General features: G+C 60.0%; 53 protein-coding genes and 1 tRNA gene (2 of these 54 cut by a window edge). 28 read left to right on the forward strand and 26 right to left on the reverse strand.

Annotated features, from left to right (window positions below):
* Window positions 1-377: the 5' portion of a bifunctional adenosylcobinamide kinase/adenosylcobinamide-phosphate guanylyltransferase gene (gene cobU, locus C5L12_RS18220; protein WP_105373470.1), read on the reverse strand. It extends 145 nt beyond the left edge of the window; 377 of the gene's 522 nt are visible here — the first part of the coding sequence; it begins with the start codon at window positions 375-377; its stop codon lies beyond the left edge, outside the window.
* A 719-nt stretch (window positions 378-1,096) separates the two neighbouring features.
* Here cobU and C5L12_RS18225 point away from each other — a divergent pair.
* The 4 genes from C5L12_RS18225 to C5L12_RS18240 all read left to right on the forward strand — a co-directional run bounded on the left by C5L12_RS18225 (window position 1,097) and on the right by C5L12_RS18240 (window position 4,881).
* Window positions 1,097-2,092: a glycine betaine ABC transporter substrate-binding protein gene (locus tag C5L12_RS18225; protein ID WP_105373471.1), complete on the forward strand. Its 996-nt coding sequence runs from the start codon at window positions 1,097-1,099 to the stop codon at window positions 2,090-2,092.
* Between the two features lie 206 nt (window positions 2,093-2,298).
* Window positions 2,299-3,351 (forward strand): quaternary amine ABC transporter ATP-binding protein, encoded by a 1,053-nt coding sequence (locus C5L12_RS18230; RefSeq protein ID WP_105373472.1) that lies wholly within the window; start codon window positions 2,299-2,301, stop codon window positions 3,349-3,351.
* A gap of 94 nt (window positions 3,352-3,445) precedes the next feature.
* Window positions 3,446-4,459 carry a betaine--homocysteine S-methyltransferase gene (bmt, locus tag C5L12_RS18235; protein WP_105373473.1) on the forward strand — a complete coding sequence of 338 codons (1,014 nt, stop codon included), beginning with the start codon at window positions 3,446-3,448 and terminating at the stop codon, window positions 4,457-4,459.
* A gap of 71 nt (window positions 4,460-4,530) precedes the next feature.
* Complete coding sequence (locus tag C5L12_RS18240; protein WP_105373474.1) at window positions 4,531-4,881, forward strand: hypothetical protein; 351 nt, start codon at window positions 4,531-4,533, stop codon at window positions 4,879-4,881.
* A gap of 14 nt (window positions 4,882-4,895) precedes the next feature.
* Here the strand turns inward: C5L12_RS18240 and C5L12_RS18245 are convergent, their stop codons facing one another.
* The 4 genes from C5L12_RS18245 to C5L12_RS18260 form a co-directional block, all read right to left on the reverse strand.
* Window positions 4,896-6,914, reverse strand: coding sequence for a vWA domain-containing protein (locus tag C5L12_RS18245; RefSeq protein WP_105373475.1), 2,019 nt, complete (start codon window positions 6,912-6,914; stop codon window positions 4,896-4,898).
* A 2-nt stretch (window positions 6,915-6,916) separates the two neighbouring features.
* Window positions 6,917-7,444, reverse strand: a complete 528-nt coding sequence (locus C5L12_RS18250; protein ID WP_105373476.1) for an RNA polymerase sigma factor — start codon at window positions 7,442-7,444, stop codon at window positions 6,917-6,919.
* 83 nt (window positions 7,445-7,527) lie between these two features.
* A complete protein-coding gene (locus C5L12_RS18255) occupies window positions 7,528-8,205 on the reverse strand; it encodes a 4Fe-4S dicluster domain-containing protein (protein WP_105373477.1) in 678 nt (225 codons plus the stop codon).
* Window positions 8,206-8,306: 101 nt separating this feature from the next.
* Window positions 8,307-9,881, reverse strand: a complete 1,575-nt coding sequence (locus tag C5L12_RS18260) for a trimethylamine methyltransferase family protein (RefSeq protein ID WP_105373534.1) — start codon at window positions 9,879-9,881, stop codon at window positions 8,307-8,309.
* Window positions 9,882-10,132: 251 nt separating this feature from the next.
* Between C5L12_RS18260 and C5L12_RS18265 the strand changes: the two genes are divergently transcribed.
* Window positions 10,133-10,834 (forward strand): corrinoid protein, encoded by a 702-nt coding sequence (locus tag C5L12_RS18265; RefSeq protein ID WP_105373478.1) that lies wholly within the window; start codon window positions 10,133-10,135, stop codon window positions 10,832-10,834.
* A 32-nt stretch (window positions 10,835-10,866) separates the two neighbouring features.
* Here C5L12_RS18265 and C5L12_RS18270 read toward each other — a convergent pair whose 3' ends face one another.
* Window positions 10,867-10,980 carry an entericidin domain-containing protein gene (locus tag C5L12_RS18270; RefSeq protein WP_245422967.1) on the reverse strand — a complete coding sequence of 38 codons (114 nt, stop codon included), beginning with the start codon at window positions 10,978-10,980 and terminating at the stop codon, window positions 10,867-10,869.
* A 59-nt stretch (window positions 10,981-11,039) separates the two neighbouring features.
* Here C5L12_RS18270 and C5L12_RS18275 point away from each other — a divergent pair, with 59 nt between their 5' ends.
* From C5L12_RS18275 to C5L12_RS18295, 5 genes are all read left to right on the forward strand, one after another.
* Entirely contained in the window at window positions 11,040-11,681 is a 642-nt protein-coding gene (locus C5L12_RS18275) for a DUF1638 domain-containing protein (protein WP_105373480.1), read from the forward strand.
* Between the two features lie 54 nt (window positions 11,682-11,735).
* Window positions 11,736-12,512: a formyl transferase gene (locus C5L12_RS18280; RefSeq protein WP_105373481.1), complete on the forward strand. Its 777-nt coding sequence runs from the start codon at window positions 11,736-11,738 to the stop codon at window positions 12,510-12,512.
* A gap of 89 nt (window positions 12,513-12,601) precedes the next feature.
* The gene (locus C5L12_RS18285; RefSeq protein WP_105373535.1) at window positions 12,602-12,904 is read left to right on the forward strand and encodes a virulence factor; all 303 of its coding nucleotides are present in this window, start codon (window positions 12,602-12,604) and stop codon (window positions 12,902-12,904) included.
* Window positions 12,905-12,957: 53 nt separating this feature from the next.
* Window positions 12,958-13,920 carry a methyltetrahydrofolate cobalamin methyltransferase gene (locus C5L12_RS18290; protein WP_105373482.1) on the forward strand — a complete coding sequence of 321 codons (963 nt, stop codon included), beginning with the start codon at window positions 12,958-12,960 and terminating at the stop codon, window positions 13,918-13,920.
* Window positions 13,921-13,951: 31 nt separating this feature from the next.
* On the forward strand, window positions 13,952-15,988 hold the full coding sequence (locus C5L12_RS18295; RefSeq protein ID WP_105373483.1) for an ASKHA domain-containing protein: 2,037 nt from the start codon (window positions 13,952-13,954) through the stop codon (window positions 15,986-15,988).
* A 74-nt stretch (window positions 15,989-16,062) separates the two neighbouring features.
* Here the strand turns inward: C5L12_RS18295 and C5L12_RS18300 are convergent, their stop codons facing one another.
* Entirely contained in the window at window positions 16,063-17,001 is a 939-nt protein-coding gene (locus C5L12_RS18300; RefSeq protein WP_425350809.1) for a LysR family transcriptional regulator, read from the reverse strand.
* Window positions 17,002-17,170: 169 nt separating this feature from the next.
* On the opposite strand from C5L12_RS18300, the gene C5L12_RS18305 reads away from it, so the two are divergent.
* Together C5L12_RS18305 and C5L12_RS18310 are read left to right on the forward strand one after the other, a co-directional pair.
* The gene (locus C5L12_RS18305) at window positions 17,171-17,377 is read left to right on the forward strand and encodes a hypothetical protein (RefSeq protein WP_105373484.1); all 207 of its coding nucleotides are present in this window, start codon (window positions 17,171-17,173) and stop codon (window positions 17,375-17,377) included.
* Window positions 17,378-17,603: 226 nt separating this feature from the next.
* Window positions 17,604-18,632: a GlxA family transcriptional regulator gene (locus C5L12_RS18310; protein WP_105373537.1), complete on the forward strand. Its 1,029-nt coding sequence runs from the start codon at window positions 17,604-17,606 to the stop codon at window positions 18,630-18,632.
* A gap of 107 nt (window positions 18,633-18,739) precedes the next feature.
* On the opposite strand, the gene C5L12_RS18315 is transcribed toward C5L12_RS18310, so the two are convergent.
* The 3 genes from C5L12_RS18315 to C5L12_RS18325 all read right to left on the reverse strand — a co-directional run bounded on the left by C5L12_RS18315 (window position 18,740) and on the right by C5L12_RS18325 (window position 24,887).
* Window positions 18,740-19,591 (reverse strand): response regulator, encoded by an 852-nt coding sequence (locus C5L12_RS18315; RefSeq protein ID WP_105373485.1) that lies wholly within the window; start codon window positions 19,589-19,591, stop codon window positions 18,740-18,742.
* Between the two features lie 157 nt (window positions 19,592-19,748).
* On the reverse strand, window positions 19,749-22,262 hold the full coding sequence (locus C5L12_RS18320; protein ID WP_105373486.1) for a GcvT family protein: 2,514 nt from the start codon (window positions 22,260-22,262) through the stop codon (window positions 19,749-19,751).
* A gap of 150 nt (window positions 22,263-22,412) precedes the next feature.
* On the reverse strand, window positions 22,413-24,887 hold the full coding sequence (locus C5L12_RS18325) for a mechanosensitive ion channel domain-containing protein (RefSeq protein WP_245422965.1): 2,475 nt from the start codon (window positions 24,885-24,887) through the stop codon (window positions 22,413-22,415).
* Window positions 24,888-25,054: 167 nt separating this feature from the next.
* Between C5L12_RS18325 and C5L12_RS18330 the strand changes: the two genes are divergently transcribed.
* The gene (locus tag C5L12_RS18330; protein ID WP_105373487.1) at window positions 25,055-25,309 is read left to right on the forward strand and encodes a GlsB/YeaQ/YmgE family stress response membrane protein; all 255 of its coding nucleotides are present in this window, start codon (window positions 25,055-25,057) and stop codon (window positions 25,307-25,309) included.
* Window positions 25,310-25,318: 9 nt separating this feature from the next.
* On the opposite strand, the gene C5L12_RS18335 is transcribed toward C5L12_RS18330, so the two are convergent.
* The 6 genes from C5L12_RS18335 to C5L12_RS18360 form a co-directional block, all read right to left on the reverse strand.
* Window positions 25,319-25,876 (reverse strand): DUF924 family protein, encoded by a 558-nt coding sequence (locus C5L12_RS18335; RefSeq protein ID WP_105373488.1) that lies wholly within the window; start codon window positions 25,874-25,876, stop codon window positions 25,319-25,321.
* A gap of 9 nt (window positions 25,877-25,885) precedes the next feature.
* On the reverse strand, window positions 25,886-26,377 hold the full coding sequence (locus C5L12_RS18340; protein WP_105373489.1) for a heme-degrading domain-containing protein: 492 nt from the start codon (window positions 26,375-26,377) through the stop codon (window positions 25,886-25,888).
* Window positions 26,378-26,445: 68 nt separating this feature from the next.
* A complete protein-coding gene (gene msuE, locus C5L12_RS18345; RefSeq protein WP_105373490.1) occupies window positions 26,446-26,997 on the reverse strand; it encodes an FMN reductase in 552 nt (183 codons plus the stop codon).
* Between the two features lie 112 nt (window positions 26,998-27,109).
* Window positions 27,110-28,495: an FAD/NAD(P)-binding protein gene (locus C5L12_RS18350; protein ID WP_105373491.1), complete on the reverse strand. Its 1,386-nt coding sequence runs from the start codon at window positions 28,493-28,495 to the stop codon at window positions 27,110-27,112.
* A 142-nt stretch (window positions 28,496-28,637) separates the two neighbouring features.
* A complete protein-coding gene (locus tag C5L12_RS18355) occupies window positions 28,638-28,934 on the reverse strand; it encodes a hypothetical protein (RefSeq protein WP_105373492.1) in 297 nt (98 codons plus the stop codon).
* A gap of 77 nt (window positions 28,935-29,011) precedes the next feature.
* Window positions 29,012-29,374: a response regulator gene (locus C5L12_RS18360; RefSeq protein ID WP_425350810.1), complete on the reverse strand. Its 363-nt coding sequence runs from the start codon at window positions 29,372-29,374 to the stop codon at window positions 29,012-29,014.
* 265 nt (window positions 29,375-29,639) lie between these two features.
* Here C5L12_RS18360 and C5L12_RS18365 point away from each other — a divergent pair, with 265 nt between their 5' ends.
* From C5L12_RS18365 to C5L12_RS18380, 4 genes are all read left to right on the forward strand, one after another.
* Window positions 29,640-30,032, forward strand: a complete 393-nt coding sequence (locus C5L12_RS18365; RefSeq protein WP_105373494.1) for a group III truncated hemoglobin — start codon at window positions 29,640-29,642, stop codon at window positions 30,030-30,032.
* 135 nt (window positions 30,033-30,167) lie between these two features.
* The gene (locus C5L12_RS18370) at window positions 30,168-30,821 is read left to right on the forward strand and encodes a UbiX family flavin prenyltransferase (protein ID WP_105373495.1); all 654 of its coding nucleotides are present in this window, start codon (window positions 30,168-30,170) and stop codon (window positions 30,819-30,821) included.
* 38 nt (window positions 30,822-30,859) lie between these two features.
* Complete coding sequence (locus C5L12_RS18375; protein WP_105373496.1) at window positions 30,860-31,135, forward strand: DUF6522 family protein; 276 nt, start codon at window positions 30,860-30,862, stop codon at window positions 31,133-31,135.
* Window positions 31,136-31,294: 159 nt separating this feature from the next.
* Window positions 31,295-31,765, forward strand: coding sequence for a hemerythrin domain-containing protein (locus C5L12_RS18380; protein ID WP_105373497.1), 471 nt, complete (start codon window positions 31,295-31,297; stop codon window positions 31,763-31,765).
* Window positions 31,766-31,861: 96 nt separating this feature from the next.
* Here the strand turns inward: C5L12_RS18380 and C5L12_RS18385 are convergent, their stop codons facing one another.
* Window positions 31,862-34,027 (reverse strand): methyl-accepting chemotaxis protein, encoded by a 2,166-nt coding sequence (locus C5L12_RS18385; protein WP_105373498.1) that lies wholly within the window; start codon window positions 34,025-34,027, stop codon window positions 31,862-31,864.
* A 246-nt stretch (window positions 34,028-34,273) separates the two neighbouring features.
* Here C5L12_RS18385 and ubiT point away from each other — a divergent pair, with 246 nt between their 5' ends.
* The 6 genes from ubiT (at window position 34,274) to C5L12_RS18415 (ending at window position 40,694) form a co-directional block, all read left to right on the forward strand.
* The gene (gene ubiT, locus C5L12_RS18390; protein ID WP_105373499.1) at window positions 34,274-34,783 is read left to right on the forward strand and encodes a ubiquinone anaerobic biosynthesis accessory factor UbiT; all 510 of its coding nucleotides are present in this window, start codon (window positions 34,274-34,276) and stop codon (window positions 34,781-34,783) included.
* Window positions 34,774-35,751, forward strand: a complete 978-nt coding sequence (ubiU, locus tag C5L12_RS18395) for a ubiquinone anaerobic biosynthesis protein UbiU (protein ID WP_105373500.1) — start codon at window positions 34,774-34,776, stop codon at window positions 35,749-35,751. The genes ubiT and ubiU overlap by 10 nt, the downstream gene beginning before the upstream one ends.
* 2 nt (window positions 35,752-35,753) lie before the next feature.
* Window positions 35,754-36,683, forward strand: coding sequence for a ubiquinone anaerobic biosynthesis protein UbiV (gene ubiV / locus C5L12_RS18400; protein WP_105373501.1), 930 nt, complete (start codon window positions 35,754-35,756; stop codon window positions 36,681-36,683).
* Window positions 36,684-37,152: 469 nt separating this feature from the next.
* Window positions 37,153-37,560 carry a hypothetical protein gene (locus C5L12_RS18405; protein ID WP_105373502.1) on the forward strand — a complete coding sequence of 136 codons (408 nt, stop codon included), beginning with the start codon at window positions 37,153-37,155 and terminating at the stop codon, window positions 37,558-37,560.
* Between the two features lie 82 nt (window positions 37,561-37,642).
* The gene (gene secD / locus C5L12_RS18410; protein WP_105373503.1) at window positions 37,643-40,183 is read left to right on the forward strand and encodes a protein translocase subunit SecD; all 2,541 of its coding nucleotides are present in this window, start codon (window positions 37,643-37,645) and stop codon (window positions 40,181-40,183) included.
* A 73-nt stretch (window positions 40,184-40,256) separates the two neighbouring features.
* Window positions 40,257-40,694 (forward strand): YqaA family protein, encoded by a 438-nt coding sequence (locus C5L12_RS18415; RefSeq protein WP_105373504.1) that lies wholly within the window; start codon window positions 40,257-40,259, stop codon window positions 40,692-40,694.
* 14 nt (window positions 40,695-40,708) lie between these two features.
* Here the strand turns inward: C5L12_RS18415 and C5L12_RS18420 are convergent, their stop codons facing one another.
* Window positions 40,709-41,452: a class I SAM-dependent methyltransferase gene (locus C5L12_RS18420; RefSeq protein ID WP_245422966.1), complete on the reverse strand. Its 744-nt coding sequence runs from the start codon at window positions 41,450-41,452 to the stop codon at window positions 40,709-40,711.
* 173 nt (window positions 41,453-41,625) lie between these two features.
* Here C5L12_RS18420 and C5L12_RS18425 point away from each other — a divergent pair, with 173 nt between their 5' ends.
* Window positions 41,626-42,987, forward strand: a complete 1,362-nt coding sequence (locus C5L12_RS18425; protein WP_105373505.1) for an APC family permease — start codon at window positions 41,626-41,628, stop codon at window positions 42,985-42,987.
* Here C5L12_RS18425 and C5L12_RS18430 read toward each other — a convergent pair whose 3' ends face one another.
* Complete coding sequence (locus C5L12_RS18430) at window positions 42,988-43,671, reverse strand: HAD-IA family hydrolase (RefSeq protein ID WP_105373506.1); 684 nt, start codon at window positions 43,669-43,671, stop codon at window positions 42,988-42,990.
* 243 nt (window positions 43,672-43,914) lie between these two features.
* On the opposite strand from C5L12_RS18430, the gene C5L12_RS18435 reads away from it, so the two are divergent.
* Complete coding sequence (locus C5L12_RS18435) at window positions 43,915-45,645, forward strand: catalase (protein WP_280952535.1); 1,731 nt, start codon at window positions 43,915-43,917, stop codon at window positions 45,643-45,645.
* Between the two features lie 204 nt (window positions 45,646-45,849).
* Window positions 45,850-46,620, forward strand: coding sequence for an SDR family NAD(P)-dependent oxidoreductase (locus C5L12_RS18440; protein ID WP_105373507.1), 771 nt, complete (start codon window positions 45,850-45,852; stop codon window positions 46,618-46,620).
* Between the two features lie 77 nt (window positions 46,621-46,697).
* On the opposite strand, the gene C5L12_RS18445 is transcribed toward C5L12_RS18440, so the two are convergent.
* From C5L12_RS18445 to C5L12_RS18455, 3 genes are all read right to left on the reverse strand, one after another.
* Entirely contained in the window at window positions 46,698-49,880 is a 3,183-nt protein-coding gene (locus C5L12_RS18445; protein WP_105373508.1) for an efflux RND transporter permease subunit, read from the reverse strand.
* 123 nt (window positions 49,881-50,003) lie between these two features.
* Window positions 50,004-51,188, reverse strand: coding sequence for an efflux RND transporter periplasmic adaptor subunit (locus C5L12_RS18450; protein WP_105373509.1), 1,185 nt, complete (start codon window positions 51,186-51,188; stop codon window positions 50,004-50,006).
* 55 nt (window positions 51,189-51,243) lie between these two features.
* Window positions 51,244-52,041 carry an alpha/beta hydrolase fold domain-containing protein gene (locus C5L12_RS18455; protein ID WP_105373510.1) on the reverse strand — a complete coding sequence of 266 codons (798 nt, stop codon included), beginning with the start codon at window positions 52,039-52,041 and terminating at the stop codon, window positions 51,244-51,246.
* 155 nt (window positions 52,042-52,196) lie between these two features.
* Between C5L12_RS18455 and C5L12_RS18460 the strand changes: the two genes are divergently transcribed.
* Window positions 52,197-53,132, forward strand: a complete 936-nt coding sequence (locus C5L12_RS18460) for a LysR family transcriptional regulator (protein WP_105373511.1) — start codon at window positions 52,197-52,199, stop codon at window positions 53,130-53,132.
* 118 nt (window positions 53,133-53,250) lie between these two features.
* Complete coding sequence (locus C5L12_RS18465; protein WP_105373512.1) at window positions 53,251-54,438, forward strand: MFS transporter; 1,188 nt, start codon at window positions 53,251-53,253, stop codon at window positions 54,436-54,438.
* Here the strand turns inward: C5L12_RS18465 and C5L12_RS18470 are convergent.
* The 4 genes from C5L12_RS18470 to C5L12_RS18485 form a co-directional block, all read right to left on the reverse strand.
* Window positions 54,435-55,217, reverse strand: coding sequence for a BA14K family protein (locus C5L12_RS18470; RefSeq protein WP_105373540.1), 783 nt, complete (start codon window positions 55,215-55,217; stop codon window positions 54,435-54,437). The genes C5L12_RS18465 and C5L12_RS18470 overlap by 4 nt on opposite strands.
* A gap of 146 nt (window positions 55,218-55,363) precedes the next feature.
* Window positions 55,364-55,439, reverse strand: a tRNA-Lys gene (locus tag C5L12_RS18475).
* 228 nt (window positions 55,440-55,667) lie between these two features.
* The gene (locus C5L12_RS18480) at window positions 55,668-56,585 is read right to left on the reverse strand and encodes a PhzF family phenazine biosynthesis protein (protein WP_105373513.1); all 918 of its coding nucleotides are present in this window, start codon (window positions 56,583-56,585) and stop codon (window positions 55,668-55,670) included.
* A 62-nt stretch (window positions 56,586-56,647) separates the two neighbouring features.
* A protein-coding gene (locus C5L12_RS18485) for a DNA mismatch repair protein MutT (protein ID WP_105373514.1) crosses the window boundary here: on the reverse strand, window positions 56,648-56,981 show its final stretch. Its footprint extends 419 nt past the window's final position; 334 of the gene's 753 nt are visible here — the last part of the coding sequence; the start codon falls outside the window, past its right edge; it ends in the stop codon at window positions 56,648-56,650.

The following is a 56,981-nucleotide window of genomic DNA, read 5'->3' on the forward strand; positions in this document are numbered from 1 at the left end:
TTGGACACCAGAATTATCGGAGCGGAAAGCAATCGCAGCACGCCTGTCAGGTCGGTCGTGGCGGCGTCGATATCCCGCTCCTCCATCATCAGGTTGGTGATCCAGAGCGTCAGGCAGTCAACCAGAATCACCCTGCCCGGTCCATCGATGCTCTGGATTTGCACCGTGAGATCGAGGGGCACCTCGTGCGTTACCCATTGCTTACCTCGATCTGCGCGATGGCGGGCGATACGCTCGCGCATTTCTTCGTCATAGGCACGCCCCGTGGCAATGTAATGCCTCTCGAAACCCGTGTCCCGAGCAAGCGTTTCGGAAAAGGCCGACTTGCCCGAGCGGGCGCCGCCAAGGACGAGGGTCAGCTGACCGGAGGTTTTCATGGCAGGATATGGCCTGTTCCAGAGGGGACCGGACGATTCGTAGACAAAGGAGGCGTCCGGCCCTGTTGGTGTTGGCTCTGGATTTTAATTGCCATCAGATGGTGCCGCGTCGTGAACGACGTGTCAATCTCTCCGGGATCGAGCCATCGAGATCGAATAAAAGAAGCGGATTGACCCGAGGGCAACACAGCGCGAGCCGAAATTCATGGCTCCGACAACGGGGCGACCGGTACGCACTACCTGATCCGGCGCCGAAGGCAAGCTGACCGCCTGCATGACAACGAATAGCGTGACATTCTTACCGGATGGTTAGTGAGATCGCTCTGTGAGAACATTTCTCGCTGCAAGCCCAAGAAATATCCAGCGCCCAGACGCACAGAACTGCTTGCGGTGGCCCCATACCACTCTAGCCGTGTCCTTTCGAGGCAATCATTTAAAAGTGACCTTTGAGAGCAGCACGAAACCGGAAATCCTGTGCTTCCAAGAGGTTGGGCGCGGTCCATCGCAACCGGCCGACCTCTTGAAGGTTGATTTCCTGCGGGGAAGTCGTACCCTCATTTTTAGAAAGCGGAAATGTGAACCGGGCGTTACCGCGACGGCACAAGGGAAACACTTCCGATCACACTCTCGATCGAAGCTGGAACTCCTTCACGCCGCGATCAACACCTGCGGCCCACGCGCAAAAACTGGAAGATCGCGACGCCAGACGGAGGTTTGAAATGAAGAAACTGTTCGCTTCCGTAGGGTTCGCTGTCGGGACTTTCGTTCTGGCCGGGACCGCACAAGCCGATTGCGGATCCGTCTCGATTGCGGAAATGAACTGGGCTTCGGCAGGTGTCGCCGCCAATGTCGACAAGATCATCCTGGAAGCAGGTTACGGCTGCAAGGTAAAGCTCGTACCAGGCGACACGATGACAACCTTCACCTCCATGAACGAAAAAGGACAGCCCGACATCGCGCCGGAGTTCTGGGTGAACTCGGCGCGGATCCAGCTCAACAAGGCGACTGCGGACGGCCGTTTGGACATTGCGGCGGAGATTCTCTCCGATGGCGCAGTGGAAGGCTGGTGGATTCCGAAATTTGTTGCCGACTCTCATCCGTCCATCAAAACCGTCCAGCAGGCGCTGGCGCATCCTGAACTTTTCCCGGCTCCTGGAAATCCTGCAAAGGGGGCAATCTTCAACTGCCCCCGAGGCTGGAACTGTCAGGTTTCCACTGCCAACCTCTATAGGGCGCTTGGCGCCAACGAGAAGAATTTCGAATTGGTCGACACCAGCTCCGCGGCGGAACTCGACGACGCGATATCAAATGCTTTCGCGAACAAGACAGGCTGGCTGGGGTATTACTGGGCTCCAACCGCCATCCTTGGCACATACGAGATGGTGAAGCTCTCGTTTGACGTGCCGCACGACCCCAACGACTGGAATGCCTGCACTTCGGTTGCCAATTGTCCCAATCCCACGGTCAATTCCTATCCGACGTCGCAGGCCTACACCATAGTCACAAAGGGACTGGCAGACCGAGCTACGGATGCAATGGAATACATGAAGAAGCGGAAGTGGACCAATGCCACGGTGAATAGCGTCCTGGCGTGGCAGTATGAGAATCGGCAAACGAACGAAGACACGGCCAAGCATTTTCTTGAAACGCTGCCGGACATCTGGACCAAATGGGTGCCGCCGGGGGTCGTGGAAAAGGTCAAGGCGTCGCTCTGAGACCTATGCGTGGCCGTTTCCGGATAAATGGCCGGAAGGGTTTGAGGGCAGAATTGACTAAAATGCCTCTGCCGGTAACGTCGTTCCGGATAGGGAGCGCAAAAACAATAAACAAGAGGGGAATTTCATGGCGCATAGCCTTCAGGCGCTGCACCTTTGTAACTACCGGGCGTGCAATCGGCCGCGGTTGAGTCTGGAGGCTGCTCGTGGCTAGCCATGGAATAGAGATCAAAGGGCTCTACAAAATCTTCGGACCGCGGGGGGCGGAGTATGTGGGCGCCGTGAAGGCCGGCATGACGAAAGCCGAGCTCAACGAGAAACATGGTCACGTCCTTGGCCTGAAGGACATCAATATCTCCATGCCCGCCGGCGGCATCACGGTTGTCATGGGGCTTTCAGGCTCGGGAAAATCGACCCTGATCCGCCACATCAACCGCCTGATCGAGCCGACAGACGGCGAGGTCATCTACGACGGCAACGATATCTGTCGGATGAACGAAAAGGACCTGCGGGATTTCCGCCGCCTCAAGACGGCGATGGTCTTCCAGAAATTCGCGCTGCTGCCGCACCGCACCGTTATCGAAAATACAGTTTACGGCCTCGACATTCAGGGCATCCCGCGTCAGGAAAGCATGAAGCGCGGCCAGTATTGGATCGAACGGGTCGGGCTTGCAGGCTTCGAGCGGCATTACCCCAATCAACTGTCGGGCGGCATGCAGCAGCGTGTCGGGCTTGCCAGAGCTTTGACCAACGATGCCGATATCCTGTTGATGGACGAAGCCTATTCGGCGCTCGATCCATTGATCCGCGTCGACATGCAGACCGTTCTCCTTACGCTTCAGGCCGAACTGAAGAAGACGGTCGTCTTCATCACCCATGATCTTGATGAGGCGCTGAGGCTGGGCGACAAGATCGCGATCCTGCGCGACGGCCAAGTGGTGCAGCAGGGTACGGGTCAGGAAATCGTGCTATCGCCGGCCGACGATTACATCACTGCCTTCGTCAAGGAGGTCAATCGCGGCCGCGTGATCCGGGCGAGCACTGTCATGCAGCCGATCGACGGAGCGCCGGACGGAATGCCCATTCCCGGCAGCTCAACGCTCGAATCCGCCGCAAGGCTCATGACGGAAGCCGGCCACAGCCGTGCGCTGGTTTTGGACGAGAATGGTGCACCGAGCGGCATGCTAGACCTGCGGACCATCATCACGGCAATGGTCAGTCCCGCCAGCCACGAGACGGAGAAGATGGCGGCGGAATAAAAAGGGGCCGCGTCGCCCACGGACGCGCCTGCTGCCACTTGCCATCATATAAAGCAATCTTTATATGATCGGATTGCGTCGCAGGAGAACCGCCATGACCGCTGCCAATGTACTGACAGAACTGCTTGCCGAGAAAGGCGTGCTGTTGGCCGACGGCGCGACAGGCACCAACCTTTTCGCGATGGGTCTCGAAGCCGGCGAGGCGCCCGAGCTCTGGAACGAAGCGGCACCCGAAAAGATCGAAAAGCTGCATCAGGATTTTGTCGATGCGGGCGCGGATATCATCCTCACCAATTCCTTCGGGGGCACACGCCACCGGCTGAAACTGCACAAGGCTGAGGGCCGGGTTCACGAACTGAACAAGCTCGCGGCGGAAATCGCCCGATCTGTTGCCGACAAGGCGCCGCGGAAAGTCATCGTCGCCGGCTCCGTCGGCCCGACCGGAGAGCTTTTGATTCCGCTCGGGGCCCTTTCCTACGAAGATGCGGTCGCCGCCTTCGCCGAGCAGATCGAAGGCTTGAAAGCCGGCGGCGCTGATGTCGCCTGGATCGAGACCATGTCCTCTGCCGATGAAATCCGCGCTGCTGCTGAAGCCGCGGTCAAGGTCGGCCTGCCTTACACCTATACCGGCTCTTTCGACACGGCGGGCAAGACCATGATGGGCCTCGACCCGAAAGACATCCATGGCGTCGTCCAAGACATCGGCGCCGAGCCGGTTGCGGTCGGTGCTAATTGCGGAGTCGGGGCTTCCGATATCCTGTCGAGCCTTCTCGACATGACGGCGGCAGCGCCGGATGCGATCACCATCGTCAAGGGCAATTGCGGCATTCCGGAATATCGCGGCGCCGAAATCCATTACTCCGGAACCCCTCCGCTGATGGCCGAATATGCCCGGCTTGCCCGCGATGCCGGAGCGCGGATCATCGGCGGCTGTTGCGGCACGTCTTCTGAACATCTCGCTGCGATGCGCAAGGCGCTTGACGAATACACGCCCCGTCCCCGCCCGACGATCGAGGAAATCGTCGACAAGATCGGCCCGCTGCGCAATAAGACCGCGAGCGAATCGGGCGGCGAGTCCGGCCGTGAAAGACGCCGCCGCCGCGGATAGGGTATCGGCCTCCAAATCGGGCGCGGATCGGTCAATCCGATGCTTGGAAAACAGGGCCGAGGAGGATCAAGATGGCGAACATATCTCCGATCGGCAGCCGGGAGACGGTGGCGGAAAGCCTTGCCGCACTTCTGCCTGAAAACCAGTCCTGGCTGACGCTCCTGATGCAGAACCCCTCCTCGGATGATCTGCTGCTGGACGGACTTCACCTTTATCTCGACCAAGCTTCCGAGGCGAAATTCCTGAACTCGTTGAAGCTGCAGAAGTGCGGGGAATGGGTGGGCAATGCCGCCCCTGCACGGCTGCAGATCAGGCTGGCGGAAGCGGCGAAATCCAGCCAGCATCCCGCCTATGCCGCCTTCCGGGACGGGCTCACCCGCTCCGGCGGGCTGGAGCGGGCTTATCCGAAGGCAAGTATCTGAGCGGATTGGTCCGCCTAACGGCGGTCGAGCGTCTCGGCCAGTCTCACAAGATCAAGAAAACCGCCGCGATATCCGAACGGGTCGTCGCCACGCGCGTCGCGCGCCATCTTCAGGATTTCGTCGTAGGAGTAAGCCTCCAGGGTATCCGTGCCGCGCAGCTTCTGGCCGAAAGCCGCTACCGCGGTAGCAAACCGCACGTCCTGCGGCGCGGCCGCAAAGTCGCGAATTGCGCTCACCTCCGTCACCGGTGTGGTGATGAGCTTGCTCAGGTCGCCCTCCGGCTCCTTGTAGCGGATCTTTACGAAAGCAAGCTCATCCGATGTCGGAGCCTGGGTGGAAGCGGCCGCCGGCACCCCATATCGCAACGGATCGTTGAGAGCCGAGGCACTGCCTTTGGGGGTAACTTCGTAGATGGCTGTTACGGAATGTCCGGAACCGATGTCGCCCGCGTCCACCCGGTCATTGTTGAAGTCCTCACGCTTCAGCGCGCGGGTTTCATAGCCGATCAGCCTATATTCCGCGATCCTTTCGGGATTGAACTCGACCTGGATCTTGACGTCCTTTGCGATCGGAAAAAGACTCGCCCCGGCCTCCTCCACTAGCGCTTTCTGCGCCTCCGCCAATGTATCGATATAGGCTGCGGTACCGTTGCCGTTCTGGGCAAGCGCCTGCATCAGGCTGTCGTTGAGATTGCCCTGACCGAAACCCAACACGGAAAGGAAAATACCATCCTTGCGGCGCCGTTCGATCAGCTGCTTCAACTCCTCATCGCTCGATACACCGACATTGAAATCGCCGTCCGTCGCGAGCATCACCCGGTTGACACCCCCTTGGATAAAGTTCTGGCGCGCCAGATGATAGGCGGATTCAACGCCCTCCGCACCGGCCGTAGAACCTCCCGGCTGGAGGTTGTCGATGGCGGCGAGGATCTTGTCCCGCTCGCGGGCCGAAGTCGGCTCCAGCACGGTTCCGGCATTGCCGGCATAGGTGACGATCGACACCTTGTCTTCCGGCTTCAGCTTACCCACCAGCAGCCGGAAGGCACTTTTGAGCAGCGGCAGCTTGTCCGGCGCGTTCATCGAGCCGGAAACGTCGATCAGGAAGACGAGATTGGCGGGCGGCGCAGCAGCTGGAGCATTCTCATAACCCTTGATCGCCACCTGCATCAGCTGCGTGCCGGTATTCCAAGGCGTAGGCGTGACGGTCACGGTTGCCCGGAATGCTTCCCCCGCCGTTTGCGGCCGCGGCCAGTCATAGGGGAAATAGTTGATCATCTCCTCGACGCGCACGCTGTCCGGCTCGGGCAGATTTCCCTGCATCAAGGAACGGCGGACCAAAGCATAGGAGGCGGTATCGACATCGACGGAAAAGGTCGAGACCGGATCGGTCGCAACGCTTTTTACGGGATTGGGATCGGCATTGGCGAAACGGTCACGCCCTTGCTCCAGCGGCGGCAGCAGTTCTCGCTCTGCGGGCGCAAACCGGGGTGCGGCGGCGAGCGGCGCAGCACCCTCGGCCATCATCGGTTGGGCTGGGGCGGGCATGGGCGGCGAGAGGGCCGCGGGAGGCTCCGCCATGCGCTCTGCCGCTGCGCCGGAGGGGCCAGCCTCATAGTCCAACGGTTTCGACGCAGGTAACAGGCTTGCGGCGTCCTCCTCCCGTTGACGCTTAGCCTCGACGGGCTTCACAGGTGCTTTCGGCGCATCAGCCATCTCAGGCAGAGCCACCTGCCCGGATGTCGGCAGGTTGCCGCGCGTGATTTCGAAGGTGAGAAAGGCAGCCGCGGGAATAATGAGCAGCGTCGCAAGCGCCGAGCCTGCCAGATAACGATGCTGAGTGATCATGTTGGTGCTCCAGATCCGGTTGAGGATGGAGCTTTGACGCTGCCGCCAGGATTTTCCTTGGGCGCGGTTTGCGTTTTTTTCTTCGGCGTCGAATGCCTGCATGGCGGCAGCGAGCGCACGGGCGCGTCTCTCGGATGATGCAGTCGGAGCCGGGGGCAGAGTACCGAGCTTTTCGAATTCGTCCGTCATGGTCACACCGCCTCCTTCTTCAGAAGGTCCTTCAATCGTTTTCGCGCCTCGTGCAGGTGCCAGGAAACAGTGTTTTCGCTGCAGTCCAGAACCTCTGCCGCCGCGGCGTGGCTGAGCCCTTCGCTATGGACGAGCAGGACGGCGTCTCTTTGTTTCTCGGGCAAAAGCCGAACTGCTGCCCACAGCCACTCGCCCCGCCCGTCGTTCTCCGGCTCGAACTGCTGGAAGAATATCGGGTCAGTTGCGAGCCGGCCCTCGTCACGCCTACGGCGCAACGACTGCCGTTGATGGTCACGCACCACGTTCAGTGTCAGCGCATAGAGCCAGGTGCGGAAGGCCGACTGGCCCTTGAAGGACCGGATGGAGCGGCCGAGCCGGATACAGGCTTCCTGGGCAATGTCCTCGGCATCAACCTGCGTCCCGCACCAGCGCCACGCGACGGAATGGATGAAATCGTAATGGGTTTCGATAAGCACGCCGAAGGCATCCCTGTCGCCGTCACACGCCCTTTGAAGGATTTCCCCGCTCACGATTCCCGCCCGATTGCCGTCGTTTCCAGCTTAGACGTTTCCCGATTCAAATTCCTTGGGGTGGTTCGCAAAAAATGTTCGGCTCAGCCCATCAGCGCCTGCATATGAAACTTCAACTGCTCCGGCAGATAGCGGAATTCTGTGCCGACCGGGCAGGCATTGCGGGCGAGACAGCCTGAGACGACGCAGGTCTTCTCACCGGGTTCGCTGCCGAGATAAGAACGACAGGTCACAACATCGAATCCGGACCGGTTGACCACCCCAGCGGGACAAGCCGTGAGGCAAGGTTTTTTGATGCAGCTATCACAAGGATGGCCTGCGGCTTTCGCGGAGGCCTCGATCTCGAACGAAAAACCCAGCGCGCCGCGATAACCGTGCCAGAGCCCGTATCTCGGATGGATAAGGATGGCGAGGGGCGAGGGCTTTAGCCCCTCCGCCTTCATCGCCCATTGCTGGAAGGGCTGCCAGGGTGGATCGGAGGGAAAATAGGCGGCGGCTCCAAGGTCGTTTGCCAAGGGATGGATCAGCTGCTTCGACCACGTATCGAGCGGATCGGCACCTTGATATGTCTCCCGCCAACGGGAAAAGGCGGGCCAGATGGAACTCCCGGCATTGCCGAGCAGGACGACCGAAAGGGCTCGGGAGCCATCTGCCAGCATTGGGCCTTCGCCCGGGCGGAAATTCACGACGCCCCGCACCAGAATACCCGAAGGTCCGAGCGCCTCGGAAATCCGCTCCAGATGAGCCGAAGGGCCGCTCATCGCGGCCCCTGATATTTGTAGTGCGGGCGCCAGACCCCTTCCTGGATGAAGTCGGCGACCAGCCTGGCGCCGCCTTGCTCCCTGGCGGCCTCGGGCTCTCTTCAGGTGAATGCGTCGGGCATCGAATCCTTGCGATCTTTGATGAAGGCGAGCAGCGCCTCGTCGATTGCCGGATCGAGCGGCGGCGCCTCATAGGAGTCGAGCCATGCACGGCAGAGCGCATTGGCGCGCTGCTCGATGCGCTTCTCGCCTTCGATTTCCCACTGTTCGAAGGAGTTGTTGTCCATCAGCGCCGAGCGGTAGAAAGCCGTCTGGAAATGCGCCTGGGTGTGGGCGCAGCCGAGATAGTGGCTGCCGGGCCCGACTTCCCGGATCGCGGAAAGCGCCTGCCCTTCCTCCGACAGATCGACGCCCTGTGCCATTTTCTGCATCATGCCGAGCTGGTCCTGGTCGATCATGAACTTTTCATAGGACGACACCAGACCACCTTCCAGCCAGCCGGCGGCATGCAGAACGAAATTCGTGCCGGCGAGCAGCGTGGTGTTCAGCGTATTGGCCGATTCGTGTGCGGCTTGGGCATCGGGCACCTTCGAGCCGCAAAGCGACCCTCCGGTGCGGAACGGCAAACCAAGACGGCGGGCAAGCTGCGCCGCGCCGTAGGATACCAGCGAGGGCTCCGGCGTCCCGAAGGTCGGAGCGCCCGACTGCATCGAGATGGAGGCTGCGAAAGTGCCGAACAGCACCGGCGAACCCTTGCGGATGAGCTGAGTCATCGACGCACCCGCGAGCACTTCCGCCAGGATCTGGGCCAGCGTTCCGGCGACGGTCACCGGGCTCATCGCGCCCGACAGGATGAAGGGCGATACGACGGACGCCTGGTTGTGACGCGCATAGACCTTGAGAGCACCGAGCATGGTGCCGTCGAAGACCATCGGCGAGTTGGCGTTGATCAGGTTCAGCGTGACGCAATTGTTCTCGACGAAATCGTCACCGAAGACGATCTTGGCCATGGCGATCGTGTCTTCGGCCCGCTCCGGCGCGGTGACAGAACCCATGAACGGCTTGTCCGAGTACTTGATATGGCTGTAGACCATATCCAGATGGCGCTTGTTGACCGGCACGTCGACTGGTTCGCAGACGGTGCCTCCAGAAGAATGCATGGACGGCGCCATATAGGCGAGCTTCACGAAATTGCGGAAATCCTCGATCGTCGCATAGCGGCGCTTGCCATCGAGGTCACGCACGAACGGAGGACCGTAGACCGGCGCAAAAACGGTCGCGTTGCCGCCGATCTGGACGTTGTGCTCCGGGTTGCGCGCGTGCCAGGTGAACTCTCTAGGCGCAGTCTTCAGAAGTTCGCGGCATAGACCTTTCGGGAAATGCACCCGATGGCCCTGAACGTCGGCGCCGGCTTTTTTCCAAAGATCCAGAGCTTCGTCATCGTCGCGAAATTCAATGCCGATTTCTTCAAGGATAGTATCGGCATTGCGCTCGATGATTTGCAGGCCCTCCTCGTCCAGCACCTCATAGACGTTGATCTTGCGGGTGATGTAAGGAAGCGACGGACCGGGACCGCTGCCCGTACGCGCGGCACGGCGCCCTGCCGCTCCCCGTTCGCCACGCCCGCGTCGTCCTGCGCCGCCTGCCGGTTCCGTCTGCTGGGTCAAGTCGTCCATGATGTTCCTCGCCTTGCGCCATCGTTTGCGCCTGTCCTTCTGATGCGCCATGCTAAGCTGCGGCGCAAGCCGAACCCTGCCTTTCTGCGGCACCGGTTTGTGCAGGACAGACATTTGCGACGACCGCTTCGTCGTTTTTCCGACGCGCCGCTGTCGCATACGAAAGAAATTGCGAAACAATTTGAAGGTACAGATAGTCGACGACGTGAGCGTCTGATTTGCAGGCCCCTCGAACCCTAGGGAAGTATTCCATGTCTGACGATGAAATCATCCTTTCGGAACTTTCCGACGAAGAACTCGTGCAACAGATGCACGACGACCTCTACGACGGGCTCAAGGAAGAAATCGAAGAGGCCACCAACATCCTGCTGGAGCGCGGCTGGACGCCCTACGATGTCCTGACCCAGGCGCTTGTCGAGGGCATGCGGATCGTCGGCATCGACTTCCGGGACGGCATCCTCTTTGTGCCCGAGGTGCTGCTGTCGGCCAATGCCATGAAGGCCGGGATGACCATCCTGCGTCCGCTGCTGGTGGAAACCGGCGCGCCGAAGCTCGGCAAGATGGTCATCGGTACCGTGAAGGGCGATATTCACGACATCGGCAAGAACCTCGTCGGGATGATGATGGAAGGCGCCGGTTTTGACGTGGTCGATCTCGGCATCAACAACCCGGTTGAGAACTACCTGGAAGCAATCGAACGGGAAAAGCCGGACATTCTCGGGATGTCCGCGCTGCTGACCACCACCATGCCCTATATGAAAGTCGTCATCGACACCATGAAGGAAAAGGGCATCAGGGACGACTATGTCGTGCTGGTGGGCGGCGCGCCTCTCAACGAGGAATTCGGCAAGGCGGTGGGCGCCGACGCCTATTGCCGCGATGCGGCGGTCGCCGTCGAGACCGCGAAGGACTTCATCCGCCGCAAGCATAACAGCCTCGCCGCCGGCAGCTGATGCCGCTCACGGCGAGGTTGCCGGAATAGACATCAGCGGGCGGCGCGATCAACCTTGCGGCCGGCATCCTGAGTAGCGTCGACGGCATTCGCCGTGTCCTGACCCATGCCGCGAATGGTATTGCCACAGGAGGAGAGCGAAACCATTGTCGCAAAAAGTGCGGCGATCACCGTGACTGTCTTGGCCGTCATGTTAGAATACTCCGATGGATATGGATCAAATTGTTCCGGGAAGCGAACTTCCGCCGAAGGAACGTGCAAACTGTGAAAAAGTTCACGTGATCGCCTGCGGCGCCATCGCACGGGAGATTCTCGCCGTCTGCAGGCAGGCCGGCCTTCATCATATCGACCTCCATTGCCTGCCCGCGATTTGGCACGCCTATCCGCAGAAAATCGTTCCCGGATTGGAACAAGCCGTCGCGGAGGCCCGCGCAAGAGGTTTTGAGAAGATCTTTTTCGCCTATGCGGATTGCGGCACGGGCGGCGATATCGACAGGCTTTGCCAGCGCGAAGACATTGCCCGCATCGAAGGCCCCCACTGTTACTCGTTTTTCGCCGGAAACGAGGCGTTTGCGGCCAGGGCGGACGACGACCTGCTTTCCTTCTTCCTCACAGACTTTCTCGCGCGCCAATTCGAGGCTTTCGTCATCGAGCCGCTCGGCCTCGATAGGCATCCGCAGCTGAAGGAAATGTATTTCAGCAACTACCGCAAGCTCGTCTACCTCTCCCAGGAGGAGGACGAAACTCTGCAGCAAAAGGCACGGGCGGCGGCCGACTACTTGGGTCTCCAATACGAATACCGTTACACCGGTTATGGCGATCTCACACGAGCGTTACACCTGGCTTAATCGTTTCTTTCGGCTTGTCGGGAAAACTGCCCTCCGCATCTATCGGAGTGGCATATGCAGGACCAGAATTCTTCCCGAATCGTCGTGATGACCGCAGGCGGACCTAATCCGCAGGTGATGATCAACGCGCTTGCCCGGCATTTCCCGCAACTGCATGTCATTCAGGAAGAGCCCGAATCGAAAGGCACCTTGCTCCGACGCCGTGCCAGGCGTTTCGGCTGGCTCACCGCTCTCGGACAATTGGCGACCATGATCGCTTCTCGGCTTGGGAAAAGCCTTGCCGCCCGACGCTCCGAAGAGATCATTCGCGACTACGGCCTCTCTGCCGCTTCCAACGCGAATATCCCGGTCACGCATGTGCCGTCGCTTAACGATCCAGCATGTCTCGCTACGGTGACAGCCTTGGAACCCGCGGCAGTCTTCACCATCTCCTGCCGTATCCTGTCGCCCGAGACGCTCGCCGCCGTCCCCTGCCCGGTCATCAACTTCCATGCCGGCATCAACCCCATGTATCGCGGCCAGATGGGCGGTTACTGGTCCCTGGTCGAGCGGGACGAGGGGAACTTTGGTGCGACGGTGCACCTCGTCGACAACGGGATCGATACCGGCGGCACGCTTTATGAAAAGCGCCTCAAACCGTCGCCGCGCGACAGCCTTGCGACATATCCGCTGCTGATGACGGCCGCCTGCGTCGACATCAGCGTACAAGCACTGGAGGACGCCATCACGGGAACGTTGAAGCCTCGTCAGCCTCAAGGCCCCTCCCTTTTGCGTTTCCCTCCGCCGATCTGGACCTGGCTCTATCACGGCCTTACGAAGCGCATCTGGTAGCCGCGTCGCTTTTTGCTCTGTGCGACGTCGTGGCAAGCGCAGTCTTGGCCGGCGCACCCGTGCATGCTGCCCTCAACACGGAGGAATTCATGGCCGACCGCATCGTTGTCTACTGGCGGGACATTCCGGCGCAGGTGATCGTCAAGAAGGGCAGGCAAACCGCCAAGCGGGAGCTGTCGCTGCGCTTTACCGAGGCGATCGACATGTGCGCCATGCGGACGGGCGCATCGGAGACGGACGATTACCTTGCCGAGTGGCGAAAGGCGAAGCCCTTTCCCGTATCAGACGATCTGGAAGCCGAAGCAGATAAGGCCGCCGCCGATCTGGAGGCCGCTTACGACAAGGACAGGCTTGTCGCCCTGGTGAAGGCCGGCGGTCGCGAAGCGGCCTGACACTCAAGCACTGACATCAATCGGCGCCTATGACCATGCGCCTGGAGGAACATATGACACGTACCATCGTCGCGTCCGCAACCCGGGAAATCGTGATCGGCTTCGACCAGCCCTTCTGCGTGATCGGCGAACGCATCAACCCGACCGGACGCAAGAAACTGGCGGCCGAGATGATCGAAGGCAACTTCGACACGGTCATCAAGGACGCATTGGAGCAAGTCGCAGCCGGCGCCACGATGCTCGACGTCAACGCCGGCGTGACGGCGGTCAACCCGAACGAGACCGAGCCGCCGCTTCTCGTCCGGACGATGGAGATCGTCCAGGGCCTGGTGGATGTCCCGCTTTCGATCGACAGTTCCGTAACCGCCGCGATCGAGGCGGCGCTGAAGGTGGCAAAGGGCCGTCCGCTCGTCAATTCAGTAACGGGCGAGGAGGAGAAGCTGGAGGCCATCCTGCCGCTCTGCAAGAAATACGACGTGCCGGTGGTGGCGATCTCGAACGACGAGACCGGCATCTCCATGGATCCGGATGTGCGCTTTGCCGTGGCCAAGAAGATCGTCGAACGCGCGGCGGACTACGGCATCAAGGCGCATGACATTGTTGTCGATCCGCTCGTGATGCCGATCGGAGCTTTGGGTTCGGCCGGATTGCAGGTTTTCGCGCTCCTCAGACGCCTGCGTGAGGAGCTGAAGGTCAATACGACCTGCGGGCTTTCCAACATCTCCTTCGGACTGCCGCACCGCCACGGCATCAATGCCGGTTTCATCCCTATGGTGATCGGCGCCGGCATGACCTCCGCCATCATGAACCCCTGCCGGCCGCAGGAAATGGAAGCCGTCCGCGCCGCCAACGTTTTGAACGGCACCGATCAGAACTGCGGCAACTGGATCATGACTTATCGAGACTACAAGCCAGCTGAGGCCGGAGCTGCCGCGACCGCTGCCCCGGCATCGGCGGCTGGGGGGCGTCGCGGCGGTCGCGCCGCCCGGGCTGGCGCCGCCGCCAGAATGGAGTAGAACGCGCCTTCAAACGCGCGAGCCTAAGAGAATGAACGATACCTCGAACCACCCCCTCGTCCTTTTCATGCCGTCCGGCAAACGCGGCCGTTTCCCGGTGGGGACGCCCGTGCTCGAGGCTGCGCGCCAGCTCGGCGTTTATGTGGAGAGCGTCTGCGGCGGGCGGGCGACATGCGGCCGCTGTCAGGTATCGGTGCAGGAAGGCCATTTCGCCAAACACGGCATCAGGTCCTCCGAGGACCACCTCTCGCCGATCGGGCCTAAGGAAGAGCGCTACGACCGCGTACGTAGCTTGCCGGAAGGACGCCGGCTTTCCTGCTCCGCCCAGATTCTGGGCGATCTCGTCATCGACGTGCCGCAGGATACGGTCATCAACGCGCAGGTGGTCCGCAAGGCCGCCGACGAGCGTGTGTTCGACCGCAATCCGGCAGTTCGCATGTGTTACGTCGAAGTCGAAGAGCCGGATATGGAAAAGCCGCTCGGCGATCTCGATCGGCTCAAGGCAGCACTCTCCGCCGAATGGCATGTCGACGATCTCGATGTCGATTTTCACCTGATTCCCCAAGTTCAAGCGATCCTGCGCAAGGGAGAGTGGAAGGCGACGGCCGCAATTCACAAGGACCGCGACGACGACCGTCCGCGCCTGATCGCCCTTTATCCCGGCCTGAAGAACGAAGCCTACGGCATCGCCTGCGACATAGGCTCGACGACCATCGCCATGCATCTTTCCTCGCTGCTGTCAGGACGGACGGTCGCTTCCGCCGGTACGTCCAATCCGCAGATCCGCTTCGGTGAGGATTTGATGAGCCGCGTCTCCTATATCATGATGAACCCCGACGGCCTGGACGCAATGACGGCTGCCGTGCGTGAAGCGCTGAACGGGCTGATCGACAAGGTATGCGCAGATGGTGGCGTGTCGCGCGAGGATATTCTCGATTGCGTCTTCGTCGGCAACCCGATCATGCACCACCTTTTCCTCGGTATCGACCCCACCGAGCTCGGGGGGGCGCCTTTTGCACTTGCCGTCTCTGGCGCAGTTCAGGTGAAGGCGAGCGAGATCGGCTTGCCGATGAACAAGGGTACGCGGACCTACTTGCTGCCCTGCATCGCCGGCCATGTGGGTGCCGATGCCGCCGCCGCGACACTATCGGAAGGTCCGCACCGGCAAAACGAAATGATGCTGATGGTCGATATCGGCACCAATGCCGAAATCGTGCTCGGCAATTCTTCCCGCGTTGTCGCCGCCTCCTCTCCCACCGGCCCCGCCTTCGAGGGCGCCGAGATTTCATCGGGCCAGCGTGCCGCGCCCGGAGCGATCGAGCGCGTCCGCATCGATCCCGTAACGCTGGAGCCGCGCTTCCGCGTGATCGGCGTCGAGCAATGGTCCGACGAGCCGGGTTTCGCCGAAGCGGTCGCAGCCAGCGGCGTGACCGGCATCTGCGGTTCGGGCATTATTGAAGTGGTCGCGGAAATGTTTCTCGCCGGCATAATCTCCGAGGACGGCGTCGTGGACGGGTCATTGAGCTCGCGATCGTCGCGTATTCTACAGAACCAGCGCACCTACTCCTATCTGCTGCACGAGGGGGAACCTCGGATCACCGTCACGCAGAACGATGTGCGCGCCATCCAGCTCGCCAAGGCGGCTCTTTATGCCGGCGTGAAGCTATTGATGGACAAGCAGGGCATTGCCCATGTCGACCGCATCGGCCTCGCAGGCGCCTTCGGCACGTTCATCGATCCCAAATATGCAATGGTGCTGGGCCTTATTCCGGATTGCGATCTGTCCAGGGTAAAAGCGGTCGGCAACGCAGCAGGCACAGGTGCCCGCATGTGCCTGTTGAACCGCAGTTATCGACGTGAGATTGAGGAAACCGTCAGGAAGATCGAAAAGATCGAGACGGCTCTGGAGACAAAGTTTCAGGACCACTTCGTCGCCGCCATGGCGCTGCCGAACAAAGTGGACGACTTCCCTCAGTTGAGCTCTGTCGTGACCCTGCCGGAGCGGAGGATGTCGGAAGCCGCCACGGGTGGTGATGGCGGCGGCCGCCGCAGACGGCGGCGGGATTAAAGACCAACCGGTGAGGCAATCGATCCGAGGATCGGTTGCCTGTCCAATGGAGAGCCGCCCGCCACGGGCAATTTCTACGCCGCGGCGGCGACCATCGCGCCAAACGCCTCGCGGATGCTCTCCGCGACGGCCTTGCCAGGGATCGACAATTGCGGCGCGGTAAGAAGCCGTATGTCGAAGCTGATCAGCTCCGGCAACCCCTCCTTGGGTCCGAGCACCTGCATGTCGTCCGTGACGTAGGACCGCGGGAAAGGTGCGACGGCAAGGTCGGAGAGCACCGCTGCCCGTTGCGCCATCGTGTGGGCGCTGGCATAGGCGATCCGGTAGCTTCGCTTATGTCTCTCAAGCTGTGTGATTGCATCCTGCCGCCACACGCAACCGTCCTCCCACACGGAGATGGGCAGCGGATCGCGCAGATAGGCCGTACCGCATTTTGCCCCCGCCCAGACGAGCTTTTCAGTATAGAGCACCTCACCGCCGGTCGGAAAAGGCCGTGTCGCGCAATTGATGAGCGCGAGATCAAGCCGCTGTTCGTCCATGCGTTTGCGCAGAAGAATACTCTGATCCACCGTGACGTCGACCATGATGCCCGGAAAGCTCTCGCCGAAATCCTTGAGCACCTTCGGCAGGAGCCTCTCGCCGACATCATCGGGAGCCCCGAGCCGTACAACCCCTGAAAGTTCGGGCATGACGAAGCGAGAAACCGCTTCATTGGAAAGCGCCAGCATGCGCCGTGCATAGGAAAGCAGCATTTCGCCGTGCTGGGTCAGCGTTACTGAACGCGCATCACGCAGGAAGAGCGTCGTCTTCAACTGCTCTTCCAGCTTCTTGATCTGCATGGAAACGGCGGATGGCGTTCGCAGCACTGCATCCGCGGCGGTCGAGAAATTGCCAGTCTCCGCGATCGCGACGAATGTACGCAAAACATCATTGTCGAGCACCGGGAGCGGCGGACGGAACGGGACGGTCATGAGATGCTCCATCAAAAAATCTGAACTTAAACACCATATCATTTCGTTTGATTGAATGTCAAACCCGGCGCATAGTCCACACCATCGGAAGCAAGCGTCAATTCCCAACAGAATTTCATGAGACGCATCACATGCATCCGATTGATTGATGGATCGGCGGCGCTCATTCTCCCAGTCAAGCACCGCCTGCAATGACCCAAGGAGAACTGTTATGACTATGATCACCTATCAGGAGAGCGACGGCTCCCGGTTTCGGCCGTCATCGTTCGTCTCGTTCGTCCGCCCTGCCCTACGTCTCACTGTAAGACTTCGGGATGAGTGGCAGCGTCGCAAGACGGAGAAGATGCTGGAAGGCCTTCCCGCAGAAATCCGCAAAGACATCGGATGGCCGACGACCAATGCCGCACCGCGTAGATAACTCACCGAACACATGGCCTGCATGTTAAAAGGATGCGGGCCATGTGATATCGTGTGTTCCGTGGATGCGATTTTTTAGATATGTTGAAAGCTGCGACACCCCAATGTCGCAAAAATTTTATTCCCTCGTCGTCAAAAGCCCTTCTCCCCTCCATTTTTCCATGCCAATGTCGCTTTTGAATTAGAGGCAGGCCGCGATGTACGGCCACGGCAAGGGGAATGATCGCATGGACATATCCAGCAAATACCCGGCGAAGAAGCGTTCCCTCGTCTTCTTTCTGGTGCCGAACTTCACCATGCTGCCTTTCGCGGCAGCAGTCGAGACCCTGAGAATCGCCAACCGGATGCTGGGTTATCCCGCCTACACCTGGCGTCTCTGTTCCGCCGACGGTGAAAAGGTGCAGTCCTCGAGCGGCATAGAACTCGAGGTCAACTCATCGCTTGCCGATGAGCGGCGCTACCTTTCCGGTGAAAACCGGCCGAACATGGTCATTGTCTGCTCCGGCGTCTATGTCGAAGAATTCCAGAACAAGTCCGTGAATGCCTGGCTGCGGGAGACTTACAATCGCGGCATTGCGGTCGGCAGCCTTTGCACCGGCGCCCATGTTCTTGCTCAGGCCGGACTGCTGAACGGCAAGCGCTGCGCCATCCACTGGGAAAACCTGCCCGGTTTTGCCGAAGCCTTTCCGCAGGCGGAGGTTTACGCCGACCTCTACGAAGTCGACTCCAACCTCTATACCTGCGCAGGCGGCACGGCGTCGCTGGACATGATGCTGAACCTGATCGGCCAGGATTTCGGCGAAAATCTCGTCAACCGGGTCTGCGAGCAGCAATTGACCGATCGGGTGCGCAATCCGCACGACCGTCAGCGCCTGCCATTGCGGGCTCGCCTGGGCGTCCAGAACGCCAAGGTGTTATCGATCATCGAACTGATGGAAAACAATCTCTCGGAACCACTGTCGCTCGTGGAAATCGCAGAGGACGCCGGATTGTCCCGACGGCAGATCGAACGGCTGTTCCGCCAGGAAATGGGCCGTTCTCCCGCACGCTACTATTTGGAAATCCGCCTCGACCGGGCCCGGCATCTGCTCGTTCAGTCATCGATGCCGGTCGTTGAGGTGGCCGTCGCCTGCGGCTTCGTTTCAGCGTCGCATTTCTCCAAATGCTACCGCGAGGTCTACAATCGCTCGCCGCAACAGGAACGGGCTGAGCGCAAGCTCAACATGAACACTTCCCGCACCGGCGTCGTGGTCTGAACCCGAAAAACGGATCAGCCCCGAATGGTGCTGCCTTTCATAACTACGCCGGGCCTCCTTTTGGGAGGCGCCGGCGCAGAAGCTGGCACATTGGCCGTCTTGGGGCTTCAGGCGACGCTTTTGACGGCCGCCGTCTCCTTCAGCTTTGCCTGCATCGAACGTATCTGAACCAGCGTGTCCAGGTTCTGGTTGACGCGGCAGTAGAACTCCTCGTCGATGAAGGGGCGCAGCATGAAATCATTGCCGCCTGCCTTCAAAAAGCGAGCGGACAACAGCCGGTTCGAGGAGGACGAGACCCCGATGATTCGCAACTCATGTGACCCGCGCACCGAACGTATCCGACGCGTCAGTTCGAAACCGTCGATATCAGGCATGTTGTAGTCCGTTACCAACAGACCGATGTCAGGGTTCTTCTTGAGAATTTCCAGTGCCTTGGCGCCGTTTTCTGCGAGGCTGACACGAAAATTGTAGCGCTTGAGGCGGCTGGAAAGCAACGCTCGCGCTGTGGGACTGTCATCGACGATCAGCACATGATGGCGGTGATTGGTGAGGAAGCGGCAGACCGATTCAGCCAGCATTTCCACGGCGAAGACATTGTCCTTGAGGATATAGTCGACGATGTCCTTGGACAGCAGCTTGTCCCTCGTGTCTTCATGGAATGTCCCGGTGAAGACGATCGTCGGGATCGAGAGGTCGATCAGATATTCCAGCGCCTCCCCGTTCTCCGCACCCGGCAGATTTATATTGGAGATCGCCAGCGTGACCGGCTCGCCGGATTGATCATAGGCAAGCTGCAATTCTTCGAAATTGCGGCAAATTTCGACCTCAATGCCAAACAGCTCCTTGAGCCGCGTGCCGATCATCGAAGTAAAGACATTGGAATCCTCCGCAACCAGGATGCGGGAATTTGCCAGTGACTGGCCGGAATACTGCATCCCGGAAATGCCGAGGAATGTCATAAAGCCCCTTATCAGTAAGTACTGTCCCCTCTTGGAACACTCTTACTGTCAACGGTTTGCAGAACCGTTAATCCCGGCAACCAGGACCGCTTCAAAATGGAACGGGCGACTTAAGAGCCGCCCGCCAACGTCAAGAAAGCTGTTTCAGCCCGTTGTTTCAGGCGCGGAGCGCTGCATTGTCCGCGTCGAACGGACTTTCCGGCACCACGCTCGCGTTATACAACGTGCCCAAGATCTTGATCTTGAGCTTGGTTCCGGTCTCGGCATAACCGGGTTTTACCATGGCAAGAGCCAGCGACTTGCCGATTCGCCAGCCATAGGCACCATTGGTGGCACGGCCGATCAGCTCGCCCGCCTCGTTGTAGATCGCCTCGGAACCGCGCGCATCCACATCGTTGGCGCCCTCCACTGCCAGGGTGCAGAAATTCCACTTGAGCCCCTTTTCCTTGTAGGAGAGCAGCCCTTCCTTGCCGAGGAACTCCTTGTCGGTCTTGATGAAGCGGTCGAGGCCGGATTCGTAGGCATTGTATTCGATCGACATTTCGCGCGGAATGAGCCGGTAGGACTTCTCGACCGACATGGCGAGCATGGCGCGAATGCCGAACGGCTTGATTCCGAACTCGGCGCCAGCCTCCATCAGCTTGTCGAAAATATAGTTCTGCATCTCGATAGGATGGTGCAATTCCCACCCGAGTTCGCCGACGAAGTTGACGCGCAGAGCGTGGGCGGAGGCGATGCCGATGGCGATCTCCTTGCCGGAAAGCCAAGGAAAATCCTTGTTCTCCAGGCTCGTCCTGGTGAGCTTCTTCAAGACAGAGCGGGATTTCGGACCGGCGAGTACCAGCACGCCGAGCTTCTGGGTAATCTGCTGCAGCCGGACGGAACCATCTGTTGGCGCAAGCTTACGTAAGTAGTCGTGGTCATGAGCCTCATAAGCGCCGGCGGAAACGAGATAGAAGCGGCCCGGCGCCCATTCGTAGACGGTGAACTCGGAACGAACCCCGCCACCCTTTGTCAACAGATGGCAAAGGGCGATCCGTCCCTGCTTCTTCGGTATTGCGTTGGCGAAAATCGATTCGAGCCATGCGCGTGCACCTGGGCCGGAAACCTCCATCTTCGCAAAGGCCGACATATCCAGTACGCCGACATTCTCGTGGACGTTCTTCACCTCGTTGCCGACATGCTCGAAATAGTTCGAACGGCGGAACGACCATTTTTCAACAATCCGGCCGTCTTCCAGGGCGGGCGCATGGTTGTGGCCGGTGATGACCTCGGCACCAACGCCAAGCTCATCCTTCGGCACTTCGTAGCCCTCAGGCGCAAACCAGTTGGCGCGTTCCCAGCCGTAGACGGAGCCGAAAACCGCACCGAGATTCTTCAGCCGGTCATAAACGGGCGTCGTCTTCAAAGGACGGGCGGCTGAGCGTTCCTCATCCGGATAATGCATCGTGAAAACATTGGCATAGGCCTCTTCGTTCTTCTCGATAAGATAGCCTTCCGTAGCGTAAGGTCCGAAGCGACGAGGATCGACGCCCATCATATCCACGGTCGGTTCGCCGTCGACGATCCACTCTGCCAGCTGCCAGCCGGCACCGCCTGCCGCGGTGATGCCGAAGGAGTGCCCCTCATTGAGCCAGAAGTTTTTCAGCCCGGGAGCCGGTCCGACGATCGGGGAGCCGTCCGGCGTGTAGGCGATCGCGCCGTTATAGACTTTCTTGATACCGACGTCTCCGAAGGCGGGCACCCGCGTGATCGCCGTTTCGATATAGGGCATCAGCCGGTCGAGATCCTCCTGGAAGAGTTCGTATTCGCTCTCGTCCGACGGGCCGTCGACGTAACAGACGGGCGCGCCGACTTCGTAGGGGCCGAGCAGCAGGCCTCCATTCTCTTCCCGCATGTACCAGGAGGAGTCTGATTCGCGCAGGACCCCCATTTCAGGCAGGCCCTTCGCCTTGCGTTCCTGAATTGCCGGATGCGGCTCGGTGACGATATACTGGTGCTCGACCGGAATGACCGGAATGTTGATGCCGACCATCTCCCCGGTCTTGCGGGCAAAGTTGCCGGTGCATGAAATGAGATGCTCGGCGGTGATCTCGCCCTTGTCGGTCGTCACCTTCCACAAGCCGTCGGGTTGCTGCGAAATTGCAGTGACGGTGGTGTTCCGGTAGATGGTAGCCCCCCGATCTCGCGCGCCTTTGGCGAGCGCCTGGGTAAGATCGGCAGGCTGGATATAACCGTCGTCTGGATGCTGGATGGCTCCGAGAATTCCGTCGGTTTCGCAAAGCGGCCAGATTTCCTTCACCTGCTCCGGGGTCAGGATATTCACTTTGACCCCGATGGTTTCCGCGATGCCGGCATAATACATATACTCTTCCCAGCGGTCCTTGGTGCGGGCAAGGCGAATGTTGCTGACATTCGAAAAACCGACATTCATGCCGGTTTCGTTCTGAAGCTCCTGATAGAAGCGCACCGAATATTTATGGAGCTGGCCAACCGAATAGGACAGGTTGAAGAGCGGCAGAAGACCGGCAGCATGCCATGTCGACCCGGAGGTCAATTCCTTGCGCTCGATGAGGACGGAATCGCTCCAGCCCTTTTTGGCCAGATGGTAGAGCGTTGAAACGCCGACCACGCCGCCGCCGATCACCACCGCCCGTGCATGTGTCTTCATGGAATGAACCCCTCTTCGGCCTCGAGTGACCGTCTGTCAATCTGCTGGGACTATGCAATTCCGGCCGGTCGGCCAAACGCCTGATTACGACATGCCTGCATCCAGCTCGCGACCCGATACGACATTCCATCATCCGAAGACGGAAGGCGGTCAGGCGCCGCCCCGGCCATCGGCTTCGTCCGGCAGGATGGGCTTGCCGCGATGAAAGACGATCTCCTGCTGCGGGAATGGAATAGCGATCCCTTCGTCCCGGAACCGCTTCAGGATTGCGATCCTGAGATTGTTCCGAATGCGAAGTCCCTCGCCCATATCGGCGAGGTGGAAGCGCAGCTCGAAGTTCAGCGACGACGGGCCGAAGCTCAGGAATTCCACATGCGGTTCGGGATTGCGCAGAACCTCGGGAATCTGATCGACGAGCTCCAGCAGAATATCCATCACCTTCTGCGGTTCGGTGTCGTAGCTTACCGAGACCGGTACTTCCGAGCGGCCGATCTTGTTGCGGTGGGTCCAGTTGCCCACAGGCGAATTGATGAGATCGGAGTTCGGCACGATGATCGACTGCTTGCGGAAGGTCTCGATCTCGGTCGCGCGTACCGAGATGCGCTTGACGATCCCTTCCGTGGCGCCCGTTATCACGTGATCGCCAACCTTGAAGGGGCGTTCCACCAGCAGGATCAGGCCGGACACAAAGTTGGACACGATGTTCTGCAAACCGAAACCGATACCGACCGAGAGTGCGGAGGCGACCAGCGCAAAGCTCGACAGGTTGATGCCCGCTGCCGAAACGCCCACGATGACCGCAAGGCCGATGCCCAGATAACCGATGCCGGTCTTGACCGAATTGCGCACGCCGAGGTCGACTTGGCTTCGCGCCAACACATTCCCGTCTATCCACTTCTGCACCCAGCGGGTGACAACGTATCCAACGCCGAAGAGGAGGATGCCGCCCAGGATGCCGATGATCGAGATGGAAATATTGCCGATGCGGATCTCCGTAAAGAAGCCGTAGATCCAGGCTTCGATATCGGCGATCTGGAAACCCCAGGTGAGCAGGATCAGCGGTATGCCGAACAACAGCGCGAAAGCGTAAATGCCGAGACCCGCCACAAGCCCGGCCTGGTCGAGCGCCACCTCGTTGAAATTGAACCGATCCGCGAGCCTTCTGCCCGCGGCCGTATCGGTAAACGCGCCCTGCTTGGAAATTGCCTTGCCCGACAACAGACCGACGTAGATCAGCACGATCACCGCGCCGGTGAGGACGATCTGGGTCGAAGCGAAGCGGGCAAGCCCCACATAGCCCGTCAATACCGCGAGAATGAGCAGGCCACCCATCACTCTCAGCAGCAGTGGGAAAAAGCGCGGCCATGCGTGGCCATGTCCGTCTGGGTCCTCGCCTTCGACGAGCCGTGGCTTGATGAAGGAGATGGCAATCAAAATGAGGCCGATGATGAGGGAAGCCAGCAGGCTTTTTACGATTGTCAGGACAAGCGGCGAACTCAACGCCTCGCTGATCGCGCCGAGCAGATAATCCAGTCCGTTGACGACCGCCATTACAAGGATCGCCCATGTCAGAAGGCGCGCTCCCCGATTGGTAAGGCGCACCAGCCGCCATTCCGGTTCACCGGGAGCCATGACGCCGTAGGTAAGCTTCCATACGAAATAGACAAACCACACGAAGCCAAAGAAAGTCGCGACGATCGGCGAGATATCGGCCCTTAAAACATTGAACCCGTCGAGGAAAACAAAGGAAGCTGCGAGAAAGGCCGCAAGCGACATCGTCTGGATGACTGTCGACCAGAAGGCAACCGAAAGACGACGGATGTAGGATGGCGTCTCGTGGTTCTCTCGGCGGATGAACCGGCCGAAAAGCCTGTAGCCCCCGCGCAGAAACAGAAGGCCCGCGGCAAGCGACAAAGCCATTGCGCCGAGGAGCTGCAGCTTCTTGAACTTCCAGATAAAACCGATCCAGCTTCCGAAAGTGGAGCCGAAGTTGCGGACCTCCGCCACAAAGGCGTTCCCGGCATCGGCGAAAAGCTCTGCGGAGAGTTCCGTATGGCGAAACAGGGTCTGAGTGAAAAGCGTGCGGCGAAGATTGGTGATCGTATTGGCAAGCTGAGTAGCGCTGTTCGACAGGTTGCCGGCATCGTCAACGATGATGTTCAACTGCGAACGTTCGTTGAGAAGGCGACTGCGTTCTTCGGCGACCGCAGGCACCTCAGGCGGCTGCCCGCTGGCCGGCGGCTCCCCAAGGCTGGCAAGGCGCCCCTGGATCTGTTCCACGCGCGTTTTCATCGCGTCGGAGGCGGCGCGCATTTCCTTGACGATCTCCTCGGCTTGAAGCCTGAGCTCCGCCAAACGGGCATCGTCATGGGATTCATCCTGAATCCGTGTGCGGAAACCATTGAGCTGCTGACGAATGGCGTCCAGCTTGCTCTTCATGTCTTCGTTGATCGAATCGACCGTCACGTCGGTTTTGGCTGGCGGCTGCGATTGCTGCTGCGCCTGCGCCAACACATTTGCCGGCACACCGACAAGCGCGGCGCTCGTTGCGATCAGAAAAGCTGCGAAAAACACGCGGGCCACGCGCGAAGAAGTTGAACGGCCGGTCTTGAAGGGTCGTGCCAAGGGTCTGCTCTTTATCTCTCTCGATCGGATTCGCGGGCGAAAATAGAGGCACTTCAAGGCGAAGAAAAGGAAGCTTGCGCGGCTCCCTCAAGAATTGGAACAAACGCAGGGAACCCGGGAACATTTTTCGCGTTACCTTCCGCCACAACCAACAGGAGGGTAGGCTTATGGAAGGTGATGCAGGGATCGGCTGGATTGCGGCAATTATTATCGGCGGGATTGCCGGATGGCTCGCCGAGCAGTTCATGAAGAGCAATATGGGCGTCCTCATGAACATTCTTCTCGGCATTGTTGGCGCCATCATCGCCAACGCCATTCTCAGCGTCTTCGGCGTCGTGCTCGGCGGCTGGATCGGCTATCTCATCGCAGGCTTTATCGGGGCCTGCATCCTGATCGCTGTCGGTCGCATGATACGCCGGTAGCGCCTGATATCAGAAGCCGGCGCCGGGTCTCGACAGATATTCGAGCTCGGCGGCGGTGGATTCCCGCCCCAAAAACGCGTTTCGGTGCGGAAAACGCCCGAATTGCCTGATCACCGCCCGGTGACGTTCCGCGTAGTCGAGATATTCGGCATCTCCCAGCAGCGCAAAAAGCTCCACCGATCGATCCTGCTCGACGAGATTTTCCGAATGTTCGAACGGCAGGTAGAAAAAGCCGCGCTGCTCCGGCGGTACAGCGAGATCGGCGCCAGCTTCAATTGCAAGCTTCGCTTCCCTCAGCGCTAGCCAATCGGTGGCGAATGCCAGCGGCGTGCCACGATAAAGATTGCGTGGGAACTGGTCGAGCACGATGACGGCTGCCAGACGATCTTGAGGAGAGCCACGCCACACATCGAGCTCACCGCGGGCAAGCGACAGATGCGTCGGCGCAAAATGCCTCCGCATCGCCTCGTCCAACGCCTCGTTTTTCTCGAACCAGTCCTTGCGATTGAGCTCCTTGAACCAAAAGGAAAACACCTCGTCAGGGGTCTTGATATCGGTCTTGGCCATGGGCGTTCCTCAATCGAGCCGGCAAGTGGAGATATCTGTGCCGAGCAGGCGCGAGAGGGCCTCCACGACCAGATTGTGATCTTCCCGCTGCGGCAGACCCGACACCGTTACGGCGCCGATACAGCCGACGCCGGTGACCTCAATCGGAAAGCTGCCCCCATGAGCCGCGTAATCGGCGGACGACAGACCGAAACGGGATTCGAGCGTCGCATCCTGCTGCGCGAGTTTTCGACCGATCAGGTAGCTCGACTGAAAAAACCGCAGGACAATGTTGCGCTTGCGCCGCACCCAGCTTTCGTTGTCTGGCGACGAGCCGGTAAGAGCCGCGTAAAAGGCCGGCATGGAATGCAGCCGCACGTCGATCGCTACGCCAAGACCTCTTTCGGTTGCCATATGACGAAGCAAGGATCCCAGATCCCACGCGGTACCGAGGTCGAACCGATCGAAGACGAGGGACCTCTCCTGCTCGGTGATCCTGGCAATATCCTCCTCGATGGCCATGCCTGTTCTCCCTATGCTCGTTTGGACGGCGCGGGCATAGATGACGACAAAGCGGACGAAAGTAAAGTTCAGCCGGTAGCAGCGAACTCTTGAGCCGGCAAGAAAGCGGCGAGCTCGTCGACGGCGAAACCAATTCTCTGGCGCAGCGGGTCCGAGACTATCCGATAGTCGGAAAAATCCTTGTCGGAAGCATAGACGGCTGTCGGCAAGGTATGGGCCATGAAGAAACCGAAGAGCGGCCGCAGCTGATGCTCGACCATCAACGCATGCCGGTCACCGCCGCCTGTCGCGGTAATCAGGACGGGCTTGGCCCGAAGCTGCTCTGGATCGATCAGGTCTATGAAGTGTTTGAAGAGACCCGAATAACTTCCTTTGTAGGTCGGCGAACCTATGATCAGTAGATCCGCTCCGACCACGTCGTCCAAGACAGCGGCGGCGGTCGCGTCGAGGTCGCGTTGGTGTTGCGCTTGGCCAAGGGACGGCCCGACATCTGCCATATCATAAATTAAAGGCTGGAAGCCGTATCGGTGAGCGGCGATCCTGGCGATATGCTCGACCAGCACGAAAGTCTTGGAGGGCCGGTTATAGCTACCGGCAAGACCGACAACCTTCAGAGCCATGGAAAATCCCTTCAAAATGATTTGCTACAGACTACCGCCATTTTTCGAAGGTGGAAGGAAAGGAAACGCCTCAGACGGGCCGTAAGAAGAAATTCATGCCATCAAAACCGGATCAGGCGATGCGAGCCGACGGCGGCGCGGTTTGTGCGATCTGGACGGCGATCGCCTCGGCAAGCAGGCTTGCCTGAACCCGAATATCCGGTACGGCCGTTATCTCCCAGAATTGGCCAGCCGTAAGCGCACCGGCGGCAAACAGACCGGGTTGGGCTTTGCCGTCGGCGTCCAGAACCCTGGAGCGGGGATCGACAGAAATACCCAGGCCGAGGTCGTCCATGACGAGAATTTCCCTTTCCCGCATTTCACGCAGCAATGGCGAGTGCCCGATGCCGGCCCGTTCCATGCCCGTGCAATTGACGATCCAGTCGGCGCGAATGGAGGCGAACCGCTGGGTGCCGCGCCGACGGTAACCAATGCTCGCGCCGGCGCTTTCATCCTCGATAGACCGAATGAAGCCGGCATGCACGATGACCGTCTCGTTCTTGATCAGCGCGTCGAAGCGGGCGAACACTTCCGGAGCAATTCGGTGACGGTGAATATTCCACCAGGTAAACGCATGACGGAGAAAACGCGATCGCTGCTCCCGGTTCAAAGACTGCCACAACGCTTGGGTCCGGGGCCTCAGCCCGTCGACAACCCCGCGCCAATCGGCGCCGCTCTTTATCTGCCGACGCAAGGCATGCAACAGCTGGCTGATCTCGCGGCTGTCCGGCAGCGCCGGAGTGACCGGCATGGCACGCCGCAGGGGATGCGGCTGCGGCACCAGCCCGCGGCGCGACAGCACATGAATCTTGCCGCGATGCCCGTGGGCCCGTAGTGACAGAACCTGATCGATCATCGTCAGCCCGGACCCGAGAATACAGATCTCGTCCGCTTTTCCCACACGCGAAAGCCAGCTGAGCCGCCACGGGTTTTCGATGATGCGAGGCCGGACGCTTTCTGCGATGCGATCTCTCGACACCGGCAGATCGGCATTGCCTACACCCAAGGCCAAGACGACGTTTCGGGCCGTCAATTCGCCCTCGTTGTCGAGGCAGAAGCCGAGATGGTCGCTCTCGCACCGTACGCAGGCAGTTGCCTTGGCCTTGACGAAGTCCACATGAGCCCGACCGTGCCGTGGCCGCAAGAGTGCCGCCAACGTATCCCGCAGATAGAGGCCGTAGTCGCCCCGTGTCGCGAAATCCTCAGCGAAAACTGCCCTACCCCTTCGCCGCAGCCACTCGACGAAATCGTCCGGCTTGTCCGGATACACGCTCATTCGTGCTGCAGGCACATTTAGTCGATGCAGATAGAACTCGGTGCGATAGGCGGTTCCGCGTCCGAATCCCGGATCGTCTCCTACGACGGCGATAGAGGCGGATGGCGGCAGAACCCGCAGCAGATTGATGGTGAGAGCGATTGCAGAGAAACCGGAACCGACGACGGCGACATCATAGGTCATCAGGCACACTCCTCGTCCGTTGCAAATTGGGCGAAAGGGCAGTCGCAAAGCCGCCGCCCCCAGTTACCCAGGCTACGGCAAACCTTTAATCTCTACCAACTTAATAGAGATTGACGAAGAGTAAAGAGTTTTCCCGTTTCCGTCAGCGGCACGACTGCTCGGGACGCGGAAGGGCCAGTGTGTCTGCACTCGGATTGGTATTGTCTGGCGTACCCGGTGGCTGGCAGTGATCTTCATGATCGACGGTGCCAGTCGTGCTATTGGTCGTCATGGAATCGGTGACGCCCGGCGGGGGCGTTACAGCCAAGGTTTCCATCTTGCCGGCCGGCGCCGCTGCCGTGCCTGGTTTCGTGGTGGTGTCGGTCGCCGGCGCCTGCGCAAATACAGGTTCCGCGAATGCAAGGGTTAACGCTATTAACGTTGCCAGCCTCGTCTGCATGTCGAGCTCTCCTCGGATAGACCAGCAACACAACCGCAAGCGGACCTTCTTGGTTCCGCCAAGCGCCCTGTTGGGCTTTAGCGCATCAGTTCATGGATCGAAGACAACAGCCGGTCGTGCTGGTAGGGCTTTGGCAGGAATACCGTGTTGGCAGGCAACAGCATTGGATCAAGATTGACGACGCCAGAGGTGATGATGATGCCCACATTGGGCCGAACGGCGCGGATACGCCGGGCAAGCTGCAACCCATCCATCGAGCCGGCCATGTTGACGTCGGTGAACACGATATCGATATCGGAGCGGTTGCGGAAAAGCACCATTGCCTCATCGGCATTCCCGGCCTCAAGGACCACATGGCCGACTTCTTCCAGTCTATCGAGCGTTGTGAATCGGATCAGCGGCTCATCATCGACGATCAGCACAACGGCTTTCTGCGCCATCAAAATCTCCTAAATTGCGCCCCATCAGGACCGCGGGATCAATATGCTCTGCAATTGTCGCGAAATCCGGGCCTATTTGCGTGACGCCATATAGGGGATGGGCGAGTCAGCGGCAAGCATCGGTCCTTTCGGCACCAAATTCCTGTCGGCGCCTGCCGCTGTTCGCGGGTTTTGATCCTTAAGAGCCGGTGCGCGCATTCGTCATCTCGACAGCCGGACTTTTGCGGAGGACTGGTGTCTGATGTTTTGGAGTGGGTAATTGCAGATGAATGATGTCCGGCGGGATACTATCGATGAGGAGCTGGTTCGCAACGTCGTCCACCTCTTCTACGGCAGGGTCAGGGCCGATCCGTTGCTTGGCCCGATCTTCGAAGGTCGGATAGGGCCTGACTGGGACGCTCACCTTCAACGTCTGACATTGTTCTGGTCCGCCCTCGCTTTCAAAAACGGTGCTTACTCCGGTAGCCCCCATAGAGCTCATCAAGGACTTGCCCTGACTGCTGAGCACTTCCAACGTTGGCTTCACCTCTTCGAGGAAACCCTGGAACAGACATGCCGCGGAGAAGCCATGGATTTTTTCCGCGACCGCGCGCACCGCATCGCCGACAGTCTTCAGATCGGCCTCGGCATCGGGCCTAAGGCGCTCCGCCTTCCCTGAAACGCAGTCGAAATCTGCACCGCTCGTCGGCTGCCGCTATCGAGGTGATTGCGTTGCATCAACGAAAGAGATGTTCATTCACCGCATGGTCCGTCGGCCATAGCCAAGGCTATCGACCGGGACAGGAGCCGAGCAATGCAGAAGAAGCCTCAGCGAGTGGTCGTCGGAATTTCCGGTGCCTCGGGCGCCCCGATCGCTGTTCGGATTGTCGAACGGTTGGCTGAGCTGCCGGAAATCGAAACCCACCTCGTGGTTTCGGATGCCGGAAGACGGACGCTGCAGCACGAGGTCGGCACGCAGGCGCTTGCCTATATCCGTTCGCTTGCTCACAGGATATATCCGGCCGGGGACATCGGAGCTGCGATAGCAAGCGGCTCCTTCCCTGTTCAGGGAATGATCGTGGCCCCTTGTTCCATGCGCACCCTCTCGGCCGTGGCGACCGGGCATGCCGATACCCTCATCATCAGGGCCGCCGACGTGCAGCTCAAGGAAAGGAGGCGGCTTGTACTGCTCGCCCGGGAAACGCCGTTGCATCTTGGCCACTTGCGCAATATGTGCACCGTCACCGAAATGGGAGCGATCGTCATGCCGCCGGTGCCTGCCTTCTATCACAAGCCGCAGACAATCGATGATATGGTCGATCAACTGGCTTGCCGGGCGATCGATCTGCTGGCTCTGGCCATCGGGCCTATCGCTCGCATGTGGGAAGGCCAAGTTGCGGCCGATCAATGCAGCAGCGCAGGTATCAGTTCGGGAACGGCGGCAATAGATCGGTGGCCGGCAGAGTAACCGGCCCCTTTCCTTTAGCTCCTTGCGGAGGACTCATCATGCACATCGAACGCGACGAAAATGGTGACTTTGTCCTTGAAACGCCTGAGCTCGCCCAGCGCTTCGGTCTGTCGAGCGAGGAGTTCCGAAAGAGCCTCAGGCAAGGACACATCACGAGCAGCGTCGAACGGGGAGAAGGAGAGGACGCGGGAACCCATAGGCTCAGCGTGCGGCTTGGAAACCGCAGATGGCGAGCCATCCTGAGCGCTAAAGGCCAAGTGGCGCAGGAAGAGATGACGTTCGTCAGGAATTCACCTAAACCACGTCATTCCTGATCCAGAACTTCCGGCTGCGCCAACGGCTTCCGCCTTATTTGCTTGCGCGCAAAGATAGGCCGGCCCTGTTTCGGCATTTTCCTTCCCTGCACCTGCTTGCGGAACGCCCTCGGGCAAAATGAGAAATCTCGTCCTGCCGCAGTTTTGAAGGGAAGGATTATGACAATCACGGCGAAGCTAAGCGCGCAGAACCTTGCCGCGTTGGAGCAAAATCACACAACGCTTCTCCGACTGTGCCTGACGCTTGAGGAGATTGCCGCCTCTTTGCCCGATGAAATCGACACCGCCACCTGCCTCGATACGTCGAAGAACATAGCGGAGCTGATAAAGGCGACGCATGCTCTGGAGGAAGAGGTGCTGTTTCCCGACTTCAGCAGCAACGCAGGATCCTATTTTGCGCCGCACATGATCGAACAATTGAAGGCGGAGCATCGATGCGATCTGCTCGCCGGTCAGGAAGTAGAAACTACCCTGAAAGAGCTTGCCGACAACAAGTGCGCGTCTGCCAGTTCCGCCCGCTATCTGCTCCTGGGTTTTCTGGAAGCCCTCAGGCGGCACGTGCATTCGGAAAAGCTGATCATCGAGGCGCTGCTGGTTGCCGAAGCTGAGGGTCGGGAGGTCTTGTGCTAGCGGGACTACAACCGTCTTCGCGTTAGCCAAACTTACTCCAGGAACGCAGCCCGGCCAGAGGCCGGACTGCCAACGCCCCGGGAACGGCTTCTACGTTCAGGCAGCCAAGTAATCTCGGAACGGTTCCTGATGCGCATCCCCTGTCTGAAATGTCCCAAGCTGCTCGCGCAGTTTTTCCGTTTCCCCTGCCAGCGACTGCGTCGCCGCATTGGTCTGTTCCACCATAGAGGCATTCTGTTGGGTGATCTGGTCGAGCTGGCCGACGGTCGAAGTGATTTCGGCCAGCGCGATCGATTGTTCCATGGAAGATTGCACGATCCCCAGAACCTGTTGATTGATGATCTGCACATGCCGCTCGATGCCGACGAGAGCCTCGCCGGTCCGCCCGACCAGAGCGACGCCGCCGGAAACGTCCTTCGACGCCAGCGCAACGAGATCCTTGATCTCTCGGGCAGCAGCAGCGGAACGCTGCGCCAGTTCGCGTACCTCCTGCGCGACGACTGCAAATCCCTTGCCTGCCTCTCCGGCTCTCGCCGCCTCGACTCCCGCATTGAGCGCCAAAAGATTGGTCTGGAATGCTATGTCGTCGATCACACCGATGATCTGTCCGATCTGGTTCGAGGATCTTGCGATGTCCTGCATGGCCGCCACGGTATCGGCGACGATTTTAGTTGCCTCCGATGTGTCGGCATTGGCGATTGCAACCGATCTCTTGGCTTCGTCGGCCCCGCTCGCAGACATCTTCACCGCGGTTGCTACCTCCTCCAGCGCAGCGGCAGCCTCTTCGAGCGCTGCCGCCTGGCCGGCGGTACGCCTTGAGAGATCGTCGGCTGCGCCACGCAACTCTCCGCATGCCACGTTGATGCTATGGGCATTCGCCCCGGCCAACGAGACAAGGCTTTCGAGTGTCTCGACCGACAGATTGTAGCTCAGCCGCAGCGGATCGAGGCCCGATGCCAGTTCATTGACGATGCGATGGCGAAGGTTGCCGCCTGCAAGCTCCCGCAGGCCCTGGTCAAGTTCGCTGAGCGCCATTTCCAGGGATCGAGAGCGAGCGGCGCGTTCTTGTTCAAGAGTGTCCGCCTCCGCCTGTCTTTGAGCCGCACGCTGCAAGTCTTCCTCACGTTCTTGCGCCGCACGCTGTTTGGCGGCTTCGACGGCATGCCGCACGGCGAGAGCCATCGCACCGACTTCGTCCTTCGAGTCCACGGAGACGGAGGTTTCGTCCGCTTCACCCCGGGCCAATTTCTCGACCACCTTTGTCAATTGCTGAAGCGGGCGAACCACGCCCAAACCGATCGAAATCGAAAGTGCGATGGCGGCGATCAGCGCAACGGCCAGCACCGTTCCCACCGTGACGAGCGCGCGCATCTCTTGCCCCGCAAGAGCGACCGCATCGTCGCGCAAAGAAGACAAGACCTTCTTCTCGACCTCGCGAAGAAGGTTGATCCGTTCGCTTGCAGCACCGTACCAGTCGGACACCTTCCAGCCCGTGAAGTCGATATTTGCCCCTGCCCTGAATATCTCGCTTCGCATCGAAGCCAGTCTCGGTTGGGCATCCGGGCCTACAGCCTTCAGATCCGGCCCCAGGGACGGATGGGCTTCCTCGAATTCTTGAAGGAGGGTCGCCTGGGCTCCGTAGAGACGCGAAAGCTTCAGTAGTTTTTCCGCATCGATTTTACCCGAAGAAATTGCGGCGTTGCCAATCGCCCGTTCCTGACCCGCAAGTTCCTTTGCCTGCGAGAACAGGTTGTACGCTGCCAATTCACCCGACAGGCTGCTGTTCTTCCCCTGTGCCACGAGATCACGCGGGATCTGAAGAAGTTGTGCGACGAGGCCGGAATAGAAAGTGGTACTTTCTTCAGGCGTGACTGCGGATTGGTCGATCCTCTGTCGGAACTGAGCCAGGGCCAAGAGCTTCTCACCGAAATCTGTAGCACGGCCGACCGATGCTTTTTCGCCCTTTGCGGCGACGGCGGAAGCGAGTTGGTCGAACTCCAGACGGATCGTGCTCAGATGCCCGCGGCTGTCTGCCGCGTTGCTGCCCAACAACGCAGCACTCTCTCCGCGCTCGACCTGCAGCTTGTGCACCGCTTCCCCGAGGGCCGAAACGTAGTCGGTCACGTCGACAAGTCGATCTGCAGCGCGATACGCTTCTGCACTCCTGCCGATCCTCTCGTAGGAAAGGCCCAGGACAAGTAGAACGGGAAGGCAAACGGCAATCAATATTCTCTTGGTAATTCCGACGTCTGACAAACGCATGACCGGTGGCTCCGAAGACCCGGCATCATGCCGATACGCCGTTATTCATTCTCGGCGACGCAACCGGTTATCAGCGGTCCGCATCGGCTTCTTTGCTAAACCGCAAACAGTTGACGCCATTGCAGAATTTCTCCCTGCAATCGAAGCGCCATTTGCTCGTGAAAAACCGCTATTGTTTGCGCTGGGTCAAACATCGCCCTGAAGGCTGCCGCTAGCCTCCGGCCGATTCCAGCAGGACCCGCCAAGATGAGATTCCCCGCGACACTCGCCGCCCCCCTTAATGTCATTCCAATGGCGGCGATCGAGCGAACCACATCCATGCTGTTCCAGCGGGTGACGACGCAACATCCCCATCTGTTTGCCCGCCTCGGTGAGCATATCGAAAAGCGCTTCGCCTTCATGCCGACCGACATTCCGCTCGTCTTCGTTGTCTCACCGGCACAGCCATCCATCCACGTGGCGCGAAGGTTACCGGTGCCGCCAACCGCGGATGCCTCCGTCGAAGGCCCACTCTTCATGCTGCTCGCGCTGCTCGAAGGCCGTTGCGACGCGGACGCCCTTTTCTTCTCGCGCGATCTCACCGTCAACGGAGACATGGAGGCGATGCTGGCGATGCGCAACGCCCTGGACGACTGCGATATCGATCTACCGCGTGACCTCTCCGCGCTGGCCGGCCCGCTTGCGCCGATCGTCGGGCGTGTTGCCGAAAGCATTCGACGGCGCGCGCTAACCGAGGAGGCTTCCCGATGGAACTGATTTGCCCCGCCGGCACACCCGCAACATTTCGCGAAGCAGTCGACGCGGGAGCGGATGCCGTCTACTGCGGCTTCCGCGACGAGACGAATGCGCGCAACTTTCCGGGACTCAATTTCAGCCGGGACGAATTGCGCGAAGCGATCGCCTATGCCCGTAGCAAAGGTACCCAGACATTCGTCGCCCTCAACACGTTCATGCGCGCAGGCGATGAAGAGATCTGGTACCGAGCCGCCGCCGACGCGGTAGCGCTGGGCGCCGATGCGCTCATCCTTGCTGATTTCGGCCTGATGGCCCATGTCGCTGAGCACTATGCCGACCAGCGGCTGCATGTCTCCGTGCAGGCGTCCGCCTCCAACGTCGACGCGATCAACTTTCTGGTCGACGCCTTCAACGCCAAGCGCGTGGTGCTTCCGCGCACGCTCACCATCGCCGACATCGCTCGCATCGCGCCGAAGATCCGCTGCGAAATAGAGGTCTTCGTCTTCGGCGGCCTTTGCGTCATGGCCGAAGGGCGCTGCTCGCTGTCCTCCTATGCGACCGGGAAGTCGCCGAACATGAATGGCGTCTGCTCGCCCGCCAGCCACGTCCGCTACCGCAAGGAAGCCGATGAACTCGTCTCCGAGCTTGGCGCCTACACTATAAACCGCTTTGCCGCCGGAGAAGCTGCCGGCTATCCGACGCTCTGCAAGGGCCGCTTCGACATAGCAGACGAACGGGGCTACGCCTTTGAGGACCCGGTATCGCTCGATGTCATGGGCGAGATCGATGCGCTGACCGCTGCTGGCGTCAGCGCGCTGAAAATCGAAGGACGTCAGCGCGGCAAAGCCTATGTGGCGGAGGTCGTTTCAACGCTGAAAAAGGCGTTGTCAGCCAAGGCGGACGATCGTCCGGCCTTGCTTGCCCATCTTCGCGGGCTGAGCGAGGGACAGAAGACGACGTCGGGTGCCTACGAGAAGCGTTGGAGATGAAGATGGAGACCGCCCGCCCCTCGCTGACCATGGGACCCGTCTACTATCTTTGGGACAGCGCCAAATGGCGCGATTTCCACTTCCGCATCGCCGATGAGGCTCCTTTCGAGCGGGTTGTGATCGGAGAGACGGTCTGTTCCAAACGCCAGCACTTTATCGAACCTCACATTGCCGAGGTTATCGAACGGCTGGAAAATGCCGGCAAGACAGTGCTCCTCTCGACGCTGGCTCTCGTGACGCTGGAGCGGGAAAGCAGGCTGATCCGGGAGCTTGCACGCGACAGCGAGTACATGGTCGAGGCGAACGACCTCTCGGCACTCGGTCTTTTGAACGGCAAGGCCCATAGCGTCGGGCCGTTGATCAATGTCTACAATTCAGCGACCGCCCGGCTGCTTGCCGGACGTGGTGCATGCCGCATCTGTCTACCGCCGGAACTCCCCTTTTCGTCGGTCAAGCGGGTCATTGCTGAAACTCCGGGAGTTGACTTCGAGGTTTTTGCATTCGGGCGCATGCCGCTTGCGATCTCCGCACGCTGCGCCCACGCGCGCTCGAAGGGAAAAATCAAGGACAGTTGCCAGTTCGTTTGCAGCGATGACCCGGACGGCCTGCCGGTGAAAACGCTCGATCGCCAGTCTTTCCTGGCCTTGAACGGCGTACAGACGATTTCCCATACCTGCCAGGCACTTCTCGGCGAACTACCCGACCTTGCCGCCTGCGGCGTTTCGGCAATCCGGATTTCACCTCAAGACTGCGACATGGTGGCTGTCGCGTCCCTCTACAGCGCCGCGCTCGACGGCGCGATCGGCGCAGACGAGGCGGTCGACAAGCTCCGGATGCTCTATCCCGCCGCACCGCTATCAAATGGTTTTCATCATGCACGCGAGGGTGCCGCCTGGGTTGCGCGAGCCCGCGACACCGCCCAAGCGGGGTGACTTCGCGTAACGCCGATCAAGGCCGACCACGCTGATGTGCTGTTTTCGGACAGGAAGTCAGTGTTTCGTCACTACGCCTCAGACTTTTCGCCCAGGTCCCATTGCACATGGTCGGAAAGCAAAGGTAGGTGCGCTTTCAGCCGACATGATGCCGGTTAGGGGCTCGCGGACCCCCGGCTCGCAAGAGTTGGAGAGCCCCGCTTCCATTCCAAGAGAGTGATTTTGAGCCATGGTGGCAACGACGAGCAACACATGACCGCGGCCCTGAACTGATGATCGCAACCCTCGCTGATCCCAGACAGCGCTCCGCATCCACGCGCAAAATGCTTTGGCGCCGGTAATGACGCCGCAATCTCCGTCTACGCTCCCGACAGTGAGATTGACCACCTGAAGGCTCTCCTTTAGAAGGCTGCTTTCCGTTCCGAAGCAGGCACTTCGGGATTTTTGTAACGCTCCGGAGCTGAGACGGATGGCGCTTTTTCCGCAGCACAGGCGGATCAGAGGCGAACGCGACGAGCTTGGTCTGGTGTCGCGCTGGCCGGCGATTGCCGTGGCGCTGCTGATTGCAGCGCTTATCGGTCTGCTCTCGGGTGTCGTCAAGGACGTGCAGATCGCGCGTGGCATCCAGTCTGCCGGCAAAAGCACTGACACGCCGCATCTTTCCAAGCGAGAGCCGTTAAGGGCGCTTGCCGCGACAGATCGCAAGGATGGAACTGCTTCTCATTCAGCCAATGCAGATAGCGCGCTCACGCTCCGTTCCACAGACATCGCCTTTCCACTTTATTCCTCGGCCGAGACGCCGAATGCCGCCGCAACAACCAGAAGCTTTCGCTTCTGGCCGGGATCGCTGCCGCGAGCGCCGCCATTCGCCGTCTGAGAATGACGCTTTCGGCGTCTCGACAATATGAGCATTCTTGCCCTTCCGCTCAGGAAGCGACGGGCTTAGCAGGATTATAAACATGAGAAATTCCCCGTGGCTGGTGGCGAGCTATGCTCTCATCATAATCATCGGCGTTCTGGTGGCGCTGCCGAACGTCATCCCGCAGTCCACCCTCGACCGTCTTCCGTCATGGCTGCCGCACAACCGCGTCTCGCTCGGCCTCGATCTGCGCGGCGGCTCGCATCTGGTGCTGGAAGTCGACCGCGCGGATCTGATCAACGAGCGGGTCCAGAGCCTCCTCCAGGATGCCCGCCGCGTTCTGCGCGACAAGAACATTAACACCTCGGCGATCCGTCGTTCGGGCGAAGCGATCACAGTCGCACTTCGTGACCCGGCACAGCGAGACGCGGCCGTCACGGAACTGCAGACGCTCGCGAACCCTGTCGGCCTGGGAACAGCGGTCGGCGGCAGCGATCTTGCGATCACAACACCGTCCGACAACACCATCTCGATCGCCCAGACGGAAGCGGGCATCAACTCACACATCACCGCCGCGGTCGATCAGAGCCTTGAAATCATCCGCCAGCGTGTGGACCAGGTGGGTGTTGCCGAACCGACCATCCAGCGTGTCGGCTCCGACCGGGTTCTCGTCCAGCTTCCGGGTGAACAGGATCCGTCGCGCCTGCGCCAGCTCCTCGGTTCAACCGCCAAGATGAGCTTCCACCTGCTTGGTCAGCAGGGAGAACCAGGCGTGACGATGCTGTCGGACGACGGCGGCAACCAATATCCGGTTCTCGATCGCGTCGAGCTTTCCGGCGACCGCCTGACGGACGCCCGCGCCGCCTTCGACCAGCAGACCAACGAACCGGTCGTCAATTTCCGGTTCGACTCGGCCGGCGCCAACCGCTTCGCCCAAATCACCCAACAGAATGTCGGCCGTCCCTTCGCGATCGTCCTCGACAACAAGGTGCTGAGCGCACCGGTCATCCGTACGCCGATCACCGGCGGCTCTGGCCAGATCTCGGGCGGCTTCTCGGTCGAGGAAGCCAATACGCTCTCGGCATTGCTGCGCGCCGGCGCCCTGCCCGCCAAGCTGACAGTCATCGAGGAGCGCACCGTGGGTGCCGACCTCGGCTCCGATGCCATCGAGATGGGCATCTTCACCGGCATTATCGGTTTCGGCCTCGTCGTCGGCTTCATGTTCTTCCTCTATGGAGCCTGGGGCATTCTCGCCAACGTGGCGCTGTTCATCAACGTCATCCTGACCTTTGCCGGTCTGACGCTGATCGGCTCCACCCTGACCCTACCCGGTATCGCTGGTATCGTGCTTGGCATCGGCCTGGCGGTCGATGCGAACGTTCTCATCAACGAGCGCATCAAGGAAGAAACAAGAAAGGGACGCAGTGCCTTTGGGGCGATCGACGCAGGTTTCAAGCGCGCCTACTCGACCATCGTCGACAGTAACGTCACGGCCCTTATCGCTACAGTCCTGCTCTTCTGGTTCGGATCGGGTCCCGTCCGCGGCTTCGCCGTCACCATGGGTCTCGGCATCGCAATCTCGATGTTCACGGCAGTTTCCATCGTCCGCGTCGTGATGGTCTTCATTGCCAGCCGCCAGAAACTCAAGAAGATCGAGATCAAGCCGCTCCTGCCGATCAACCTGATCCCGGATGGAACGCATATCAATTTCATGAAAGGTCGTTTCGTCGGTATCGGCGTGTCGCTGATCTTGTCCGTGGCCTCGATCGTCCTTTTCGTCACACCCGGCCTTAACTACGGCGTCGACTTCCGCGGCGGCATTCAGCTCGAAGTGATCACCCAGAACGAGACCGATCTGGCAGCCTTCCGCTCAGGCCTCGATGAACTCGGCCTCGGCGAAGTCGCCCTGCAGGAGTTCGGCGCCAAGAACCGCGTTCTCGTCCGCGTCGAGCGCCAGCCGGGCGGCGAACAGGCGCAAACCGATGCGGTCGAAAAGCTCAAGGCCGAAGTGGTCAAGATCGATCCGACTTCAAAGGTCGAGCGTACCGAAGTCGTCGGCCCGAAGGTCAGCGGCGAACTCGCGACGGCAGGCATCCTGGCGGTCGTGCTCGCGTCGCTTGCGATGCTCGTTTATATCTGGGCGCGGTTCGAATGGCCCTTCGCGGTCGGCGCTATCGCAACCCTTGTGCTCGACGTCACGAAAACAATCGGCTTCTTTGCGTTGACCGGTCTCGACTTCAACCTGACGGCTATCGCGGCGCTGCTGACACTCGTCGGCTACTCGGTGAACGACAAGGTCGTCGTTTATGACCGGATGCGCGAAAACATGCGGCTTTATAAGAAGATGCCGCTGCGCGAACTGATCGACCTGTCGATCAACGAAACGCTGGCACGAAGCCTCTATACCTCCGTCACGGCCTTCCTCGCGATGCTGCCGATGGCGATCTGGGGTGGCAGCGCGGTGGAAAGCTTTGCCATCCCGATGGTGTTCGGTATCGTGATCGCGGCTTCCTCGTCGGTCTTCATCGCCGCGCCGATCCTGCTCTTCCTCGGGGACTGGCGCACCCGGCGCAGGGCCAACCAGACCGAGGCCGCCGGCGAAACGGCGATCGAGGACGGCGATCGCGCAAAGCAGGCCTGAACGTCACATTCAGCAATACCGAAGGGCGGGTGAGAATCCGCCCTTTTGGTTTTTCCCTCTAGAAGTCTCGGTCATGTTCGATTTTGCCGCCTATGCGGGCCTTTTCTCCGCAGCCTTCATCGCCGCCACCATTTTTCCGATGCAGTCGGAAGCGATCCTTGTCGGCCTGATCCTGAGTGAGCGGTATTCGCTGGCGGGACTGCTTCTCGTAGCATCGATCGGCAATACGCTGGGCGCCGCGGTCAACTGGTTCATCGGCCGCGGGGTCGAGCGGTTTCGAGACAGGCGCTGGTTCCCTGTCACCCCCGAAAAACTCGAGCGGGCGCAAATCTGGTACCAGAAATACGGAAAATGGTCGCTTCTGCTGAGTTGGCTGCCGATTGGCGGTGACGCAGTCACTGTTGCTGCCGGGGTCATGAAGGAGCCGCTGCCGATCTTTCTGATCCTCGTCTTTATCGGCAAGGCCAGCCGCTACCTGGCGCTCGCAAGCGCGACGCTGAGCGTCATCTAAGCCACCCGGCCGCGTCAGTCGTCCGAGTCCCACCTGGCGGGCAGCGCTTCGAACGATGCTTCATTCCCAGGGATTCGGACGCTGCGGACATTATCGAGCGGCCTCCGCCGAGAGATCTTATATACGGCCGCCGGAGGTAGATTGCGCATGGTCCCGCCGACATGGGCAGCCTTGAGGCCCAGGCGATCGAGGATCGGCCGGGGCACCGGGCACCGCGGGCCGTAGGTAAATTGATAGAAGGCCGCGCCGGGACGGAGATAGGTAAAAGCACCCAAGAGAATAGCCGTCACCTTTCTAGGCGACATGGACAAGATCGGCAGGCCGCTTACCACTGCACCGACCGGTTGGCCCTCGAAGAGATGCCCATGGTGGAGCCTCCCCGCATCCATCTGAAGCACGCGCGCCTTCGGAAAGCGGCGCTTCAATCCCGGAATAAATTCCGTTCCACACTCGATCAAGGTCAGATCGGATTCGCTCACGCCTCGAGCCAGCAGGGCACGAGTGAAGACACCGGTACCTGGCCCCAGTTCAATGATCGGGCCGTCCATCGGTGCGATTTCCTGCGTCATCAGCTTGGCAAGAGAATCTCCCGATGGCGCAATCGCTGCCACACGTAGCGGATTGCTGATCCAGGAGCGTAGGAAATAGAGAAAGTCCGAAACGGCCGCATCCGGGGGTGGCAGTAAGGCTTCATCGGCGGAAAGCTGCCCCGCACCCCTCGCCCGGCACTTGCCGTCGCCATTGCAATTCCAAACCATGGAACTCTCCTGATCACCCTGATGCCGTTGCGACGCAATCCGCAGTGGACTGCACATATCAGATCCGCACGTGGCATTTTCAAGGAAATCCCGGACGCCACATCGCATTGGTGGAACAACGAGACTTTACCCGCATTAAGCGAGACGGACGATAGTTGCTGAGGGAGGGCGAAATGGATCAGCCGGTTACCGAGCCGCACGAGGAAGACACGGAACTGAAACGTGTCATCGGCCCTGGACTTCTCCTGTTGTTCATCGTCGGGGACATCCTGGGGACCGGAATTTATGCGCTTACGGGGCAAGTGGCGGCTAAGGTGGGAGGCGTCGTCTGGCTGCCCTTCCTCGTGGCTTTCGTCGTGGCGCTGTTGACGGCCTGCAGTTACCTGGAACTGGTCACCAAATATCCTCGCGCCGCAGGCGCGGCGCTTTATGCCAACAGGGCCTTTGGTATTCATTTCGTCACCTTCCTGGTCGCCTTCGCCGTCATGTCCTCTGGCATCACATCGGCTGCGACCGCCTCGCGCGCATTTGCCTCGAATTTTGCCAGCTCTCTTGGCCTGGATCTTGGAGCCGTCGGCGTTCCGCTGATTGCCGTCGGCTTCATCGTCCTGGTCAGTCTGATCAATTTCCGGGGTGTCGGCGAAAGCCTGAAGATGAACGTGTTGCTGACCGTTGTCGAACTCACCGGCCTTCTGATCATCATCGGCGTCGGCTTCTGGGCGATTGCCGGCGGTCAGGGCGATGTCTCCCGCGCCTGGACGTTTGCGACTCCCGAAGGCAGCGGCATCTTCTGGCCGGTGATCGCGGCAACCACGCTCGCCTTCTTTGCCATGGTGGGCTTCGAGGATTCCGTCAACATGGCGGAGGAGTGCAAGGAACCCAGCCGTATGTTTCCGAAGGTTCTTCTGACTGGTCTCGCTATTACCGGTTTCATCTACATTCTCGTCGCGATCTCGGCGATCACGCTGGTGCCTGCCACCGAGCTTGGCGAAGGAGAGACCCCACTCCTCAAGGTGGTTCAGGCCGGCGCTCCCGGTTTTCCGATCAGCGTTTTCGCCGTCATCACGATGTTTGCGGTCGCTAATTCCGCCCTGATCAACATGATGATGGCGAGCCGGTTGATTTACGGCATGAGCCGCGAAGGCGTGTTGCCGGCCTCGCTGGGCAGGGTACACACAGTTCGTCGCACCCCGCACGCCGCGATCCTCTTTACCTCGCTGCTGGCGATTGCTCTCATACTGTTTGCAGGAGGTGTTCCGGCTCTCGGAGGCACGACGGCCCTGCTGTTGCTTTGCGTCTTCGCGGTGGTCAATGTGTCCGTGCTGGTGCTGCGTAAGGACAAGGTCGGGCACAATCATTTCCGCACGCCCGCCATTCTTCCGGTGCTGGGGGCAATCTCCTGCACCTTCCTTGCCGGCCCCTGGACCGGCCGCGATCCGGTCCAATATGTGATTGCCGCCTTTCTGTTGGGCCTCGGCATAATCCTCTGGTTTGCTACTGTGCAGATCATGCGCACCAGCCGGCAACCGGCGTGATTACGGTCTCGCCACGATTGAAAGCCGCCCGTGGTCGCCGACATGCGGTGTGACATCCAGATAGCCGGGCAGCCGCGGGTGGCTCGTATCCATCGGGTGGTTATGGGTGGCCGTAATGACCAGGACATCGGCGCCGGCCGCCTCCCCCGCCTGGACACCCGCAAGCACGTCTTCGAATACCAGAACATCCGAGGGTCTGACGCCGAGCCGTTCGGATCCGAGGATATAGCCCTGCGGGTTCGGTTTGCCGACCGTCACGTCTTCGGCGGTCACCATGTAGCGTGGTTGGGCAATTCCGGCAGCTTCGAGCCTGCGCTTGGCAAGCTCGATCGGAGAAGACGTCACGATTGCCCATCGTTCCGGAGGTATGGCGGATAGGAATTCGACCGCACCAGGGATCGGCACGACCCCCTCCACATCCTCGATCTCCCCTTGAAGGATCACATTCGCTTCGTACCTCGGATCGACGCCGGGAAGATTAAGTGCCGTGATGGTGTCGATGCCGCGCTTGCCGTGCATGGTGGGCAGGAATTTTTCCACATCCAGTCCCATAGCAGCCGCCCACCGTCCCCAGACGCGTTCGGCAGCAGCAATCGAGTTCAGGATCGTGCCGTCCATGTCGAACAGGAAAGCAGCATATCGTTTTTCCGGGAGAATGATTTTTGCTTCAGGCAAGGAGGACAAGGAAATTTCCTTTGCGCGGACAGGATAAGGAATCGAGCGACAGTCGTCTCCCCCTTTCGACTAGCCTGTGCTCGCGAGGGAGGCAAACGACGGATAGACTGATTTGCGCAGACAGTCAGTGCAAACGCGGTAAATTCTCCGTGCCGCCAGGAACAACGTCCATTCCCCGGAGTTACCGCTTCGTGGTCGCGCCTCTTGCTTCCGCACGCGATGCGGCGCGCCTTTCTCCAAGGAGGGATGAAGATGGACGACAAGACCAATCCGCGCGCTCCGGGCGGCATGCCCCCGGGCCCCGATGATCGCACTTTGACGAACCGCCAGGGCCACCCCATCACGAACAACCAGTCGCAGCGCACCGTCGGCAGCCGCGGCCCCGCAACACTCGAGAACTACCAGTTCCTGGAAAAGATTACGCATTTCGATCGGGAGCGTATCCCCGAGCGCGTGGTGCATGCCCGCGGCTTCGTCTGTTATGGCGAATTCGAGGCATCCGGGAAGATCGGTGATGAACCGGCCTCAAAGTACACCCGCGCAAAACTATTCCAGACTGCTGGCAAGAAGACACCGCTGGCAATCCGTTTCTCCACGGTGATCGGTGGTCGCGACTCTTCCGAAGCCGCCCGTGACCCCCGCGGCTTTGCCGTGAAGTTCTACACGGAGGACGGGAACTGGGATCTCGTCGGCAACAATCTTGCGGTCTTCTTCATCCGCGACGCGATCAAGTTCCCGGATGTGATCCATTCGCTGAAGCCCGACCCCATCACCTTCCGGCAGGAGCCGAACCGCATCTTCGATTTCATGAGCCAGACACCGGAATCGATGCACATGCTCACGCATCTGTTCAGCCCGCGCGGAATTCCGGCGAGCTATCGGCATATGGAAGGATTTGGGGTCAACACCTACAAGATGGTCAACACACAGGGCGATACCGTACTGGTGAAGTACCACTTCCATCCACGCTGCGGCCTCGCCAGCTTGACGGCGGCCGAGGCGGCAAAGGTACAAGGACAGGATCTCGGTTCCGCCTCCAAGGACCTCTATGAATCCATCGAGAGGGGCAACTATCCGCAATGGGATATGTACGTCCAGATCATGGACGATCACGATCATCCCGAACTCGACTGGGATCCGCTGGACGACACCAAGATCTGGCCGGAGAAGGATTTCCCGCTTCGGCACATCGGTGTCATGACGCTGAATCGCAACGTCGAAGACCACTTCAACGAAAACGAACAGATCGCCATGGGCACAGGCGTGCTGGTCGACGGCCTCGATTTCTCCGACGACAAGATGCTGGTCGGCAGGACTTTTTCCTACTCCGACACGCAGCGCTACCGCGTCGGTACAAACTATCTGCAACTGCCAGTCAATCAGCCGAAGAATTCAAAGGTCTCCACCAATCTCAACGGCGGACAAATGTCCTATCGTCGCGACCTTGCCCCGGGACAGAATCCGCATATCAACTTCGAACCGTCGATCCATAACGGGCTGCACGAGGCTACGCAGGAAGCGCCCAACAATCCGCCGGAGATCCATGGCCGGCTGACGCGCAGCGTCATCGAACGCCGCAACGACTATATCCACGCCCGCGGCCGCTATTGCACGATGATGGATTGGGAGCGCGACGATCTCGTCTTCAACATGGGCGACCTGCTCGGCCAGTGCGAACGCGACGTGCAGGAACGGATGGTCTGGCATTTCTTCATGGTTCATGACGATTATGGCAGGCGCGTCGGCGAAAAGCTCGGCATCTCCGCCAATGATGTCAAACATCTCGGCCCGCTGCCAAAGCAGATTTTGACCGAAGCCGAAAACAAGCGCCTGCAGAACCTCGGCAACAACGGCGACAAGATCGATCCCGCAGTCTGGGGCCAGTGGACCAGTTCCGTCAAGAACCACTGCGCTTCCGCGGAGGAAGTGCTGACAGGTAAGCTGCCAGCCCACGGCATGACGCAAAGTCAGGCTGCGGAATAACGGTCCTTTCTCCGGCCTTCCAGGAGGGCCGTCATTACAAACGCATAGGGACGCGCTTGGCTGCATGCGACGCCCGGCGCTATTCCCATGGCGATACTCATGCCGCCTGGAATCGCGCCAGCCGTTGGCGACGCTTTGGCGACCGTCTTGCCGCTTTCGGCCGATCTGCGATAAAGCTCGCGAAAAAGCGAAGCGGAGGAGCACGTGACTGCAGTTTCTATCCGGCATGCGGATCTCGCCGATCGCGGCGTACTGATTACCGGCGGCGGATCAGGCATTGGGGCCGCTCTCGTCGAGGGTTTTGCGGCCCAGGGCAGCAAAGTCGCTTTCCTCGACATCGCCGAGCAAGAGAGTCGAAGATTGGCCGACCGCGTGTCGGAAAAGTCCGCTCACCCGGTTATTTATCTGAAAGCCGACCTGCGTAACGTCGCCGAGACTCGCGCCGCCGTGGATGAAGCCGCCGCTAGGCTGGGTTCGCTGTCCGTGCTCGTCAACAATGCCGGTTGGGACGACCGGCATGACTTCGATGCGGTAACGGAAGAATACTGGGACCACAGCCAGGATATCAATCTGAAGCAGATGTTCTTCGTCTCGCAGGCGGCTGTGCCCCATATGCGAAAGACCGACGGCGGCGCGATCGTCAATTTCTCCTCGATTGCCTATCTGCTCAATATGGGAGAGCTGCCGGCCTACACGACCGCCAAGGCCGGCATCATCGGGCTGACGAAGAGCCTCGCCGGAAGACTTGGACCGGAGAACATCCGCGTGAACGCCATTCTGCCGGGCATGATCGTCACCGAACGGCAGAAAAAACTTTGGCTGACCGAGGAAGGCATCGGCGCGATGATCGAACGCCAGTGCCTGAAGCGGGTGCTGGTGGCCGAAGACCTCGTCGGGCCATGCCTGTTTCTTGCTTCAAACGCCTCCGCCGCCATGACGGCTCAGACGATCGTCATCGACGGCGGCGCTTTGTAGAGCAATTCCAGCAGAAGTATCCAATGAATTGCCGCGCGGGCTCCCGGTGGAAGAGCCCGCGCGGCCTGGAGGTCAGCTTACTCCGCTGGAGAGAGAGCGGGCGCCGCCTCCGTGCCGTGCTGCCGCAGAGGACGGCTGCCGGTAAGCAAACGTGCCAGTATGTAGAAGACCGGCGTCATGAAGATGCCGAAGAAGGTCACGCCGATCATGCCGGAGAAGACCGCGATACCCATGGCGGCGCGCATTTCCGAACCCGCCCCCGTCGAGACGACCAGCGGCACGACGCCCATGATAAACGCCATGGATGTCATCAGGATCGGCCGCAGGCGCAGCCGGCTCGCCTCCACCGCCGCCTGGAATGGCGTGCGGCCCTGGAATTCCAACTCCCGGGCGAATTCAACGATCAGGATCGCATTCTTCGCCGAAAGCCCCACCAGCACCACCAGCCCGATCTGGGTGAAGATGTTGTTGTCTCCACCGGTGAACCAGACGCCAGTCAATGCGGCAAGCACACCCATGGGCACGATCATGATGATCGCAAGCGGCAAGGTCAGGCTCTCATACTGCGCGGCGAGCACGAGATAGACGAGCAGCAGTGCCAGCGGGAAAACGACGACGCTCGAATTGCCTGCCAGGATCTGCTGATAGGTGAGATCGGTCCATTCGAAATCGATCCCCGAAGGCAGCGTCTCGTTGAGGATCTTTTCGATCGCCGCCTGCGCCTGCCCCGAGGAAAATCCCGGTGCCGGACCGCCGTTGATGTCGGCGGAAAGGAAGCCGTTGTAGCGCGTGGCGCGTTCCGGCCCCGTCTGCGCATCCACCTTCAGCAGCGCCGAGAGGGGGATCATCTGGCCCGACTGCGAACGGACCTTCAACTGGCCGATGTCCTCAGGCTTGGCGCGGAATTGCGCATCCGCCTGAACCCGGACGCTGTAGGTACGGCCAAAGGCGTTGAAGTCGTTGACATAGAGCGAACCGAGATAGATCTGCAGCGTTTCGAAGACATCGGTCACCGAGACGCCGAGCTGCTCGGCCTTGGCCCGGTCCAGATCCGCGTAGAGCTGCGGCACGTTGATCTGGAAGCTCGAGAAGATGCCGGCCAGTTCCGGCGTCTGGTAGGCCTTTGCAAGCACTGCCTTCGCCGCTTCGTCGAGCGCCTGATTGCCGAGGCCGGCTCGATCCTCGATCTGCAGCTTGAACCCACCCGTCTGGCCGAGACCGTTGACCGGCGGCGGCGGGAACATGGCGATGAACGCATCCTGGATACCGGCATATTTCTGGTTCAACGCCATGGCGATGGCGCCGCCCGAAAGCTCAGGCGACTTGCGCTTTTCGAAGTCGTCGAGGATCGCAAAGACGATGCCCGCATTTGAGCCGATCGTGAAGCCGTTGATCGACAGCCCCGGGAAAGCGATAGCGTGTTCGACGCCCGGCTGCTCCATGGCGATGTCGCTCATTCGCTTGATGACGTCTTCCGTACGGTCGAGCGTCGCCCCGTCCGGAAGCTGGGCAAAGCCGATCAGGTATTGCTTGTCCTGAGCCGGCACGAACCCGCCAGGGACGGCATTGAACATGCTGTAAGTCAGGGCGACCAGAGCGAGATAGATGACCATCACGAGGCTCTTGCGCGAAAGCAGCCCGCCGACAGTGCGCCCGTAGCCGTTCGAGGCGGCTCCGAAGGCACGGTTGAAGCCACGGAAGAACCAGCCGAAGATGGCATCCATGAACCGCGTCAACCAGTCCTTCTTGGCGTGGTGGTCCTTGAGCAGTAGGGCTGCCAGCGCCGGCGACAGAGTGAGCGAGTTGATCGCCGAGATGACGGTCGAGATTGCGATCGTCAGCGCGAACTGCCGGTAGAACTGGCCGGACAGGCCCGAGATGAAGGCGAGTGGTACGAAAACGGCGACCAGAACCAGCGCGATCGCAATAATCGGGCCGGATACTTCCTTCATGGCGCGATAAGTCGCGTCCCGCGGACTGAGCCCACTCTCGATATTGCGCTCGACGTTTTCCACGACGACGATCGCATCGTCGACCACGATGCCGATCGCGAGCACCAGCCCGAACAGCGTCAGCGCGTTGATCGAGAAGCCGAAGGCATACATCACCGCGAACGTGCCGATGATCGAGACGGGAACGGCAATCAATGGGATGATGGACGCCCTCCAGGTCTGAAGGAAGAGGATGACCACGAGAACGACAAGCGCGATTGCTTCGAGCAGCGTCTCGATGACCTTCTCGATCGACGCACGCACGAACTTGGTCGTGTCATAGACGATTTCGTATTTGACGCCGGAGGGCATAGCCAGCTGGAGTTCGTCCATCGTCGCCCGCACATTGTCGGCGATCTGGATTGCGTTCGAACCGGGCGCCTGCAGGACAGCAACGGCTACGGCGGGCTGTCCATCAAGCAGAGAGCGCAATGTGTAGTCAGCAGCCCCGAGCTCAATACGCGCAACGTCGCGAAGCCGCGTGATCTGGCCTCTCTCGCCGCTCTTGACGATGATGTTGCCGAATTCCTCCGGCGTCTGGAGACGGCCCTGGGCGTTGACGTTGAGCTGCAAATTGACGCCTTGCGGGCTCGGTGACGCACCGATAATGCCTGCTGCGGCCTGGACGTTCTGCGAACGGATCGCGTTGCTGATGTCGCTTGCGGCGAGCGAATGTTCAGCCGCCTTCTGCGGATCGATCCAGACGCGCATGGAATAGTCGCCCGCCCCGAAGACCTGTACCTGCCCGACCCCCTCGATCCGTGCGAGCCGGTCCTTGATGTTCAGCGTCGCATAGTTGCGGAGATAGGTGATGTCGTAGTTGCCTCCAGTGGAGACCAGGTTTACGACCATGATGAAGTCGGGTGAGCTCTTTACCGTGGTTATGCCGAGCGCGCGGACTTCGGCAGGCAGGCGAGGTTCGGCTTGCGAAACCCGGTTCTGTACGAGCTGCTGCGCCTTGTCCGGGTCCGTGCCGAGCTTGAAGGTGACGGTAACATTGAGAACGCCGTCGGAGGTCGCCTGGCTCGACATGTAGAGCATGTCTTCGACGCCGTTGATCGACTCTTCAAGAGGCGTGGCAACCGTCTCGGCGATAACCGTCGGGTTCGCGCCGGGATAGGTGGCGCGCACGACCACTGACGGCGGTACCACCTCGGGATATTCTGAAATCGGAAGAGCGCGCATGCCGATAAGGCCGGCGACCACGATAAGGATCGACAGGACGGCTGCGAAAACCGGTCTATCGATAAAAAACCGGGAAATATTCATGTCAAAGCCCTCTCTCCGGGGATGAACAAGAAACGGAAAGCGCCCGTCCCGCAGCCGGAGGGCTGCAGGCGACAAAGGCGTCGGTGATATTTTGAGGCCGACCGGCCGTTGCCGGTCGGCAGATTACTTCGTGGCGACCTTCGCCTCGTCCTGCGGCTCTACGACGGCACCCGGACGGATCCGCTGAAGGCCGTTGACGACGATCCGATCGCCGGGATTGAGGCCCTTTTCGACGATCCGCATTCCTTCAACCGTTGAACCCAGCTCCACCTGCCGGTATCCGACGGTATTGTTTGCATCGACCACAAAGACGAACTTCTTGTCCTGGTCGGTGCCGACTGCCTTTTCGGTGACCAGGAGATGATCTTCCGCTTTCGGCTGCCCCATGCGAACCCGCACGAACTGGCCGGGAAGCAGGCGACCGCCCGGATTATCGAAGACGGCGCGCACGCCGATCGTCCCGCTCGAAGCATTCACCTCGTTGTCGATAAGCTGCAGCTTGCCGCGGATAGTTACGTCATCGTCTGCAAGCGTGCTCACTTCGACCGGCACCTGCTCGATAGCGGGAGTGCCATTCGCTGAGGGGAGCTGCGACAGTATTCGCCCCACCAGTTCCTCGCTGGCGTCGAAGCTCGCATAGATCGGGTCGCTGGACACCAAGGTCGTCAGCGGTGCAGCCTCAGAACCTGCCGCCACGAGATTTCCAATGGTAATTTCCAGCTTGCCAACCCGGCCAGCGATCGGCGCACGGATCTCGGTATAGTCGAGATTGAGCTGCGCCACCCTCAGAGCCGCCTTGGCGGACTGCAGATTGGCCAACGCCTCGCTCTGTGCGCTCTGCCGCTGGGCAAGATCACTCTGGGAGATGGTGTTCTTGGCCGCGAGGTTTTTGCCGCGCTCCAGTTCGGTGGCGGCAAGCTGGACCTTCGCTTCGGCTGAAGCAACCTGTCCTTCGGCTTGAGCGACGGCTGCCCTGTAGGGCTCCGGATCGATCGTCACCAGAAGGTCTCCCGCCTTGACAAGTCCGCCTTCGCGGAAATGGACCGACTGGATAATGCCGCCGACGCGCGGACGGATCTGCACCCGGTCGACAGCTTCCAGCCGGCCGGAAAATTCCTGCCACGTCGTAACACTACGTGGTTCGACCGTGGCGACGGTGACCGGAACGGCGGGCGCCTGCGCGGATGCCGACGCAGGCGCTGCATTCGCACCCTGCGGCAGGTCGAGATAGACCGAAGCTCCTGCGATCAAGGCGGCAGTGCCCAGTCCGGTGCCCCACAGGGCCCAGTTCTTGATCTTCGATGTCATTATACTCTCCTTGCGGCCCAGTAATACGGCCGCCATTGCCTTCAAATATTACAACTTACGCACTTAATTCTCGGACGAATTCCGCAAACTCGGAGCACAAGGGCTCCATCCATTTGCCGTCGCCGTCCCGGTAAATGCCCGTCCAGCCATAGCCGGCCGGGAAAATCTTGCGTCGCACCTGAACTCCGGAAGCAGCAAGCCGATCGGCATAGCCGATTGCCTCATCCCGCAATGGATCATCATCCGATGTCACGATCAGAGCCGGAGCGACATCCAAAAGGCGCGAACAGAGGCAGGGTACCGCATAGGGGTGCTGGAACCCGCATGCCGAGCGGAGATAATGACTCCAGCCGGCCGCCCAACGCTCCCCCATGCCGATTTCATCCGCCTTGCGGAAGGACTTCGTCGCCATCATAGGATCGATCATCGGCGAAAGAAGAACCTGACCGTTTAGCTGACCCGGCATCTGGTCGCGGGCCTTCAGAGCCACACCTGCGGCGACATTGCCCCCCGCTTCATCACCGGCAACCAACAGCAGCGATTTTGCGCCGCCGAACTGCTTGCGGCGGCTGCTCAGGCAATCAAGCGCCCTGAAGGCATATTCCATCGCCTGAGGAAAAACGTTGTGCGAGACGCTGCTGTAGTCAGCCTCCAGCACCACCGCACCTGTTTCCGCCAGAGCCTTTCCGATCGGATGCTCAGGCTCGGCGCGCCTCTCATCCAGAAAGGCTCCTCCGCGAAGATAAAGCACCAGCGGCGGCGTCTTGCCCTTTGCCGTGCCTTCATACAGACGCATGGGCACAGGCGGCTTTGCCGACCTGTCGAACGCTATGTTTTCCCATTGCACCGTCATTGAAAAATCTCGCTCGGCACCCTTAGTGACAGGGGTGCTTGTCGCCAATCTCAAAGCTGATATTATTATTCGACCAAAATCATACTAGATCACGACATTCGACAACACTGTTCCAAATTTCAGGACAATGCTGCGACGCAGCGGAGACAGATCACATGGACCAGCTTTCAGCAATGCGCGTCTTCGTGCGCGTGGTGGAAACGGGCAACTTCACGCGCGCTGCCGCGACCCTCAACATGCCCAAGACCACGGTCACCAATCTCGTTCAGAGCCTTGAGGGGCATCTTCGCACGATGCTACTCAACCGAACGACCCGCAGGGTGATGGTGACCACCGATGGCGCACTCTATTACGAGCGGGCAGTGCAAATCCTGTCCGAGCTGGACGAACTCGATGGTAGCATGTCCAATTCCCAGACGCAGCCCTCTGGCCGAGTGCGAGTGGAAATGGCTGGCGCCTTTGCAGACCTGCTCGTTATCCCGTCGCTCTGCGACTTCTATCAGCGATATCCGCAGATCAAGTTGGATATTGGCGTGGGCGATCGGCTTGTAGACTACATTGCAGAAAACGTCGACTGCGCGCTGCGTGCCGGTACGCCGACCGACCAGTCGTTGATCGCCCGTAAAGTCGGGGAGATCAGCATGCAGGCCTATGCAGCGCCTCTTTACATCCGCAATAGAGGGGAGCCTCAACATCCCAGGGATCTTGGAGCCGATCATTTTTCGGTGGGTTATCTGAACGCCAACGCGGGCCGCGTGATGACGCTGGAGTTTACGCGAGGCGAAGAGATCGCTGAAATCACCCCCAACTACATTGTGTCCGTCAACGACGCCCGTTCCTACGTGAACGCCGCGATCTCCGGCATGGGCATCGTTCAGGCGCCGCGCTTCATGGTCCGTGAGGCCGTGGAGAAAGGTGATCTGGTCCAGGTGCTCCCGGACTGGAATTGCGAACCCCTGCCCCTCTACATCGTTTATCCGCAGACGCGCCACCTTAGCAACAAGGTGCGGGTTGTCGTCGACTGGCTCGCCAAGCTCGTGCAAAACCTGAAGGTTGAGGAAAACCGCGAGCAGATCCGCAAGGCCAGCTAGAGATATCTCCGGTGACGGCTATGAGGCCGTACCTTCGGGATTTTTGATGCTTCGACTCATCTGAGGATGATAAAGCGCTGCCAGAAGGGTCTTTGTTGGCGATCGGAACACACAGAGCATGACACGCTGGGGACATGTCGCAATCGCCGTTATGGGTGGCATCGCAGCCGCCCTTCACGTCGGCAAAGTCCCGCCCGCGATTCCCATGCTCCGCGCAGAACTCGGCATCGATCTCGTCGCCGCAGGCTGGCTTATGGGCCTGGTGAGCGTGCTCGGGGCAGCTTGCGGTATATTCATTGGCCGCTTTACGGACTACCTCACCCACCGCCGGGCTATGGCCCTCGGCCTCGGCCTGCTCATTGCGGGAAGTCTTATGGGAGCCGGCTCGAATTCCGAAATGCTGCTCCTTGCGAGCCGTACCATCGAGAGTGTGGGCCTGATTATGGCCTCGGTCGCGGCACCCGGCCTGATCGCTGCTTCCATCGATGCCCGCGATACCGGTCTTGCCTTTGCTCTTTGGGGTATCTGGGTTCCGGCAGGCGTGTCGGCAATGATGATGATCTCGCCGTTCCTCCTGCCGGGTTTCGGCTGGCGTGGGTCATGGATCTTTGCCGCCGCCGTCAGCCTAATCCCGATGGTCGCGCTGATGCTTATAAAAGTCCCGAAGCCTGCTCATGCCGATCGATCCTTTACATCGCTTGCGACGGCGGTGCGCCTGACCGCCATACAGCCGATGTCATGGGTCATTGCCGGAATCTTCCTTGCCTACAGCTCCAGCTTTATGGCGGTCTTCGGGTTCCTGCCGACACTGCTCATCGAAGAAATGGGGATCAGCCTTACCGCCGCCTCGATCATGACCGCGCTTGCTGTGTTGGCAAATGCCGTGGGAAATGTATTGGGCGGCCTCCTTGCCCGTTGGGGCGCACCCCGCTGGACGCTCATTGCCGGCCCCTGCATAATGCTGACGCTCACCGCCTTTGTCGTCTTCGGCTACGGCTTTCCACTCTGGCTTCGGTATGGAGCCTCCGTCGCCTACGCCATCTCCGGTGGCCTCTTGCCCGCAACGATCATGGGTTCCTTGCCTGTCTATGCGCCTCGCCGGGATCTGGTCGGGACGTTCAGCGGCTTCGTGATGCAAGGCTCCAATATCGGCCAGTGCTTCGGTCCGATGCTGCTGGCATCGATCGTCGCGGCCTCCGGCTGGTCCGGTGCGCCCTACTATATCCTCGCCACCACGCTGCTGGGGTTCGCCCTCGCCCTTTGTCTCCGGCAGATGGAACAACGAATCGCTGCGCAGGCGGCTTAGCCGTATGGCGACTGACAGGGGCGGCGTGGACCTCCGTCGAATGGCTGGTAACTGTTATCGTCCGGGCGATAAGAGCGGTAGCGGCCGAAGCACCATTCCTCGTGAACCCCTACCGGAGTAGCATTATCTGCCGCCTCAGGCTCCGCATAATCGGCCCGCATGCCGTAAGCCGGCTGATCATCATAGGGAATTTCCTCTGGCCGAGGAGGCTTCCCATCATCGTCGGACTGATTAGCGGGCCTGGCCGCGGCATCCTCCGCGATGGGCCCGGCAGCGTGCGTCATCGTAGCGCCCGGCGCCTTGCACTGGCGTCGCGAACTTCCCCCATAGGGTTGATAACTGTTGTCCTCGACGCGGTAAGAGCGATAGCGGGCATAACACCACTGAGCGTGAGCGGCGTTGATCGATGGGGACGAAGGGGTGGCTCCCCCCACCTCCCGGGCCGCGGGCATTGTCTTGCTCATCTCATCAGACGGTTTTGGGCCGATCGAGGCAGTGACGGTATTGTCGACCTCATTGCTTGCGCCGCCAACTCCGGAAGCCGGTGCAGCCGTCGGTGTTACAGGCGTGGGCGCCGCGGCAACCGGCGGCAATCGCTCTAAATTCTGCCCGGACGTGTCCACCGGCTTTGGCCTCGTGGTCCAGAGGTCAGGTGTGTTTATATGAGCGAATTTATGCGGCTCCGGCTCGGCGATTACGTTGGCGGTAATGATCACGCCACTCAAGAAGACCAGCACGAGCAGCACAAGGCTCGCCAAAAAGAGAAGGATGGGCTTCATGACCGCGCTCCCATAAGAGGTTTACGCTCCAAATGCCGGCCCAGGCCTCTCGGTTCCGCTTAAAAAAGCGAAATGGACCAAGGTCTGATTCACGGATGATTACACCGCGAAATCGCGCTCTACCTTCAAACCGTCGTCAGGAAGAATGGTGGGTGATGTAGGGCTCGAACCTACGACCCGCTGATTAAGAGTCAGCTGCTCTACCAACTGAGCTAATCACCCAAGAACCGACTGTTGCGAGGCGTCCTCGCCAGCGGTGTGAGGGCGTATAAAGGGGAACTTCCGGCTTGTCCAGCGCTCCTGCGAAAATTATTTGCCCGAGCAGCCAAAAAATCATTGCAGGTGAAACCTGCAGGCGTCCGAGTTAGGCCCAATTCCTTCTCGACAGACAAATGGAAACCCTTTCAACGGGTTAGTATCGGATGCGTCACCGTCGATAGATCAACCATATCAGATATCCAGATCACCTTCCGCGATCCTTACAGCCTGCCCGCCGATGCGGCCTCTTGCCATATCGCCGTCTTTCACATCGATATGCAGATGAAGGTAGGACGGCCTGCCCATCTCGATCCCCTGCTCCACCAAGATCGGATGGTGCCCGTCGGGAAGGGAATCGAAGTGGCGGATCGCACCCGACAGCGCCGCGACCGCCGCGCCCGTCGCCGGATCTTCCGAAATCCCCATATCCGGAGAAAACATGCGCGCGTGAAATTTCGCCTGGTGGTTTACGCCGCCGCGGCAATAGACATAGGCGGAAGCAAGTCCGCCCTCGACAAACGGGGCAGCTTTCTCCCAAAGGGCCGGATCGAACTCGAGGTTGCGAACGACTCCGATATTGTGCAGTGGAATCATCACGAACGGAACGCCCGCGCTCCAGATCGAGGCGACGTGGTTCTCAAAACCGATATCGCTCTGCTTGACGCTCAGCGCATCAGCCAGACCCTGCCGATCAAGCGGAAGATTGATCCGCTGTGATTTCCTGGGCAGGTCGAATTCTGCAAATCCAACCTCGCCCGCGCGCAGACGCACCGCGCAACGCACCGGCCCGACATTCTCCTCCAGCACGCAGACGAGATCCAAATCAACCTCGCCTGCGCGGTAGTCGCGCTCGGCAAGCGCAACCGCCGTGCCGACCGTCGGATGCCCGGCGAAAGGCAGCTCTCTGCCCGGCGTAAAGATACGTAGCCGGGCGGCGTAGGCGGGATTTTCGGAAGGCTGCACAAAAACGGTTTCGGAAAGATTCATTTCCTTGGCTATGGCCTGCATGGTTTCATCTGCCAGACCGTCTGCGTCGAAAATTACTGCCAGCGGATTGCCGGAAAGCTTCTTATCGGTAAAGACGTCATAGATGCTGTAGCGACGCGCCAACGGAAACTCCCTCCATGATTCCGATCGCGTCAAACTGCCCGACCGGTTGGTCTCGCGCAACCCTATTCGGCAAGCGTTTGCCTCTCTCGGAAATACCAGTCGAGAACCGGCAGCATGCCGACGTTGTAGGGATGGGCGGCGTGATCTCCCGACCGGATCGCCACTGGTCCGGCAATTTCCTTGTCCTCGGCAACCTGCATATGCCGCTCGATCCGGGCGATCATCTCATCCGCCGTCAGTGCAAAATGGAAAAGGCGAAACAACGTCACCGCCCGGTGAAAATGAGCCACATAATATCCGTGGCTTACCTTTGCGTCCTGCAGATCTATCCCCGTCTCTTCCAGCACTTCGCGCCGCATGTTGCGCTCCGGATCGCAGAAACCGTCCACGACGTCC

Source organism: Neorhizobium huautlense (assembly GCF_002968575.1).
Taxonomy (GTDB): domain Bacteria; phylum Pseudomonadota; class Alphaproteobacteria; order Rhizobiales; family Rhizobiaceae; genus Neorhizobium; species Neorhizobium huautlense.

Bases quoted from the DNA above. Each gene is read 5' to 3' on its own strand.
- C5L12_RS18320 (WP_105373486.1), bottom strand. From the start codon at position 22,262: ATGAAGACACATGCACGGGCGGTGGTGATCGGCGGCGGCGTGGTCGGC.
- C5L12_RS18290 (WP_105373482.1), top strand. From the start codon at position 12,958: ATGACACGTACCATCGTCGCGTCCGCAACCCGGGAAATCGTGATCGGC.
- msuE (WP_105373490.1), bottom strand. From the start codon at position 26,997: ATGGCTCTGAAGGTTGTCGGTCTTGCCGGTAGCTATAACCGGCCCTCC.
- C5L12_RS18280 (WP_105373481.1), top strand. From the start codon at position 11,736: ATGCAGGACCAGAATTCTTCCCGAATCGTCGTGATGACCGCAGGCGGA.
- C5L12_RS18275 (WP_105373480.1), top strand. From the start codon at position 11,040: ATGGATATGGATCAAATTGTTCCGGGAAGCGAACTTCCGCCGAAGGAA.
- C5L12_RS18300 (WP_425350809.1), bottom strand. From the start codon at position 17,001: ATGATATGGTGTTTAAGTTCAGATTTTTTGATGGAGCATCTCATGACC.
- C5L12_RS18260 (WP_105373534.1), bottom strand. From the start codon at position 9,881: ATGGACGACTTGACCCAGCAGACGGAACCGGCAGGCGGCGCAGGACGA.
- C5L12_RS18425 (WP_105373505.1), top strand. From the start codon at position 41,626: ATGGATCAGCCGGTTACCGAGCCGCACGAGGAAGACACGGAACTGAAA.
- C5L12_RS18330 (WP_105373487.1), top strand. From the start codon at position 25,055: ATGGAAGGTGATGCAGGGATCGGCTGGATTGCGGCAATTATTATCGGC.
- C5L12_RS18350 (WP_105373491.1), bottom strand. From the start codon at position 28,495: ATGACCTATGATGTCGCCGTCGTCGGTTCCGGTTTCTCTGCAATCGCT.
- C5L12_RS18415 (WP_105373504.1), top strand. From the start codon at position 40,257: ATGTTCGATTTTGCCGCCTATGCGGGCCTTTTCTCCGCAGCCTTCATC.
- C5L12_RS18355 (WP_105373492.1), bottom strand. From the start codon at position 28,934: ATGCAGACGAGGCTGGCAACGTTAATAGCGTTAACCCTTGCATTCGCG.
- C5L12_RS18310 (WP_105373537.1), top strand. From the start codon at position 17,604: ATGGACATATCCAGCAAATACCCGGCGAAGAAGCGTTCCCTCGTCTTC.
- C5L12_RS18360 (WP_425350810.1), bottom strand. From the start codon at position 29,374: ATGGCGCAGAAAGCCGTTGTGCTGATCGTCGATGATGAGCCGCTGATC.
- C5L12_RS18380 (WP_105373497.1), top strand. From the start codon at position 31,295: ATGACAATCACGGCGAAGCTAAGCGCGCAGAACCTTGCCGCGTTGGAG.
- C5L12_RS18375 (WP_105373496.1), top strand. From the start codon at position 30,860: ATGCACATCGAACGCGACGAAAATGGTGACTTTGTCCTTGAAACGCCT.
- bmt (WP_105373473.1), top strand. From the start codon at position 3,446: ATGACCGCTGCCAATGTACTGACAGAACTGCTTGCCGAGAAAGGCGTG.
- C5L12_RS18420 (WP_245422966.1), bottom strand. From the start codon at position 41,452: ATGGTTTGGAATTGCAATGGCGACGGCAAGTGCCGGGCGAGGGGTGCG.
- C5L12_RS18335 (WP_105373488.1), bottom strand. From the start codon at position 25,876: ATGGCCAAGACCGATATCAAGACCCCTGACGAGGTGTTTTCCTTTTGG.
- C5L12_RS18405 (WP_105373502.1), top strand. From the start codon at position 37,153: ATGGCGCTTTTTCCGCAGCACAGGCGGATCAGAGGCGAACGCGACGAG.
- secD (WP_105373503.1), top strand. From the start codon at position 37,643: ATGAGAAATTCCCCGTGGCTGGTGGCGAGCTATGCTCTCATCATAATC.
- C5L12_RS18265 (WP_105373478.1), top strand. From the start codon at position 10,133: ATGTCTGACGATGAAATCATCCTTTCGGAACTTTCCGACGAAGAACTC.
- C5L12_RS18340 (WP_105373489.1), bottom strand. From the start codon at position 26,377: ATGGCCATCGAGGAGGATATTGCCAGGATCACCGAGCAGGAGAGGTCC.
- C5L12_RS18455 (WP_105373510.1), bottom strand. From the start codon at position 52,041: ATGACGGTGCAATGGGAAAACATAGCGTTCGACAGGTCGGCAAAGCCG.
- C5L12_RS18435 (WP_280952535.1), top strand. From the start codon at position 43,915: ATGGACGACAAGACCAATCCGCGCGCTCCGGGCGGCATGCCCCCGGGC.
- C5L12_RS18385 (WP_105373498.1), bottom strand. From the start codon at position 34,027: ATGCGTTTGTCAGACGTCGGAATTACCAAGAGAATATTGATTGCCGTT.
- ubiU (WP_105373500.1), top strand. From the start codon at position 34,774: ATGGAACTGATTTGCCCCGCCGGCACACCCGCAACATTTCGCGAAGCA.
- C5L12_RS18295 (WP_105373483.1), top strand. From the start codon at position 13,952: ATGAACGATACCTCGAACCACCCCCTCGTCCTTTTCATGCCGTCCGGC.
- ubiT (WP_105373499.1), top strand. From the start codon at position 34,274: ATGAGATTCCCCGCGACACTCGCCGCCCCCCTTAATGTCATTCCAATG.
- C5L12_RS18465 (WP_105373512.1), top strand. From the start codon at position 53,251: ATGACACGCTGGGGACATGTCGCAATCGCCGTTATGGGTGGCATCGCA.
- C5L12_RS18460 (WP_105373511.1), top strand. From the start codon at position 52,197: ATGGACCAGCTTTCAGCAATGCGCGTCTTCGTGCGCGTGGTGGAAACG.
- C5L12_RS18285 (WP_105373535.1), top strand. From the start codon at position 12,602: ATGGCCGACCGCATCGTTGTCTACTGGCGGGACATTCCGGCGCAGGTG.
- C5L12_RS18270 (WP_245422967.1), bottom strand. From the start codon at position 10,980: ATGGTTTCGCTCTCCTCCTGTGGCAATACCATTCGCGGCATGGGTCAG.
- C5L12_RS18365 (WP_105373494.1), top strand. From the start codon at position 29,640: ATGAATGATGTCCGGCGGGATACTATCGATGAGGAGCTGGTTCGCAAC.
- C5L12_RS18240 (WP_105373474.1), top strand. From the start codon at position 4,531: ATGGCGAACATATCTCCGATCGGCAGCCGGGAGACGGTGGCGGAAAGC.
- ubiV (WP_105373501.1), top strand. From the start codon at position 35,754: ATGGAGACCGCCCGCCCCTCGCTGACCATGGGACCCGTCTACTATCTT.
- C5L12_RS18370 (WP_105373495.1), top strand. From the start codon at position 30,168: ATGCAGAAGAAGCCTCAGCGAGTGGTCGTCGGAATTTCCGGTGCCTCG.
- C5L12_RS18445 (WP_105373508.1), bottom strand. From the start codon at position 49,880: ATGAATATTTCCCGGTTTTTTATCGATAGACCGGTTTTCGCAGCCGTC.
- C5L12_RS18315 (WP_105373485.1), bottom strand. From the start codon at position 19,591: ATGACATTCCTCGGCATTTCCGGGATGCAGTATTCCGGCCAGTCACTG.
- C5L12_RS18470 (WP_105373540.1), bottom strand. From the start codon at position 55,217: ATGAAGCCCATCCTTCTCTTTTTGGCGAGCCTTGTGCTGCTCGTGCTG.
- C5L12_RS18245 (WP_105373475.1), bottom strand. From the start codon at position 6,914: ATGACGGACGAATTCGAAAAGCTCGGTACTCTGCCCCCGGCTCCGACT.
- C5L12_RS18225 (WP_105373471.1), top strand. From the start codon at position 1,097: ATGAAGAAACTGTTCGCTTCCGTAGGGTTCGCTGTCGGGACTTTCGTT.
- C5L12_RS18450 (WP_105373509.1), bottom strand. From the start codon at position 51,188: ATGACATCGAAGATCAAGAACTGGGCCCTGTGGGGCACCGGACTGGGC.
- C5L12_RS18255 (WP_105373477.1), bottom strand. From the start codon at position 8,205: ATGAGCGGCCCTTCGGCTCATCTGGAGCGGATTTCCGAGGCGCTCGGA.
- C5L12_RS18305 (WP_105373484.1), top strand. From the start codon at position 17,171: ATGACTATGATCACCTATCAGGAGAGCGACGGCTCCCGGTTTCGGCCG.